Origin of the sequence: Desulfomicrobium escambiense DSM 10707, from assembly GCF_000428825.1 — a bacterium.
GTDB lineage: Bacteria > Desulfobacterota > Desulfovibrionia > Desulfovibrionales > Desulfomicrobiaceae > Desulfomicrobium > Desulfomicrobium escambiense.
This window is the reverse complement of sequence record NZ_AUAR01000006.1, coordinates 169277-219515: the sequence shown is the minus strand read 5'-3', so window position 1 is coordinate 219515 and position 50239 is coordinate 169277. Positions and strand designations below refer to the sequence as shown.

Annotated in this window: 47 protein-coding genes and 2 tRNA genes (1 of these 49 only partly in view); 14 read left to right on the top strand and 35 right to left on the bottom strand. The window is 65.1% G+C overall.

Annotated features, from left to right (window positions below):
• Positions 1-89 precede the first annotated feature (89 nt).
• A protein-coding gene (locus tag G394_RS0107685) for an IS3 family transposase (protein ID WP_156902399.1) occupies positions 90-1219 on the top strand; the annotation gives its coding sequence in 2 pieces (ribosomal slippage) (positions 90-336 and positions 336-1219; 1131 coding nt in all).
• A 140-nt stretch (positions 1220-1359) separates the two neighbouring features.
• On the opposite strand, the gene G394_RS0107680 is transcribed toward G394_RS0107685, so the two are convergent.
• From G394_RS0107680 to G394_RS20115, 7 genes are all read right to left on the bottom strand, one after another.
• Positions 1360-1602 carry a CopG family ribbon-helix-helix protein gene (locus tag G394_RS0107680; protein WP_028577165.1) on the bottom strand — a complete coding sequence of 81 codons (243 nt, stop codon included), beginning with the start codon at positions 1600-1602 and terminating at the stop codon, positions 1360-1362.
• 118 nt (positions 1603-1720) lie between these two features.
• On the bottom strand, positions 1721-2056 hold the full coding sequence (locus G394_RS18400) for a tetratricopeptide repeat protein (RefSeq protein ID WP_043775040.1): 336 nt from the start codon (positions 2054-2056) through the stop codon (positions 1721-1723).
• A 20-nt stretch (positions 2057-2076) separates the two neighbouring features.
• Entirely contained in the window at positions 2077-4227 is a 2151-nt protein-coding gene (gene feoB, locus G394_RS0107670) for a ferrous iron transport protein B (RefSeq protein ID WP_028577164.1), read from the bottom strand.
• Positions 4224-4454, bottom strand: coding sequence for a FeoA domain-containing protein (locus G394_RS0107665; protein WP_043775109.1), 231 nt, complete (start codon positions 4452-4454; stop codon positions 4224-4226). Before G394_RS0107665 ends, feoB begins: the two co-directional genes overlap by 4 nt.
• Positions 4455-4565: 111 nt before the next feature.
• On the bottom strand, positions 4566-4727 hold the full coding sequence (locus G394_RS20720; protein ID WP_084435424.1) for a FeoB-associated Cys-rich membrane protein: 162 nt from the start codon (positions 4725-4727) through the stop codon (positions 4566-4568).
• A 210-nt stretch (positions 4728-4937) separates the two neighbouring features.
• The gene (locus G394_RS0107655) at positions 4938-5276 is read right to left on the bottom strand and encodes a DsrE family protein (RefSeq protein ID WP_028577162.1); all 339 of its coding nucleotides are present in this window, start codon (positions 5274-5276) and stop codon (positions 4938-4940) included.
• Positions 5277-5322: 46 nt separating this feature from the next.
• Complete coding sequence (locus G394_RS20115; protein ID WP_028577161.1) at positions 5323-6057, bottom strand: MBL fold metallo-hydrolase; 735 nt, start codon at positions 6055-6057, stop codon at positions 5323-5325.
• A gap of 47 nt (positions 6058-6104) precedes the next feature.
• Here G394_RS20115 and larE point away from each other — a divergent pair, with 47 nt between their 5' ends.
• Both larE and G394_RS0107640 read left to right on the top strand, forming a co-directional pair.
• Positions 6105-6962: an ATP-dependent sacrificial sulfur transferase LarE gene (larE, locus tag G394_RS0107645; protein WP_051307036.1), complete on the top strand. Its 858-nt coding sequence runs from the start codon at positions 6105-6107 to the stop codon at positions 6960-6962.
• Positions 6963-7831: 869 nt separating this feature from the next.
• A complete protein-coding gene (locus G394_RS0107640; RefSeq protein ID WP_028577159.1) occupies positions 7832-8764 on the top strand; it encodes a magnesium transporter CorA family protein in 933 nt (310 codons plus the stop codon).
• 105 nt (positions 8765-8869) lie between these two features.
• Here the strand turns inward: G394_RS0107640 and G394_RS0107635 are convergent, their stop codons facing one another.
• The 10 genes from G394_RS0107635 to G394_RS0107590 all read right to left on the bottom strand — a co-directional run bounded on the left by G394_RS0107635 (position 8870) and on the right by G394_RS0107590 (position 17901).
• Positions 8870-9496, bottom strand: coding sequence for a LysE family translocator (locus G394_RS0107635; protein ID WP_028577158.1), 627 nt, complete (start codon positions 9494-9496; stop codon positions 8870-8872).
• 127 nt (positions 9497-9623) lie between these two features.
• Positions 9624-11252, bottom strand: coding sequence for an FmdE family protein (locus tag G394_RS0107630; protein ID WP_028577157.1), 1629 nt, complete (start codon positions 11250-11252; stop codon positions 9624-9626).
• Positions 11253-11418: 166 nt separating this feature from the next.
• A tRNA-Thr gene (locus tag G394_RS0107625) sits at positions 11419-11494 on the bottom strand.
• A 7-nt stretch (positions 11495-11501) separates the two neighbouring features.
• Positions 11502-11578, bottom strand: a tRNA-Pro gene (locus G394_RS0107620).
• 142 nt (positions 11579-11720) lie between these two features.
• Positions 11721-13778, bottom strand: a complete 2058-nt coding sequence (locus G394_RS0107615) for a methyl-accepting chemotaxis protein (RefSeq protein WP_028577156.1) — start codon at positions 13776-13778, stop codon at positions 11721-11723.
• 117 nt (positions 13779-13895) lie between these two features.
• A complete protein-coding gene (locus tag G394_RS0107610) occupies positions 13896-14366 on the bottom strand; it encodes an HAD family hydrolase (RefSeq protein WP_028577155.1) in 471 nt (156 codons plus the stop codon).
• On the bottom strand, positions 14363-15655 hold the full coding sequence (locus G394_RS18390; RefSeq protein ID WP_051307035.1) for a sensor domain-containing diguanylate cyclase: 1293 nt from the start codon (positions 15653-15655) through the stop codon (positions 14363-14365). The genes G394_RS0107610 and G394_RS18390 overlap by 4 nt, the downstream gene beginning before the upstream one ends.
• Before the next feature lie 10 nt (positions 15656-15665).
• Entirely contained in the window at positions 15666-16145 is a 480-nt protein-coding gene (gene bcp / locus G394_RS0107600; RefSeq protein ID WP_211226237.1) for a thioredoxin-dependent thiol peroxidase, read from the bottom strand.
• A 65-nt stretch (positions 16146-16210) separates the two neighbouring features.
• Positions 16211-17449, bottom strand: coding sequence for a BaiN/RdsA family NAD(P)/FAD-dependent oxidoreductase (locus tag G394_RS0107595; protein WP_028577153.1), 1239 nt, complete (start codon positions 17447-17449; stop codon positions 16211-16213).
• A gap of 74 nt (positions 17450-17523) precedes the next feature.
• Entirely contained in the window at positions 17524-17901 is a 378-nt protein-coding gene (locus G394_RS0107590; RefSeq protein ID WP_028577152.1) for a hypothetical protein, read from the bottom strand.
• A 171-nt stretch (positions 17902-18072) separates the two neighbouring features.
• Between G394_RS0107590 and G394_RS20110 the strand changes: the two genes are divergently transcribed.
• From G394_RS20110 to pdxT, 4 genes are all read left to right on the top strand, one after another.
• Positions 18073-21750, top strand: a complete 3678-nt coding sequence (locus G394_RS20110; protein WP_156902509.1) for a PAS domain S-box protein — start codon at positions 18073-18075, stop codon at positions 21748-21750.
• Positions 21737-22633: a PAS domain-containing protein gene (locus tag G394_RS20105; RefSeq protein WP_051307033.1), complete on the top strand. Its 897-nt coding sequence runs from the start codon at positions 21737-21739 to the stop codon at positions 22631-22633. The genes G394_RS20110 and G394_RS20105 overlap by 14 nt, the downstream gene beginning before the upstream one ends.
• A 97-nt stretch (positions 22634-22730) precedes the next feature.
• Positions 22731-23615, top strand: coding sequence for a pyridoxal 5'-phosphate synthase lyase subunit PdxS (gene pdxS, locus G394_RS0107575; protein WP_028577151.1), 885 nt, complete (start codon positions 22731-22733; stop codon positions 23613-23615).
• A complete protein-coding gene (pdxT, locus tag G394_RS0107570) occupies positions 23615-24193 on the top strand; it encodes a pyridoxal 5'-phosphate synthase glutaminase subunit PdxT (RefSeq protein WP_028577150.1) in 579 nt (192 codons plus the stop codon). The genes pdxS and pdxT overlap by 1 nt, the downstream gene beginning before the upstream one ends.
• A 301-nt stretch (positions 24194-24494) precedes the next feature.
• Here pdxT and G394_RS21605 read toward each other — a convergent pair whose 3' ends face one another.
• A complete protein-coding gene (locus G394_RS21605) occupies positions 24495-24674 on the bottom strand; it encodes a hypothetical protein (protein WP_245578284.1) in 180 nt (59 codons plus the stop codon).
• A gap of 59 nt (positions 24675-24733) precedes the next feature.
• Between G394_RS21605 and G394_RS21600 the strand changes: the two genes are divergently transcribed.
• Complete coding sequence (locus G394_RS21600; protein WP_245578283.1) at positions 24734-25336, top strand: ornithine cyclodeaminase family domain; 603 nt, start codon at positions 24734-24736, stop codon at positions 25334-25336.
• Between the two features lie 39 nt (positions 25337-25375).
• Here the strand turns inward: G394_RS21600 and G394_RS18370 are convergent, their stop codons facing one another.
• Positions 25376-27124: a methyl-accepting chemotaxis protein gene (locus G394_RS18370; RefSeq protein ID WP_051307032.1), complete on the bottom strand. Its 1749-nt coding sequence runs from the start codon at positions 27122-27124 to the stop codon at positions 25376-25378.
• A 174-nt stretch (positions 27125-27298) separates the two neighbouring features.
• On the opposite strand from G394_RS18370, the gene G394_RS0107555 reads away from it, so the two are divergent.
• Positions 27299-28576: an amidohydrolase gene (locus G394_RS0107555; protein ID WP_028577149.1), complete on the top strand. Its 1278-nt coding sequence runs from the start codon at positions 27299-27301 to the stop codon at positions 28574-28576.
• Complete coding sequence (locus G394_RS0107550) at positions 28570-29073, top strand: cob(I)yrinic acid a,c-diamide adenosyltransferase (protein ID WP_028577148.1); 504 nt, start codon at positions 28570-28572, stop codon at positions 29071-29073. The genes G394_RS0107555 and G394_RS0107550 overlap by 7 nt, the downstream gene beginning before the upstream one ends.
• Here G394_RS0107550 and amrS read toward each other — a convergent pair.
• Complete coding sequence (amrS, locus tag G394_RS18365; RefSeq protein WP_051307031.1) at positions 29070-30110, bottom strand: AmmeMemoRadiSam system radical SAM enzyme; 1041 nt, start codon at positions 30108-30110, stop codon at positions 29070-29072. The genes G394_RS0107550 and amrS overlap by 4 nt on opposite strands.
• Positions 30107-30433 (bottom strand): hypothetical protein, encoded by a 327-nt coding sequence (locus G394_RS0107540; RefSeq protein WP_156902506.1) that lies wholly within the window; start codon positions 30431-30433, stop codon positions 30107-30109. Before G394_RS0107540 ends, amrS begins: the two co-directional genes overlap by 4 nt.
• A 69-nt stretch (positions 30434-30502) precedes the next feature.
• On the opposite strand from G394_RS0107540, the gene purM reads away from it, so the two are divergent.
• Positions 30503-31576: a phosphoribosylformylglycinamidine cyclo-ligase gene (gene purM / locus G394_RS0107535; protein WP_028577146.1), complete on the top strand. Its 1074-nt coding sequence runs from the start codon at positions 30503-30505 to the stop codon at positions 31574-31576.
• Positions 31577-31597: 21 nt separating this feature from the next.
• On the opposite strand, the gene G394_RS0107530 is transcribed toward purM, so the two are convergent.
• From G394_RS0107530 to rplM, 4 genes are all read right to left on the bottom strand, one after another.
• Positions 31598-32488: a DMT family transporter gene (locus tag G394_RS0107530; protein WP_028577145.1), complete on the bottom strand. Its 891-nt coding sequence runs from the start codon at positions 32486-32488 to the stop codon at positions 31598-31600.
• Positions 32489-32491: 3 nt separating this feature from the next.
• On the bottom strand, positions 32492-33772 hold the full coding sequence (locus G394_RS0107525; RefSeq protein ID WP_028577144.1) for a radical SAM family protein: 1281 nt from the start codon (positions 33770-33772) through the stop codon (positions 32492-32494).
• Between the two features lie 75 nt (positions 33773-33847).
• Positions 33848-34240 carry a 30S ribosomal protein S9 gene (gene rpsI, locus G394_RS0107520; RefSeq protein WP_028577143.1) on the bottom strand — a complete coding sequence of 131 codons (393 nt, stop codon included), beginning with the start codon at positions 34238-34240 and terminating at the stop codon, positions 33848-33850.
• 18 nt (positions 34241-34258) lie between these two features.
• Entirely contained in the window at positions 34259-34687 is a 429-nt protein-coding gene (gene rplM / locus G394_RS0107515) for a 50S ribosomal protein L13 (RefSeq protein ID WP_028577142.1), read from the bottom strand.
• A gap of 244 nt (positions 34688-34931) precedes the next feature.
• On the opposite strand from rplM, the gene G394_RS0107510 reads away from it, so the two are divergent.
• The 3 genes from G394_RS0107510 to G394_RS20100 all read left to right on the top strand — a co-directional run bounded on the left by G394_RS0107510 (position 34932) and on the right by G394_RS20100 (position 39284).
• Positions 34932-36182 (top strand): HD domain-containing protein, encoded by a 1251-nt coding sequence (locus G394_RS0107510; RefSeq protein WP_028577141.1) that lies wholly within the window; start codon positions 34932-34934, stop codon positions 36180-36182.
• A 54-nt stretch (positions 36183-36236) separates the two neighbouring features.
• Positions 36237-36713, top strand: coding sequence for a CBS domain-containing protein (locus G394_RS0107505; RefSeq protein WP_028577140.1), 477 nt, complete (start codon positions 36237-36239; stop codon positions 36711-36713).
• A 171-nt stretch (positions 36714-36884) separates the two neighbouring features.
• On the top strand, positions 36885-39284 hold the full coding sequence (locus G394_RS20100; protein ID WP_051307030.1) for a PAS domain-containing sensor histidine kinase: 2400 nt from the start codon (positions 36885-36887) through the stop codon (positions 39282-39284).
• 87 nt (positions 39285-39371) lie between these two features.
• Here the strand turns inward: G394_RS20100 and lon are convergent, their stop codons facing one another.
• From lon to ribD, 10 genes are all read right to left on the bottom strand, one after another.
• Complete coding sequence (lon, locus tag G394_RS0107495; RefSeq protein ID WP_245578287.1) at positions 39372-41747, bottom strand: endopeptidase La; 2376 nt, start codon at positions 41745-41747, stop codon at positions 39372-39374.
• A gap of 166 nt (positions 41748-41913) precedes the next feature.
• Complete coding sequence (gene radC / locus G394_RS0107490; RefSeq protein WP_425387230.1) at positions 41914-42597, bottom strand: RadC family protein; 684 nt, start codon at positions 42595-42597, stop codon at positions 41914-41916.
• Positions 42591-43544 (bottom strand): DNA polymerase III subunit delta, encoded by a 954-nt coding sequence (locus G394_RS0107485; protein WP_028577137.1) that lies wholly within the window; start codon positions 43542-43544, stop codon positions 42591-42593. Before G394_RS0107485 ends, radC begins: the two co-directional genes overlap by 7 nt.
• A 7-nt stretch (positions 43545-43551) precedes the next feature.
• Complete coding sequence (gene lptE, locus G394_RS0107480) at positions 43552-44055, bottom strand: LPS assembly lipoprotein LptE (RefSeq protein ID WP_028577136.1); 504 nt, start codon at positions 44053-44055, stop codon at positions 43552-43554.
• Positions 44039-46528 (bottom strand): leucine--tRNA ligase, encoded by a 2490-nt coding sequence (gene leuS, locus G394_RS0107475; RefSeq protein WP_028577135.1) that lies wholly within the window; start codon positions 46526-46528, stop codon positions 44039-44041. Before leuS ends, lptE begins: the two co-directional genes overlap by 17 nt.
• 33 nt (positions 46529-46561) lie before the next feature.
• A complete protein-coding gene (gene nusB / locus G394_RS0107470; RefSeq protein WP_028577134.1) occupies positions 46562-46996 on the bottom strand; it encodes a transcription antitermination factor NusB in 435 nt (144 codons plus the stop codon).
• A gap of 17 nt (positions 46997-47013) precedes the next feature.
• The gene (ribH, locus tag G394_RS0107465; protein WP_028577133.1) at positions 47014-47484 is read right to left on the bottom strand and encodes a 6,7-dimethyl-8-ribityllumazine synthase; all 471 of its coding nucleotides are present in this window, start codon (positions 47482-47484) and stop codon (positions 47014-47016) included.
• Between the two features lie 19 nt (positions 47485-47503).
• Entirely contained in the window at positions 47504-48718 is a 1215-nt protein-coding gene (locus G394_RS0107460; RefSeq protein ID WP_028577132.1) for a bifunctional 3,4-dihydroxy-2-butanone-4-phosphate synthase/GTP cyclohydrolase II, read from the bottom strand.
• 34 nt (positions 48719-48752) lie between these two features.
• Positions 48753-49409 carry a riboflavin synthase gene (locus G394_RS0107455; protein ID WP_028577131.1) on the bottom strand — a complete coding sequence of 219 codons (657 nt, stop codon included), beginning with the start codon at positions 49407-49409 and terminating at the stop codon, positions 48753-48755.
• A gap of 2 nt (positions 49410-49411) precedes the next feature.
• Positions 49412-50239, bottom strand: partial view of a bifunctional diaminohydroxyphosphoribosylaminopyrimidine deaminase/5-amino-6-(5-phosphoribosylamino)uracil reductase RibD gene (gene ribD / locus G394_RS0107450; RefSeq protein WP_028577130.1) — the 3' portion only. 300 nt of this gene lie beyond the right edge of the window; only the last 828 of its 1128 coding nucleotides appear in the window; its start codon lies off the right edge, out of view; the stop codon is at positions 49412-49414.

Here is a 50239-nt window from a genome sequence, read left to right as displayed (position 1 = left end):
AGAAGTGGCCCCGGAAATTTGCACAAGCCTTTAGGTGGAAACTTTGCTAGCCCGGACACCTTCAAACGGAATTGATCAGGGAGCAGAGAATGACCAAGCGAACGAGACGGAAGCACTCAGCAGAATTCAAGGCCAAGGTAGCGTTAGCGGCGATGGCCGGGGACAAGACACTTGCCGAGTTGGCGCAACGTTTTGAGGTGCATCCGAATCAGATTACCGAATGGAAGCGGCAACTCAGCGAGCGGGCCGCCGCCGTCTTCGGCAAATCGGCTGAGAGTGAACCGGCGGTAGACTTGAAGATCCTGCATGCCAAGATCGGTCAACTGACACTGGAGAACGATTTTTTAGAAAGCGCACTCAGCAAGGTGGGATTGCTGAGCGCAAAGCGATGATCGACCGCGAGCACGAGGTTTCAATCAAGCGGCAGGCCGAACTGGTCGGGATAAGTCGCGGTACCGTGTATTATCAGCCTCGGCCGGTGAGCGCCGCCGACTTGGCGCTTATGCGCCGCATTGACGAGCTGCATCTTGAGCATCCGTTTATGGGTGCCCGGATGCTTCGGGATCAACTTAATCGCTCAGGCGCCGCTGTTGGGCGTAAGCATGTCGGCTCGTTGATGGCACGCATGGGGATTGCTGCGCTGTACCGGAAGCCCGGCACCAGCAAGAAGCATCCTGGGCACAAGATATATCCCTATTTGCTACGAGGGTTGCTCATTGAAAGAAGCAATCAGGTGTGGGCTCTGGATACGACCTACATCCCGATGGCCAAGGGTTTCGTGTATCTGACCTCGGTCGTGGATTGGGTCAGCCGAAAGGTCTTGGCGTCAAAGATAGCGATCACCCTGGAGGCTTGCCATGCGGTCGATGTGCTTCAGGAAGCCTTTCGCCGCTATGGCGCTCCGGAAATCGTGAACACGGATCAAGGCAGTCAGTTTACGGCGATCGAGTTTGTAACGGCTGTCAAGGACATGGGCTGCAAGCTGAGTATGGATGGCCGAGGAGCCTGGCGTGACAACGTTTTCGTTGAGCGCCTTTGGAAGTCGGTGAAGTACGAACGGGCATATCTGCACGCCTACGACACGGTGAGCGATGCCCGGAAGTCGATCATGGAATACATGGATTGGTACAATCAAAAGCGGCCGCATTCACGGTTGGGCAAGAAAACGCCTGACGAGACTTACGCCGAACGAATGTCGCCAGTGAGAATGGCAGTGTAAGAAGAGCGGAGATTCCACTTAAGAAACGGGCAAACGTGTTCAAACGAACTGAGCCACTTCTCTGCTCGGCTTTGAGGGGACCGTCCTTCAGGACGTATTCCACGGCCTCAAGAATGTCTTTCTGCGCCGGAACAGTCCACTTAATCGACATTGATGCCTAGTCCTCGAATGCTGTCCTTGACCTCGTCGTGGGTAACGAGATCGCCGTGCTCGGCGGCGTCAAGGCCTCTTTGCACTTCTTCCAGAAACCAGACTTCATATTCCAGGTACTTGGTAACTGCGTCGTTGATAACCCAGGACCTGGGGCGTCCTAAGGATGCGGCAATTTGATCGAGCCGGGCAAGGGTTTCCTGTTCGAATCGTACGGTTGTCGTTTTCTGCATATGTGCTCCCGTGTATTCTTTGTGAATACGTTCGAATACATGGGCGGTCAACAAAAAGGAAGGGGCGGCAGGCCTGTGCGCCTGCCGCCCCGTGCGGAGGGAGGATGGTGAGACGTTGTTACGCGGCCAGGCTGTCCCTGTTGGTGGCAATGCGGGCGTAGAGCCAGTTGTCGGTGCCGATGTGGCCGGCGACGATGCGCAGGGACGAGGACAGGCAACGTCTGGCCTGGGGGTGCCTGCCCTGCTGGGCGTAGACCAGAGCCAGGCTGTTCAGGATCTTGGCCTTCATCATGGGCATGCCGGCCCGGCGCAGGCCGCCCATGGCGGTCTTGAGCAGAGTTTCGGCCTCGCCGGTCCTGCCGTCGTTGGCCATGGCCATGGCCGTCTTGCATTGTTTGGCGGCCTTGATGGCCGGATGGCTGCACCCGGGGCAGGTGGGAAAGAGCGGGGTCATGGTGTCTCCTTGATGTGCGGTTAGAGGGCCGAGCCGATCTGGTAGATGCCCGTGGACACGCCGAAGGCCAGAACCGTGTTGAAGGTCACGGAGAAGGCCGCCCATTTCCAGCCCAGCTCCCGGCCGATGACGGCCACGGTCACGAAGCAGGGCGCGTAGAGAAGCACGAAGGCGATGAGGCTCGCGGCCGTCCAGACGTTCCAGGCCGGGTCGGTTCGCAGCTGCTCCGAGAGGCCCTCGCTTGCCTCCGGGTCCACCTCGCCCAGGGAGTAGGCCGTGCCCAGGGTCGAGACGATGACTTCCTTGGCCGCGAAGCCGCCGACCAGGGCGATGTTGGTCCGCCAGTCGAAGCCCGCCAGGCTGGAGACGGGCTCCAGGGCCGTGCCGATCCGGCCTGCGACGGAAGCGCGCAGCTCCTGCTGGGCCTGGGCGTTGTCCACCAGGGTCAGCGCTTCGTCCCTGGCTTCGTCGGAATTCCAGGCCGAGGCCTCGATCTGGGCACGCTGGGCGTCGAATTCAGCGATCTTCTCTTCAGACAGGCCCGGGAAGGTCATGGCCGCCCAGAGGAGGACGGAGATGGCCAGGATGACCGTGCCGGCCTTCTTGACGTACTGCCAGACACGTTCCCAGGTGTGCAGGCACAGACCCTTGAGGGTGGGCATGCGGTAGGGCGGCAGCTCCATGACGAAGGGGGTGGCTTCGCCCTTGATGATGGTCGAGCGCAGAAGGCGGGCCGTGAGCAGGGCCATGACCCAGCCGCCCAGGGTGATCCAGAACAGAGCGCTGGCGCCGGAGTTCGGGAAGAAGGCCGCGGCCAGAAGCAGGAAGACCGGAACCTTTGCGCCACAGCTCAGGAACGGGGCCGTCAGGACCGTGGCGATCTTTTCCTTAGGGCTTCTGAGGGTGCGCGCCGCCATGACGCCGGGCACGGCGCAGCCGCCGGGGATGCCGCCGGAGATGATGAAGGGCATGACCGAGCAGCCGTGCAGCCCGAAGATACGGAACACGCGGTCGAGCATGTAGGCCATGCGCGCCATGTAGCCCGAGTCCTCCAGGAAGGACAGGAAGAAGAACATGATCATGATCAGCGGCGTGAAGCCGAGCACCCCGCCCACGCCGTCGATGATGCCCGAGACCACCAGCGAGGCCAGGAGCCCTTCGGGCAGGATGGCCGTGGCCGTGTCGCCGAGCCAGCCGAAGAAGGCCTCCAGCCAGCCCATGGGCACCTCGCCCAGAGCGAAGGTCAGCTGAAACATGCCGTAGATGATGGCGAACATGAGCACCGGGCCGGCCAGGCGGTTGGTCAGGACGCTGTCGAGCCTGTCCGTCAGGTCGAAGCGGGCCTGGGTCGTGGGCCGCGTGATCACGCCGTCTTTCAGCAGCGCGGCGATGAAGCCGTAGCGGTAGTCGGCGATGATGGCCTCGGGGTCAGTGTCGAGGGTCTTGCGGCAGTGCTCTGCCAGGCCGGCGGCCATTTTTCGCAGGCGGTCGTGCACCTGGGGCGACGCCGCGCCCTGGGCCATGACCTCGGCGTCGTTCTCGAGGTACTTGAGTCCGATCCAGCGGGCGGGGTAGCGGCCTTCCAGGAAATTCGAGGATTCGATGAGGGCCTGCATGCGGTCCAGGGTTTCGTCCAGGTCGTAGCCGTAGGAGATGCGCAGGCCCGGGTGCGGCGCCCTGTCGCGCATGGCCTTGCGGGCCTCTGCGAGCAGGCTGTCCCGGCCTTCGCCCGTGCGGGCGACCATCTCCAGGATGGGGGTCCCCAGCAGGGCGGCCAGACGTTTCGTGTCGATGGTCACGCCCTTGCGGCGGACCTCGTCCATCATGTTCAGGGCGATGATGGTCGGCGTGCCGAGCTCCAGGATCTGGAGCACGAGATAGAGGGAGCGCTCCAGGTTGGTCGCGTCGAGGACCGTGACCACTGCGTCGGGGTTGGTGTCCACCAGGAAGTTGCGGGCCACCAGCTCGTCCTGGGTGTAGGCCGTCAGGGAGTAGGTGCCGGGCAGGTCGACCACGGTGATATCCAGGTCCTCGATCCGCAGCCGTCCTTCGCGCTTCTCCACGGTGATGCCGGGGTAGTTGCCTACGTGCTGCCGCGCGCCGGTCAGGTTGTTGAAGAGGGTCGTCTTGCCGGAATTGGGGTTGCCCATGAGGGCCATGGTCGCGTTCATTGCAGGGTCTCTCCGTTTTCGCCGACGCGGACGGTGATCAGGTCGGCCTCGTTGTTGCGAAGCGTCAGGGTGAAGTCGCGCAGGCGCAGGGCTACGGGGTCCTTGAGAGGCGCGCGGCCGACGATGGTCACGGCGGTTCCGGGCACGAGGCCCATGTCGCGGATGCGCCGCCCCAGCTCGCCCGTCGCGCTGACGGAAAGGATGGTGCCGGACTGGTTTTCCTGCATGTGTCTGAGAGGGATGGAGAGGAACACGGGAACTCCTGAATTAGATATGACTAACTATGTGCGTAAAAAAAAGGCCTCTGCGACGAGAGGCTGATTGTCATGGGGCTGCGGTCAGTCCTTGCGGGATGGGCACGAGCCGTCGGGCCTGGGCTGGATCTCCCCGGAGCAGCCCGAACAGCCGCAACACCCGCCGCTCTTCTTCCGGAAGCGGGAGGCCAGGTATACCCCTGCGACGACAATGACGCCTAAGGTGACGAGAAGGTCGAAATTCATGCTGACTCCGTAAAAAGTTTGTCTTGATGAACTTTTTATGGGGTTATGAGGGGGGAAGTCAACAGAAAAGTTAGTCGCGCTGAAAAAAAAAGAGAGTGTTGTTTCCGACGTCACGGGGATGACGCGGAGGCATGGCGGACGTGCGCTTCGTCATTCCCGCGCAGGCGGGAATCCATGTCTTTCCACGGTCTCGCTGTGAATTCGCGGAATTTACGGCTTGATGTAGGCGCAGCCCTGCTGCTGGAGTTTGATCAGGGCGACGACGCCGGCCGGGATGGGGGAACAGCCAGGGCAGAGGGCGTCTTCGGGGATGTCGAAGGCGCGCAGGGCGTTCTGGCAGACGAAGATCATCACGCCTTTGTCCAGCAGACCCTTGACGCGGTTGACGTGCTCTTCCGCGAAGTCGGCGCGGAAGAATTTCACCGCCGGGCCGTTGACCACGAGGTTGATGCGGGCCTCGGGCTTGGCCGCGCGCAGGTTTTCCATGTTGGTCAGGGCGATGCGCAGAATTTTTTCCTCGTCCAGGTCCAGGTGAAAGACGACCTTCATCGGGCACTCCTTTTTCGCGGTTGCATGTCCGCGTGATGCATACGATTCAACGGCTCAGATTGCAATTGCGCAGGTTGTCCCGGTGGGTTGAGACATAGAAGGGCGCGGCGTCCGGCGAAAGCGGCAGGGGCCGGCTGCGGCGCAGGCCGTCGAGGTAGGCCAGGGTCCGCTTGATGACCTCCGTGCCGCCGCACGGGCCGTGCGAGGGGATGACGGTACGGACCCGCGTGTCCGCGCGCCAGCGTTCGAGCTCGTCGATCCAGCCGTCGAGGTCGCACCCGCGGGGCACGCAGGGGCAGGGCAGTTCGACGGTGTCCCCGGCCAGCAGGAGGTCCAATTCCGGCACCAAGGCCACGATGGCGTCGGGCGTGTGGCCGGGAAGGGCCCGCAGGGAGACGGTGACGCCGCCGAGGTCGAGGTCCAGGCTGCGCTCGAAGGTGATGTCCGGGGGCAGCAGCCGTACGGCGTCCCACTTTCCGGGGTCCGCGCCCCGAAGTTCGGACAGGGCCGCCGGGGCCTCGGTCTGAAAGCGCTTGACGGCCGCCCGCTGGGCGATGATCAGTGGGGAGGCGAAGGCGCTCGTGCCCTGGATGTGATCCCAGTCCGCGTGGCTGTAGACCACGATGGGCGGCGCGTCCGCGCAGGCCCTGGCGAACGGGGCCATGTCGTCGGGATGGGTCAGGGCGTCCCAGACGAGGCTGCGCCTGGAGCCCTGGAGGAGGACGCCGCGGACCCGGAAGTCACCGGCGTCGACTTCATGGATGACAGGGGCTGTGTTCATGCGGGTTTTGTACGGATTATCGTTCCGGGAGGGAAGGGGAGACGGTCATGACGGATGCGTGCACAAACGCGGGGCTGGCGCCGCAGGACGATGCCGCGCGGCGATGGGATGTGCTCCTGGAGCGCCTGCGCGGCCTGGGCGAGCTGACCGTGGCCCTCTCCGGGGGCGTGGACAGCCGTTTTCTGGCGCACGCGGCCCTGCGGGCCGGCACGGTCCCGGAACTAGTCCACGTGCGGGGCCCCCACGTGGCGCCGGCCGAAACCGCCTACGCCCTGCGCTGGGCTCGGCGTCAGGAACTTTCGGCGCGCGTCCTGGACCTCGACCCCCTGGTCCTGCCCGAGGTCGCGGCCGGCCACAGGGAGCGTTGCTACGCCTGCAAGTCTTTCCTGTTCCGTCGGATCGCGGATTGCGCCCGCGGGGCGTTGTGCGACGGGTCCAACGCCTCGGACGCGGCGCAGTTCAGGCCCGGCCTGCGCGCCCTGCGGGAACTCGGCGTCCTGTCCCCCCTGGCCGAGGCGGGCCTGACCAAGGACGACATCCGTCGGCTCGGCCGGCAGACGGGTCTGGAATGGAACGACCAGCAGTCCCGGGCCTGCCTGCTGACCAGACTTCCCTACGGGATGCCTCCCGAACCGGGCCTGCTGGCGCGCCTGGCCGAGGGCGAGCGGGTTGTGGAGGGCATTCTGCATCAGGCCGGGTTCGCTGACGCACCGTTTCGCCTGCGCGTCAGCGACACGGACTGTTATGAACTGCATGTGGCAGCCGCGTCACTGCCCAGGCACGTGATTGAACAGCTGATCGGCACGCTTCACGGCATGGGCTTTCCATCCAGTACGGTGCGCTGCATGAGCGCAGTCAGCGGCTATTTCGATGCGGCAGGGCCGGCGCGAAATTCACATCCCTGAACTTGCGCAGCGTGGCGCAGTGATGCTACATGCCTGACGAGACGATTGATCAGTTCCGTTGCGTGCGCGTCATGGTGGCGCCGCGCTCCTATCCATGCTTGGAGTGATCAATCGTCTCTTTTTTTTTCAGCGTCGGCGGTCGAGCTTGAAGACGAGAACGATGCCCACCGCCACTGTTCCCGAGCAGAAAGCGTAAACCCCATGGAGCTCTGCGCTCCTGGAATTCCACCCACGGTGATGCCGAAGAGTCCCGTCCGGCCCCCCCCTCCCGGGGCAGAAAGACGATCGTGACCACCGAGAGCAGGAGCATGCGTCGGTTCAGCTTCACAGGGAAATGATTGACGAATTCCTGGTGGGTCAGGGCCGCGCGCTCTCGTAGGGCGTCCATGTCTCTCGCCTGCCGAAGCATAAAAAAATGATAAAGGATTGCCGGGGGTTCGGCGGCGCCTTTGGCATTGCTTTTTGGCCCTGGCAAGCGTAAAGGCTGAGCGTCTCACGTATGAAGATCCGGGCATTTCGCCCGGACGAATGAACAGGAGAACAGACAGTGGATTCTGGCGACAGTTGCGGCCCTAGGCCCTGCTTCCGACATTTCAATTTTTTCTGCCGAGCCCCCCGTCCCCGAGCCTGATCAGGCCGCCTGACGGAGCCTCGGCGTTCCGGCAGGTGGAGCATGTTTTCAATCTTTCTTTCCCGTCGCCTGGCCTTCCGGCATTTTTTTGCCCGGACCGGTCGGGCCTTGCCTGCCGCGGGTCGCGCCGCGGACCCGTTCTCGTGACTCTTGCTTTGGTTTCCGGCTTTTGACCGCGTCGGGGCTTTCCCGTCGCGCCTGCACGAAGGCACTTTCAACCACGGCATGGAGTCACGCCATGATCATCATCAACAAAACCATTGAAGGACGTCTCGTCCCCCAGGAGCACCTGGACGCCGACTGCTGGATCAACATGATCAACCCCTCGCAGGAGGAACTGCAGCGCATATCCGTCCTCCTGGGCGTATCCCTGGACCACCTGACCGACCCCCTGGACGCCGATGAGCGCGCCCGCCTGGAGTTCGAGGACGGAGTGATGCTCGTCGTCCTGCGCGTGCCGGTCGAGAACGTGTCCGATTCGAGAATACCCTTCCTGACCATGCCCATCGGCGTCATCATCACGCCCACGGCGGTCGTCACCGTCTCGCGTTCCCAGCAGGATCTGGCCACGGCCATCCTGAACGGACGCACGCGCATCGTCGACACGGCCGACCGCATACGTTTCCTGATCCACCTGATGCAGCGCACCTCGCTCATCTACCTGCGCTATCTCAAGGACATCATCCGTCGTTCCGATGTCATCGAACATCGCCTGCAACAGTCCATGCGCAACGAGGAGCTGATCGAACTGCTGGGCATCGAAAAGAGCCTCGTCTACTTCACGACGTCACTCAAGGCCAACGACATCATCATGGACAAGGTCCTGCGGATGCGGCTCATCCAGTTGACGGAAGACCAGACCGATCTGCTCGAGGACGCGATCACCGAAAACAGGCAGGCCATCGAAATGTCCAAGATCCACAGCGACATCCTGTCGGGGACCATGGACGCCTTCGCCTCGATCATCTCCAACAACATGAACATGGTCATGAAGTTCCTGACGGGGTTCACCATCATTTTGATGATCCCCAACATCATCAGCGGCGTCTACGGGATGAACATCGTCACCCCGTTCCAGGACTCCCCTTACGCCTTTGCCATCGTGTCCGGGGTGACGCTGAGCGGCTGCCTCCTGGCGTGGCTGGTCCTGGCCAGGAAACGCTGGATGTAGGTTTTTGGACGCACCGCGAAACGGGCCCTCGGGCCCGTTTTTTTGTGGTCAGGCTGGCGTATTGGAAAATTCGAAATTCGCGGGCCGCCCCAAAACGGCGGCCTGCTAGCGGTCGGCCCAGAGCAGGCGCAGACCGAGCAGCATGAGGATGGCCCCTGCGCCCTTGTGCAGCCAGGCCGAGAGCGACGGGCGGGCGGTCAGGCGGGTGTTCAGGGCGCCGGCGCCCAGGGCCACCAGGCCGAAGCCGAACATGGTCAGGACGACGAAGGTCAGGCCCAGGACCGTCATCTGCAGCGCCGGGTGCCCCTGCGCCGGGCGCACGAACTGCGGGAAGAAGGCCAGGAAGAAGATGGCCACCTTGGGGTTGAGCATGTTGGCCATGACGGACTGGCGAAAGATGACGCGGGCCGCCTTGTGTTCGCCCCCGCCGCCGAGGGCGAGGGACGGGTCGGCGGCCCAGAGCTTCCAGCCGATGTAGAGGAGGTAGAGCCCGCCCGCGATCTTCACCGCGGTGAAGGCCACGGCCGAGGATGCCAGGATGGCCGAGAGGCCGCAGACCGCCAGGAGGGTGTGGCCGATGTTGCCCAGGCTGAAGCCCAGGGCCGCGGCCAGGGCGGCGCTGCGCCCCTGGGCCACACCGCGGGTCAGGACGTAGATGATGTCGGGGCCGGGCGTGAAGATGAGGACGAGGGACGCCAGGCTGAAAAGGACGATCTGGTCGATGCTGATCATGAGCGCTCCGGGTGTTGATTCCGGGTCGATAATCGATGATCCGGCCCGGGGCAAGGCTTGTCCCGATGCAAAAAAGAATCCCCGCCGACATGCGCCGGCGGGGATTCGTGCGTTTCAGGGGGTGGGCCTACTTGGCGAAGGTGCACTTGGGGTAGGTGCACGTGTTGCACTGCAGGCAGATGCCGCCTTCGGCCAGGCGCGCCAAGTCGCGCCGCGTGATGGGCGCGTCGGCCAGCAGGCGCGGCAGGAGCACGTCCAGGCTCGTGGTCTTGAAGAACAGGGCGCAGGCGGGCACGCCCAGGACCTGCGCCCGGCCGATGCGGCCCACCAGGGTCATGGCGCCGGGCAGCAGGGGGACGCCGTGCAAGGCGTCGGTCAGGCCCGCGTCCTCCAGGCCGCCGCGGGTCACGTCGTCGGGGTCCACGGACAGGCCGGCCGTGGTCACGATGAGGTCCGCGCCCAGGCCCAGGAGCTTCTTCACGCCGTCGGCGATGGCCTGGCGGTCGTCGGGGGCGAATTCCTCGCCGATGACCGTGGAGCCCAGGGCTTCGGCCTTGGCGCGGATGATGGGCGCGAAGCGGTCCTCGATGAGGCCCTGGAAGACCTCGGTGCCCGTGACCAGGGTGCCGATCCGTGCCCGGCGCAGGGGCAGGATGGACAGCAGCGGGCTTTCGCCCAGGGCGGCCAAGGCCCGGCTGAAGTTTTCGCGCGAAAGGAAGAGGGGGATGGCCCGGGTCCCGGCCACGAGGCGTCCTTCCTCGACCAGCGCGTACTGCTGGCGCGTGGCGCACATGACGTGGGGCACGAGGTTGAAGCGTTCCAGGGCTTCCAGATCCACCTGCAGCAGGCCTGCCGACGCCGCATGGAAGTCGATCTTCCCTTCCCGCGGCGTGTCCGAGTAGGTGATGCCGTCCCCGGACATCCGCTTGGCGAAGGCCAGGGCCGCGTCATTCTCGTGGACCCAGGCGCCGTCCGGCAGGCTCTCGTCCTGGACGTAGACGGTGTTGCGGCCCATCTGCTGCAGGCGGCAGACGTCGCCGGCCGTGATGGTCTGTCCGGCGGTGAACTCGGCACCCTTGCTCTCGCCGGCCACGATGCGGGTCATGTCGTGCAAGGCCTTGCGGCCCACGGCTTCGGCCACGGGCACGCGCGTGGGGCGGGCGCTGTCGCAGGCGGCTGCGGCCGCCCCGGATTCGACGTAGGGCGCCTCGCCCTGACAGCCGCGGCAGATGGCCCCGTCGCTGACCGGGTAGGCCTCGTGGCAGACCGGACAGGCCTCGATGCGGGTCATGTGCGCATGCCCCAGCAGGCGCGGCTGGACCGTGACCTTCTCCAGGCGCAGGATGGAGTCCCCGGCGTCCTCGATCTCGCGGAAAAGGGCCTCGGTGTCCTGCTCCTTCTTGGGCGTGAGCTTCAGGAACCAGCCCTTGATGTTCGGCCAGTTCTCAAGGGCGTCCAGGTCCACGCTGACGCGCACCCCCTCGCCGGTGTACTTGTCATAGAGGGACACGGCGTAGCGGCCGAGGTTGACGATTTTCATCCAGTTGTTGCCGGTGCTGCACAGGGTCAGGAGCTGCACTGCGTCGGGCAGGCATTTCTTGCTCTCGACCACGGCCTCGAAGAGGATGCCCGCCGGCAGGGCGGCCTTGGCCATCTCGACCATGTACCCGCCGATCAGCAGGCCCGGGGCCGGGTAGCCGTGGAACGCGGCGGCCCTGTCCTTGAATTCCTGGAAGGTGTATTGTCCAATATTCATGAATACCTCACGATTTGAGAAAGTTTCGTGACCGGGAAGACCTAGCAGGCGAGGCGGCAAAAGAGAAGCTTGTGAAAAAGATTCGTAGCGTGACGGCGGTTCGGGGCTTCGCATCGGCCGGAGTCCCAAAACAAAAAAGCCGGTCGTGATGACCGGCTTTGATGTCTGGAGCCCACAAGCAGGATTGAACTGCTGACCTCGTCCTTACCAAGGACGCGCTCTGCCAACTGAGCTATGTGGGCTTGTGTCTGGTCGGGATGAGAGGATTTGAACCTCCGGCCCCTTGAACCCCATTCAAGTGCGCTACCAGGCTGCGCTACATCCCGACACGAGAAGACGCTTCTATGGAGAGCCTCGGTCTTTGTCAAACACTTTTTTGCGGAATATTTCGAAGAACATGCCGGGGCGTCCGGGACGGGAAAAGCCGGGAGCGGCGGCCCGCCGGCCGCCGCTCCCGGGATATTCGGCTCAGATCCTGAACCTGGACACCTGTTCACGCAGGCGCTCGGCCAGTTCCGAGAGTTCCCGCGCGCTGGACTGCACGGTCTGGCTGCTGGCCGTCATCTCGCCCGATGCGGTCCGGACCTGCTCGATGTCCCTGCTCACGTTGCGCGTCATGGCCGAGCTGGCGGCGACGTTGGAATTGATCTCTGTGATGCCCGTGGACGCCTGGCCCACATTCTCGGCGATGTCGCGGGTGGTCACGGACTGCTCCTCCACGGCCGCGGCGATGGTGGTGACGATGTCGTTGACCTCGGAGATGACGCCGGAGATGTCGGAGATGTCGTGGACCGTCTGGCTGGTCACGGACTGGATGCCGCTGATGCGGTCGCGGATGTCGTCCGTGGCCCTGGCCGTCTGCTGGGCCAGCTCCTTGATCTCGTTGGCCACCACCGCGAACCCGCGTCCGGCCTCGCCGGCGCGGGCCGCCTCGATGGTGGCGTTCAGGGCCAGCAGGTTGGTCTGCGAGGAGATGGCCGTGATGGTCGCGGTCACGGTGTTGATCTCCCGTGCGGCCTCGCCGAGTTCGTTGACCCGTCCCGAAGCCTGCTGGGCCCTGGTCACGGCGCTTTCCGTCGTGTTCTTGGCCCGCTCGGAGTTCTGGGCGATCTCGTGAATGGTGGCGGACATCTCCTCGGCCGCGGCCGCCACGGTGTTCATGTTGACCGAGGCTTGCTCCATGGCCGCCGATACGGACGTCATGTTCTCCGTGACCTCGCCCGTGGCCCTGCTCACGGCGTTGGCCATGCTCGCGGTCCGGTTCGACCCGTCGGTCATCTGGGTGGAGATGCTCGACAGTTCCGTGGACGCGGCCGCCAGGGCCTGGGTCGCGGCGGTGATCTCGCCGAGCATTTCCTTGGTCCGGCCGACCATGGTGTTCATGGCGTCCGACAGATGCCCGATGGCGTCCTTGGCGGCATGGTTGAAGGCGATGGTGTAGTCGCCCTCGGCCACCTTGAGGCTCTGCTCGGCGATGCGGTTCAGCGGACGGGTGATGGCCCGCACCAGCACGATGGCGACCAGGACGCCGAAGAGCATCGCGCCCGCTCCGACGAGGATGGTCTTGATGATGATCTTTCGGTCAAGGCCCTGGACCATCTGTACGTGGTTCAGGCCCACGGCGATATGCCAATCCCAGGGCTCGAAGAATTTGGTGAAGGTGATCTTCTGTTCGCCGTTCCACTGGTATTCGAGAAATCCATCCTTGTGGTTCCGGAACGCATCGCCGATGCCTTGGACTTCGAAGATGTTTTGTCCTTCGAGGGTGGGGTGGATGAGCACATCGCCCTTGGAGTTGTATATGAAGAAATAGCCGACGCCTGCCGCCTTGGTCGTGTTGATCATGTCCCGCAGTTGCGGGGTGAGAATCCTGCGTCCCACGAAGAGGACGGCCACGATCTTGTCGTCGGCGTTGAGCACGGGCTTGTAGCTGGTCACGTACCAGTCGTCGACCACGAAGGCCCGGCCGTCGTACGTTTCGCCGTTCATGACGGCCTTGTAGACCGGGCTGTCGGAGGGGATGAAGGTGTCCACGGCGCGGTCTGTCTCGTTGATGCGGACGTTGGTGGATACGCGCAGGAGCTTTCCGTCGACGACCTGGAAAATGGTCGCCACGCCGCCCGTCATCTGCTGGATTTTGTCGACGATGCCCGTGTTGCCGTTCATGACCGTGCCGCCGAGCATCAGGCGCGGTATCTTGACCTGTTCCTGGGCCTTGGTCACCTGGTTGGTGATGGTCCGATCGAGCATGTAGCTCGAATCGAGATCGAAGGTTCCGTACCGTTCCAGTTCGCCTTCCAGGATGATCATGTCCGCGGCGAGTTTTTCCTGCAGCAGGGAGTTCTGCGCATTGAGAGAGTTGAAGACCGAACTGGCCGTGCTTTCGACGGAGTTCTTGCCCAGTTCGAAGAGCCCCTTGCGGACATCGATCGTCGTCACCGCGATGACCAGGGCAAGGGACAGGGCCAGGATTGCCAGGATGCCCGTGAAGAGCTTGGTCGTGAATCTGATGGCTTGTATGTTCAAGGAACCTCCCTCCTGTCAGTGTGGTACTACGGCTATTGTAGTACGCTTATATGCAAGAAGTGAGTAATGATCAATATTACGAATAGGAAATTGATCTGCTCCGCGCAGGGGCTCGGATCAGAAGCGCAACGTGGCCTTGAGCCGCGATGGGTGCAGGAGCAGGTCGAGTCCGGCCTCGATGCCGGGGACGAGGATGTGCGCCGCGTTCAGGGCGGCCATGGCCACCCCTTCGGGTTGGAGCACCGCCACGGACAGGCCGGCGTGGCGAAGCATTTCCGCGTCGTTGTTGCCGTTGCCCATGCAGACGCAGGACTGCGGGCCCAGGGCGCGGATGAAGTCGGCCTTGGCCTTTCGTTCGTCGCCGGGTTGGAGGATGTGCACGTTGTGGTCGCTCGGCCCGAAGGTCGAACGCACGGTGCCGAAGGTGTCGGCTGTGAGGATGTGGGTGTTCAGGAGTGCGCCGAGCTGGGTCAGGCGCGAGAGGACGCCGGGCTGGATACGCCCGTCCAAGGCCAGGGTGCCGTTGTAGTCCAGGACGAGGTGGTGCAGCGTCAGTCGGCCGAAGCCGGGGATGTCGAGTTCGATCATGGTTCCGTCGTGCCGGCCGGCCTGGCGGCATGGCCGCCATCGGGGCATGGTTGGTGGTTGTGCGCGCGGGGCAGGTTTTTTTCCTCGTACATGCGGAGGTCCGCAGCGCGAATCAGTTCGTCCAGGCTCTGGTTCGGCCTGTGGCGGCTGACGCCCACGGAGGCCGATATGCCAAGCCGCGTGTCCGTGCCGCACAGGGCCGCGACATCGATCTCGTCCAGGGTTTCGCGCAGGCGCTGCACGAAGCATGCGGCCATGGCCGCGTCCGTGCCCGGGAGCAGGATGACGAACTCGTCGCCGCCCATGCGCACGAAGATGTCGTATTTGCGCACCATGCCCCTGATGGCCCGGGCCACCCCCACCAGGACCAGGTCGCCGGCCTCGTGCCCCAAGGTGTCGTTGACGGCCTTGAAGCCGTTCAGGTCGATGAAGAGCAGGTGCACGGGGAGCCCCTTGCGCACGGCGAAGTCCAGGATGCGCGGGGCGTGGCGCTCCAGGTAGGCGCGGTTGTTCACGCCGGTCAAGGCGTCGCGCACGGTCAGCTCTTCGAGCTGGGCGTGCTCCAGGGCCGTGATCAGGGTGCAGGCCAGGATGTCGCAGAAGTGGCCGAGGAAATCCGTGGCCTTGTCCGGGGCGTAGCGTTCGGGGTCGGGGTCGTAGGCCGACACGATGCCGATGGTCTTGCCCTGCTGGTATTTGTGCCCGAGAGCGAAGATGAAGCAGGATCCTTGCGGCGGGTCGCTTTCAAGTCCCAGGAAGAATCCCGGCTTCTCGATGCGTCCCACCTCGCCAAGGAAGAGCCGCGGCGCATGGGGAGTGGGCGAAAACTGTCTGATGCGCTCGCGGATGGTCCGGGCCGGGGCGTGCCCGATGCCGTCCGGGATGCGCCCTTCGAAGATGTCCCGGTCGAGGATCAGGTGCAGGGTGTGCAGGCTGCGCAGCGTGCGGATGGAGTCGAGGATCGCGGGGAGGTCTTCCATGCGTTTGACCTGCTGGACCAGGTCGATGGTTCCGCGGAAGGTCTCGAAGGTGTCCAGCAGGGCCTTGTAGGAGGCCACCATGGCGTCGAAGCCGCCCTTGGAGACCCGGAGGCGCTGGCGCAGGTCCTCGTTCTCCTCGACCACGCGTTTGGCCGGGGACGGGGCGTGGATGATCCGTTCCCTGATCCAGGCCCCCAGGGCCTTGAGGTTTGTGCGCAGGCTCCGGGCATCGCCCAGGCCGGCGCTGGCCTCGACGGCGGACATGAGGTCCCGCATCTCGGCCAGCAGGGCGTTCGGGTTGCGCGCCATGGCGTTCGGTTCAGGCCAGGGACTGCAGCTTTGCCAGCACTTCGGCGGCGTGTCCGGCGGCCTTGACCTCTGGCCAGGCGTGGCGGACCACGCCGGACGGGTCGATGAGAAAGGTCGAGCGGGCCACGCCCATGTATTCCTTGCCGTAGTTCTTCTTCAGGCGCCACGCCCCGAAGTGCTCCAGGACCTGATGGTCCGGGTCGCTCAGGAGGTCGACCTGCAGCTCGTGCTTGCCCGTGAAGTTCTGGTGGGATTTGACCGAGTCGGGGCTCATGCCCAGGACCACGGCGTTCAGGGCTGTGAAACGATCCTTCAGGGCCGAGAACTCCTGGGCCTCGACCGTGCAGCCCGGCGTGTTGTCCTTGGGATAGAAGTAGAGGACCACCCATTTGCCCCGGTGGTCTTCCAGGCGGACGTCGGAGCCGGAGGTGCTCTTCAGGCAGAAGGACGGGGCCGGTTCGCCGGGGGTTGGAAGCTTGAAATCCATCATGTGCAGCTCCTTTGGGGAATACGTACTCATGGGCTACGTAGCCCATCCCCAAGGGGCCTGCAAGCTCATGGCGCGGTGGCGGCGCTCAGTCCGGCCAGATAGCCCGTGGAGAGAGCTGCCTGGAGGTTGAAGCCGCCCGTGTCGGCGTCCATGTCCAGCACCTCTCCCGCCAGGAACAGGCCCGGACAGACCCGCGACTCCATGGTCTTGGGGTTGACTTCCGCGAGGCTCACGCCGCCAGCCGTGACGATGGCCTCGCGCAGGGGGCGGTATCCGCTGACCGTGAAGCGCAGTTCCTTGAGCCACAGACGCAGCCGCTTGCGTTCCTCGGCCGAGACCTGGTGGGCGGCCTTGTCCGCAGCCAGGCCGGTCTGGTCGAGGCAGACGGGGATGAGCTTAGGCGGCATGAGCCCCTTGAGCAGGTTCTCCATGTGCATCTTGCCGTGCTCTTTCAGGTCGCGCTGCAGGCGGGCGTCGAGCTTGGCTGGGTCAAGGGCCGGCTTGAGGTCGATGAGTACCTCGGTCTTTCTGCCCTGATCCACGGACTGCACGGCGGCCTTGCTCAGGGTCAGGATGATGGGGCCGGACAGGCCGAAATGCGTGAAGAGCATCTCGCCCATCTGCTCGGCCGTCTTTTTGCCGTCCACCCGGAGTTCCGCACGGACGTTCTTCAGGGACAGGCCCTGCAGGCGTGCGGCGGTGTCCCCGGTCGTGACCAGGGGGATGAGGGCGGGGGCGATGGCGGTGATGCCGTGGCCAAGGCTGCGGGCCAGGTCGTAGCCGTCGCCGGTGGAGCCGGTGGCCGGGTAGGAGGCTCCGCCGGTGGACAGGATGACCCTGTCCGCCCCAATAGTCTGGGCGCCGAAGCGGACTTCGAATCCGTCGGCCAGGCGTCTGATGTCGCCGACCCGGCATCCGGTGCGGATGGTCGCCCCGCTGGAGCGGGCGTGGCGCACGAAGGCGTCCACGAGATCCTGGGCGCTGTCGCTTACGGGAAAGAGGCGTCCGCCGCGCTCCTCCTTGACCTGGACGCCGAGCCCGGCGAGCAGCTCGATGGTGTCGGGAGTGAAGAAGTGGGCCAGGGCCGGCCGCAGGAAACGGAAGTTCCGGCCGAAGTGCGTCAGGAATTCGTCGAGGGGGGCCGTGTTGCCGATGTTGCCGCGCCCCTTGCCGCAGATCCTGAGTTTTCGGCCCGGGCGGTCCATGCGTTCGAGCAGGGTCACGCCGGAACCTCTGGAAGCGGCCGTGGCTGCGGCCAGGAGTCCCGAGGGGCCTCCGCCGATGACGATGACGGTATGTTTCATGGGCATCCTTCAAAAGAGTGCATTCTGAAGGGCCTCGGGACGGAAGTAAACCATTATTGACGGATCCGACCGCATCAGTCCTGCTTGACGCGCAGCGTGATGGCGGCGGGGCGGCCGTCGGTGATGCGATAGTCGAGGGTGAGCTTGTCGATGGCCACGGCCGGTCCGGGAATGTTGATCAGGCCCGAGGACTCGCCGGACTTGAGCTGCACGGGGATTTTGAGGGGGATGGGGTCGCCCTTGACCGGCACCAGGACCAGGCCGTTCAGCTGCACGGTGGCGCCGTCTATCTGGAAGCGCAGGTTGTCGATCTTGCCCATCTTTTCTCCCACCGGGAGGGAGGCGCCGGCGCCGGAGGCGGAGAGGGTCACTGGTGCAAGGGCCACCCAGGGGCCGGCCAGGGCAGGTGCGGCCAGTACAAGGCACGCGAGGAGAGCGAAAGCGGTTTTCATGTCAGGCTCCATGGAAGTGTTTTACCCCTGTTGTTTACGCCGGCCCGGGACCGTGATCAAGGACGGAAACGGAACGGGCGGGCCTGCGTGTTCAAATATGTTGGAAAATCGGGCCCGGCGGGGTAAAGGATCGCAGTGATATGGTGAAAACCGGCCAGGGGTGGGGTGTGCATGGCTCAAGAGACGATGTCGCGGGAAGAACTGCAGGACGAGGTCGCCCGTCTGCGCCGGCGCGTGGCGGAGCTCGAAGCCGACAACGGCTCCGGGCTCCGCTTGGGTGCCGGGGATGACGAGAGGCTCACGGCCTCCTTTCTCCTTGAAAACGCGCCTGTCGGGGTGATCATCCAGAATGCCGACGGCAGCATCCGCTTCTGGAACAGGATCGTGAGGGAAATTTTCGGCAGCGCCGAACACGAACTGGCCCCATCCTCCTGCCAGGTGGGCGTCTGGACCATCCTGCGCCCCGACGGAAGTCCCTGGCCTGTCGGCGACCACCCTTCCAGGGTCACCCTGGCGGATGGCAAGCCCCTGCGGAACCAGATCATGCGGCTGCGACGGGATGAAGGGACGGAGCGCTGGCTGTCCATCAACACCGAACCCGTGTTCGACGGGCGGTCCCCGACGGCCGCCGCGGTCATCATCACCTTCCTCGACATTACCTCCCAAAGGGAAGTGGCCGAAACCCTCGACCGCAAGGACGCGCTCCTGCGGGCCATGCTGCGCAACCTCCCCTTCGATTTCTGGGCCCGGGACAACGAGGGGCGGATCGTCATGCAGAGCGAAGCGTCCGTGGCCCTGTGGGGCGACCTCATGGCGACGGTGCCCGATCAGGCCGAGGTCGCCGGGGAAATTCTCGAAAACTGGAAGATCACCAACGCCAGGTCCTACGCGGGCCACGTCGTCGAGCACGACGTGGAGTACCTCGTGCCCGCGGGCGAGAGGCGCGCCTTCCACGGCATCGTCGCGCCCATCCGTAGGGGAGAGGAAATCCTGGGGATTCTCGGCGCGAACATCGACGTGACCGAACACCTGCGCTCCATCGAGGCCTTGAAGAGATCCGAGGCCAATCTGGCGGCGCTGCTCGACTCCATCGAAGAGTCCGCGGCCCTGTTCGAAACCGACGGGACCGTCATCACCTGCAACGCGACCTTCGCCGCCCGTGTGGGGAGGACCGTGGCCGAGTGCGTCGGCCGTTCGATCTACGACGTGGTGCCAGCGGATGTGGCCGCACGGCGGCGGGAGCGCCTGGAACGCGTCCTGCGTACCGGGGAGCCTCTGACCTTCGAGGACGAGCGGCTGGGGCGCTGGATGCGGCACAGCCTGAGCCCGGTCCTGGGACACGACGGGTCCGTCGCGGCCGTGTCGACCTTTGCCACGGACCTGACCGAGCGCGTGCGCAGGGAACGCCTGCTGGTGGCGCGGCAGAGGCTGAGCGAGTACGCCATCAACCACCCCCTCAAGGAACTGCTGCGCAAGGCCCTGGACGAGGCCGAGGACGTGACCGGAAGCACGCTGGGCTTCCTGCATTTCCTGAACGAGGACCAGCGCACACTGTCCATGTACGCCTGGTCCTCCAGGACCATGGCCACGGGTTTCCGGGCCGTGACCCAGGACCTGCATTTCGATATGAACCACGCCGGGGTCTGGGCCGACTGCGTGCGGGAGCGGAGGCCCGTCATCCACAACGACTACGCCTCCCTGGCGCACCGCAAGGGCGTCCCCGCAGGGCATCCCGAGCTGGTGCGCCAGCTCCTGCTGCCGATTCTGCGTGGCAACAGGATCGTGGCCATCCTGGCCGTGGCCAACAAGCCCGAGGACTACCACGACGGCGACGTGCAGACCCTGGACGAGCTGGGCAACCTGCTGTGGGACATCCTGGAGTACAAGCGGGCCCAGGAAAACCTGCAGAAGAGCGAGGACCTCCTCAACCTGACGCAGAGCCTGAGCAGGATCGGAGGATGGGCCTGGGACGCGGACACCCAGACCATGACCTGGACCAGGGAGATGTACCGTCTCCACGGCATGTCGCCCGACGAGTTCCCTGCCGGTTCGAAGGAGCACCTGCGACGCAGCCTGGCCTGCTTCGACCCCGGAGGCCGGGAACTCGTCCAACGTTCCCTGGAGGCCTGCCGGCGCGGCGGGCAGCCTTTCGACCTCGAACTTCCGTTCACGTCCGCCGACGGGCGGAAGATGCTGGTGCACGTCCGGGCTGTGGCCGTCCGGGAGGGCGGGCGCGTGGCCAGGGTGCTGGGCACCGTCATGGATGTCACGGCCCTGCGGAATCTGGAACTGAGGTACATGGCCCTTTTCCAGAACATGACCGAGGGGTTCGCCCTGCACGAGATCATCGTCGACGAGGGCGGCAGGCCTACGGACTACCGCTTCCTGGACGTCAATCCCGCCTTCGAGCGCATCACCGGGCTTTCGGTTGCGGATGTCGTCGGCAGAACAGTGCGCGAGGTCATGCCGTCGACGGAGCCGTCCTGGATCGAGATCTACGGGCGCGTGGCCCTGACTGGCGAACCGCTCTTCTTCGAGGAATATTCCAGGGCCATTGACAAGTTTTTCGAGGTTTCGGCCTTCCGCCCCGCGTCCATGCAGTTCGCCTGCATCTTCTCGGACATCACGGCCCGCAAGCGCCAGGAGTCCGAGCTGCGCAAGGCCAAGGAGGCCGCCGAAGCGGCCAATGTGGCCAAGTCCGGGTTCCTGGCCAACATGAGCCACGAGATCCGCACCCCGTTGAACGGCATCCTCGGCATTTTGCAGTTGCTCGAGTCTATGAGCCTCTCGGACGAGCACGTCCGCCTGGTGCGCATGGCGGCCGCCGCGGCCGGCCGTCTCACCGGACTCCTGACGGATCTGCTGGACCTTTCCAGGATCGAGTCCGGCAAGCTCACGCTGGCCAGCAGGCCTTTCGAAATGGCCGAGTTGCGGGACGCCGTCATGGGCCTTTTCGCCCTGTCCGCACGGGAAAAGGGCATCGAACTGAGCTTCAGCATGGCTGCCGACGTGCCTTCCCGGCTGGTGGGCGACGAATCGCGGCTGCGCCAGGTCCTGTTCAATCTGGTCGGCAACGCCGTCAAATTCACGGCCGGCGGTTTCGTGCGGATCGAGGCGGGTCTTTTGCCCTGCGGGCAAGGGTCCCGGGTGCTCTTTTGCGTCGCCGATTCGGGGCCGGGCATCCCCGACGCGCGTGTGGACGATATCTTCAAGCCCTTCGTGCAGGGCGAGGAGTCCTTCGTCCGCCACCACCAGGGGGCGGGTCTCGGCCTGGCCATCGTCCGGCGCCTGATGGACCTCATGGGTGGCTGCCTGTGCGTGGACAGTTCGCCCATGGGCACGACCATGTGCTTTTCCCTGCCCCTGGGCCGGGGCGAGGACGCCCGGGATGTCCGCGAGACGGTTCCGCCCTGTGCGCAGCCGTCGCAGGGCCTGCGCATCCTGCTGGTGGAGGACGACCCGGTGAGCATGTTCGCGGCCGGGCGGGTGCTCGAAAAGGCCGGCCATCTGGTCACTCGGGCCGGGGACGGGGCCGAGGCCGTGGAAACCCTGCGCCGGGAGGACTTCGACCTCGTGCTCATGGACGTGCAGCTTCCCGTCATGGACGGCGTGAAGGCCACGGGCGTCATCAGGCGCGATGCTTCCCTGGGCGCGAAATCCCGCATCCCCGTCGTGGCCATGACGGCCTACGCCATGAGCGGCGACCGGGAGAAGTTCCTGGCCGCGGGCATGGACGACTACATCGCCAAACCTGTCAGTCAGGCAGAGCTGCTGGCGGTTCTGGACCGGGCCGGCCTGTGCGGGGATAGGGCTGCGGCGAGGGAGAGGGACGGCGATGCGGACTCCTGAGGCCCGTCTGCAGGCGCTCGAAGTCGAACTGGCCAGCCTGCGCGCGAGGATGCGCGTCCTGGTCGACGGCTCGCCGCTGGGCATCTTTTTCGACGACGCGCAGGACAAGTGCGTGTTCGTCAACACGACCTTCTGCGAGATGATGGAGCTTTCCGAGGCCGAAGCCCTGGGCGACGGCTGGGCCAAGACCGTGCACATCGACGACCTGCCGGGGCTGCTGCGGGAACGGGCGCGGGCGGTGTCCGAGGGCACGGCGCTCTTCCGGGCCGAGTACCGCTACGCCTGCCCCAGCGGGCGCGCGGGGTGGGTGGAGGAGCAGACCCGGCCCGTCCACGGGCCGGGTGGGGAACTGCTCGGCTATGTCGGCACCCTGGCCGAGATCACCGCGCGAAAGAACGAGGAAGCGCTGCTGGCCCGCCACAGCGAGGAACTGGAAGAGCGGGTGCGCGAGCGTACGGCCGAACTGAGCGGCATGAATGTCGCCCTGGAGGTCCTGCTGCGCAAGCGCGAGGAGGACCGCCAGGAGCTGGAGCAGGCCGTGCTGGCCAATGTCCGTCGCCGCATCCTGCCTGCACTGGAGCGGCTGGAGGCGGCCTGCCGCGGGGAAGCAGGGCCTCTGGCGGCCGAGATCAGGCACGGCCTGCAGGAGCTGACGGACCCCTTCCGTCATCGGCTGTCCTCGGCCTGCCAGGATCTGACCCCGGCCGAGCTGCGCGTGGCCGACCTTATCCGTGAAGGACTGTCCACCAAGGAAATCGCCGCCCGCCTGGGGGTCGGCACCTCCACCGTCGACACCCACCGTCATGGCATCCGCCGCAAGCTCGGCCTGGATACGCGCCGGGCGAACCTCCGTGCCTTCCTGTTGTCCCTGGACGCATCCTGATAGGGATTTTTTATCCATATTCCGTCCGCATTAATCCGCTATTGTCTTTTCCCGCCTCCGCTGGTTCAAGGACGGTCCAATCCACAGGGAGGACGACATGAACCAGGAAACACAGGAATTGCTCAACACAGGTCTGGCCCGCATGTTCAAGGGTGGGGTCATCATGGACGTGGTCGACCCGCAGCAGGCGCGCATCGCCGAGGAGGCCGGGGCCTGCGCGGTCATGGCCCTGGAACGTGTTCCGGCGGATATCCGCGCCGACGGAGGGGTGGCCCGCATGTCGGACCCGGGCATGATACGCGGCATCATGGAGGCCGTGTCCATACCGGTCATGGCCAAGTGCCGCATCGGCCATTTCATGGAGGCCCGCATCCTCGAGGCCGTGGGCGTGGACTTCATCGACGAGAGCGAGGTCCTGACCCCGGCCGACGAAGCCTTTCACATCGACAAGAAGGCATTCAGGACGCCCTTCGTCTGTGGTTGCCGCGACCTGGGCGAGGCCCTGCGCCGCATCGCCGAGGGTGCGGCCATGATCCGCACCAAGGGCGAGGCCGGCACGGGCGACGTGGTCGAGGCCGTGCGCCATGCGCGCGCCGTGCGCGAAGGCATCCGGCGGGCGCAGCACATGTCCGCGGAGGAACTTGTCTCCTTTGCCCGTGAGATAGGCGCGCCTCTGGAACTGGTCCGGCAGGTCAGGGAACTCGGGCGGCTGCCCGTGGTCAATTTCGCGGCCGGCGGCATCGCCACCCCGGCAGACGCGGCCCTGATGATGCAACTCGGCATGGACGGGGTGTTCGTGGGGTCGGGCATCTTCAAGAGCGCGGACCCGGCCCGGCGCGCCAAGGCCATTGTCGAGGCCGTGACCCATTACGACGACCCGCAGACCTTGGCGCGCATCAGCGAGAATCTGGGCGGGGCCATGTCCGGCGTCGCCGCGCGCAGCCTCGACGCCGAACGCAGCTTCGCGGGCCGGGGCTGGTGATGCGCATCGGGGTTATGGCCCTGCAAGGGGCCTTTGCCGAGCACCGGGAAATGCTTTCGTCCCTGGGCGTGCGGGCCGAACTGGTGCGCACGCCCGGCGGGCTCGACGGCCTGGATGGTCTCATCCTGCCCGGGGGGGAAAGTACGAGCATGCGCCGTCTGGCCGCGTGGGGCGGGCTCGATGCGGTCCTGCGGGAGTTCGGTGCGTCCCGTCCGGTATGGGGCGTATGCGCCGGGCTCATCCTGATGGCCCGCAGGGTGGAGGGCGAGGAGCCCTTCGCCGGTCTCATGGACATGGCCGTGGCCCGCAACGCCTATGGCCGGCAGGGAGAGAGCTTCGTGGCGGACGTGCAACCGGGCCGCCTCGGCGGCGCACCTTTCCCCGGCGTCTTCATCCGCGCGCCGCACGTGGTGGAGGCGGGGCCGGACGTGGAGGTCCTGGCCCGCCTCGACGGCTTGCCCGTGGCCCTCGTGCAGGGACGTCTGCTGGCCACCGCGTTCCATCCCGAGTTGACGCGGGACCCGAGGATGCACGCATTCTTCCTGAAGCTTTGCGCCGCGGGGGGCGCGTTGCCGTAAGGGTTCGAAGTCTGCTATGGGTGTCCCACAGGAGGTGCCCATGGACTTCGCCCTGCCCGCATACCGCGAACCCGACTTTTCGGCCCCGGAGCTCCGGGACGCCCCCGTGGCCCGCTTCGAGCCGGCCCCGGCCAACGGCGTGGCGCCGGCAAACTATCACTCCACATCCATCTTCCCGGAGTACATACATCTTTCGCCCGGAAACTGGGTCCTGCCGGCGCACTCGCGCATGGACTGCGTCGTCGTGCGCGAGGGGGACTACGTGGCCGTGCGCGAGTTCCGCAACCTGCGTCGGGGCGACTTAGTGGCCGTGGGCCGTGGGGAGAACGGGGAGGACGGCATCCTCGTGCACGCCGCTGGGTTCGAGGCGCAGGGGGAGGCCGCCGAAAAGTTTGCCTTCCGCCGCAGCGTCAGCCGCGAAACCGCGTTTTCCGTGGACTACGACGAGCTTTACGCCCTCCTGCGTCATGAGCGGGACCACGGCCGCATCGTCTGGGTTCTCGGTCCGGCCGTGGTCCCGCTCATGACGCCCGAAAGGCCATGGTCGGTCTCATCCGTCGCGGCTTCGTGCATGCCGTTCTGGCGGGAAACGCCCTGGCCGTGCACGATCTCGAAGGGAGCATGTTCGGTTCGGCCCTGGGACAGGACATCTATTCCCGCCGTAGTCTCTCCCTGGGGCATTACAACCATCTCGACGTCATCAACGCCGTGCGGGGCATGGGCTCCATCGAGGGGGCCATCGCCTCCGGGCGCGTCACCGACGGCGTCATGCACGCCCTCCACGCCAAGGGCGTGCCCTACGTCCTGGCCGGCTCCATCCGCGACGACGGCCCCCTGCCGGAGACCATCGCCGGCGCCTACGAGGCACAGGCCCGCATGCGCGCCGTGACCGCCGAGGCCACCACGGTCATCGCTCTGGCTACGCAGCTGCACTCCATCGCAACGGGCAATCTGACCCCGTCCTACACCGTGTGTGGAGGGCGCGTGCGGCCTGTGTATTTCTACTGCGTGGACATGTCGGACTTCGTGACCACCAAGCTGGCCAACCGGGGATCCCTGGGCGCACGGGGGGTGTTGACCAATGTGCAGGACTTTCTGGTGACCGTGGACCGGGGGCTGGGAGGGGAGATCCGGGAGGGATGAGGAAGGCCGGCGGGGCCGGCCTTCCGCGCGGGGACGGGATCAGGCGCCGTCGGCGAACATCTTGCGGGGGTCGAAGCCCATGATGAAGGCTCCCCAGTGCTTGCCGTCCACGTAGATGGGCATGGAGAGGTCGTTCAAAATCTCGCCGGTGTCGCGCATGTAGGTCTGCAGGAGCAGGGGTTCGGTATGCGAGCAGCGGCGCTGCTCGGTGCGGTTGTTCTGGTAGATGCGCTGGTGCCGGCTGTAGAGCAGGTCGCGGGCCGGGTCGCCGGTCATGGGCTGGGACACGGCGCCGTGATGCACGGGCAGGTAGCCCTTGCGGTCGATGGCCAGGCAGTAGATCGTGCCCGGGATTTTCTTGACGTTCTCGTCCACCACCGCCTGCATTTCCTTGATGAACGCCTCGCTGAAGGCTGTCACGAACTTCTGGGGGGTGGTGTTCGGCACGGACCGGTACTGGGTGTCGAAGACATTGACGCCGTGGTCTTTCATGGCCTGGATGCGGGCCTGGTAGTTGTCACGGACCTGTCTGGCCGTGGCGATGACGGCGTCGAATTTCCCCTCGCCGGTCTTGAAGCGGGCCACGAGCTCGAGCATCTGTTCCGTGACTCCGTTCAGGGTGTCCACGGACGTGGCCGAGACGTTCATGTCCGCGGCGATCTCCTGGCTCAGGGCGTTGATGTTGTTGACCTTCTGCACGACGTCGCTGTTGTTGGTCGAGAGTTCCTCGATGGCGGCGGCGATCTTGATGAGCTGGTCGTTGGCCGTCTCGAAATCCCCGATCATGCGCTGGAAGTTTTCCGTGGCCGCCGTGACCACGCTGTCCGTGTCGCGTGCGTAGTCCAGGATCTGGGTCGTCTCGGTCTGCGTGCGCTCGACGATCTTGATCATGGCCGAGATGTTGTTGGAAATCTCCTCCGTGGCCGGCTTGATGCGTCTCGATAGTTCGCGCACCTCCTCGGCCACCACGGCGAAGCCCTTGCCGTGCTCGCCGGCCCGGGCCGCCTCGATGGTCGCGTTCAGGGACAGGAGGTTGGTCTGCTCCGAGATGCCGTTGATGATGGTCACGATGCTCAGGATGTTGGCCGAACTCTTGCCCAGGTCGTCGACGGTGTTGCGGAAGGATTCGACGATGTCGTTGATCCTGTGGATCTTGTCCGTGACGTCCTGCAGTTCGGCGTGGGAGCTGTGGGCCGTGTTCAGGTTGCTGGTGGTCTTTTCGGCCACGTACTGCGTGTTCTGGGCAATTTCGGCGATGGCCGTATTGGCCTCGTTGCTGGCCATGGCCACTTCTTCGGCGATGGTGCCCTGGCGGGACGTCTTGCTGCGGGTGTCGAACACGGACTTGGCCATGCGCGTGCTGTCAAGGGCGATGTCGATGCCCATCTTCCTGATGCGTTCGACCAGTTCCCGCACGCTGCCGAGGAAGGCGTTGTAGCAGGTGGAGATGTGCTGCAGGTCCGGGTTGTCCACGTCTTGCATGGTGCAGGACAGGTCGGCCTCCTGCCCCTGGAGGTTCTGGAACACGGCGCCGATCTCGGCCACGCCCTTGGCTGCCTCGCGCTGTAGCGCCTTCATGGCGAAGGCGCCGGCCGCGGCGGCCAGGATCAGCAGGACGACGAGGACGATGCGCGTGGCGGCGGGGAGGGAATCCCAGGCCGTCAGCAGCGCCCAGCCCACTCCCAGGGCGTTGAGGGCGACAAGACCCGTGACGGCCGCGGCGATCTTGCCCCGCAGCGTGGAGAGTGCGCCTTTGCCGGAGGAAGCGGAGGTGTCGGTCGATTTCATCGGAGCCCCTTGTGTGAACGTTGTATGACAATAACATAGACGAGCCGGAGGCAAAAGAGAATAGCCCCGCCCATAAAAGTGTCAACTCCTCCCGTGCGGCGGGTACCGAGGCCTTTCTATGGACAACGTCACGGCGATGCCGTTATCAGGTACCTCCAAACATCGGAGGTGCCCGTGAGCATACTGATCAGGAAGGTGCGCCTGAAAGGCGAGGTGGTGGACGTGCTCATCAAGGGGAGCCGTTTCGACTCCATCGGCACGGATGTCGACGCGATGGCCGACGTGGTCATCGACGGCTCGGGCAAGGCGATCCTGCCGTCCTTTCACAACGCCCACACACACGCGGCCATGACCCTGCTCCGCGGCTACGCCGACGACATGGAGCTGCACACCTGGCTGTCCGAACACATCTGGCCCTTCGAGGCCAGGCTGACCGAGGACGACATCTACTGGGGGGCCAAGCTTGCCTGCCTGGAGATGATCAAGTCCGGCACGACCTTTTTCGCCGACATGTACTGGCACTGGAAAGGCACGGCCCGGGCGGTGGAGGAGATGGGCATGCGCGCGGCCCTGTCCGCGGCCTTCTTCGATTTCGAGGACCAGGGCCGGGCCGAGGCCATGAAACGGCAGGTCATGGACCTGCACGAGGCCAGCTCGTCCTGCTCCGACCGCATCCGTTTCATCCTCGGCCCCCACGCAATTTATACCGTGTCCTCCGATTCCCTGCGCTGGCTCAGGGATTACGCCCTGGAGCACGGCCTGCTTATCCACACCCACCTTTCCGAAACGAGGAAGGAGGTGGAGGACTGCCTGGGGCGCTTCGGCAAGCGCCCTGTGGAGTACCTGCACGACCTGGGCCTGCTGGCCCCCAACCTGAGCCTGGCCCACGCCATCTGGGTCGATGACCGGGAGATGGCGCTGCTGGCCGAAAACGGCGTGCAGGTCGTGCATTGTCCCGTCTCGAACATGAAGCTCGCCTCGGGCCGGTTCGACTACGCCGCCATGCGCGCCCACGGCGTGGGCGTGGCCCTGGGCACCGACGGCTGCTCCTCCAACAACAACCTGGACATGGTCGAGGAGGCCAAGGTGGCGTCCCTGCTGGCCAAGGTCACGGCCATGGACCCGACGGTCTTTCCGGCCCAGGAGACCCTCGACGCGGCCACGGTGAACGGCGCGCGCATGTACGGCCTCGACGCCGGGCGCATCGCCACGGGCATGCTCGCGGACTGCATCCTCGTGGACCTGAACCATCTGCGTATGGTCCCGGGCCACAACCTCGTCTCAAACCTGATCTACGGCGCGGGCAGCGCCTGCGTGGATACGACCATCTGCAACGGCCGGGTACTCATGCTCGGGGGCAGGGTCGAGGGCGAGGAGGAGATCCTGGAGCAGGTCCGCGCCAGCGTGGCCCGGCTGACCGGGCGGACGGCGCCCGAGGCGGACGCGTGCTGATCGTCTACACGGGCAACGGCAAGGGCAAGACCACGGCCTGCGTGGGGCAGGCCGTGCGGGCTCTGGGGCAGGGGTTGAGGGTGGCCTTTGGACAGTTCATGAAGAAGGACGGCCAGGCCGGGGAGCAGAAGATGCTCGCGGACCTGCTGGGTGAGCGCTTCCTGGCCTCTGGCGCCGGGTTTTTCCGCGACGCGGAGTTTCCCACGCACCGCCAAAAGGCCGAGGCCCTGCTGGCCTGGGCCGGGGAAATGCTCGACCGGGGCGTGGACATGCTCATCCTGGACGAGACCCTCTACGCCCTGAACCACGGGCTGCTGCTCGAAGGCGAGGTGCGCGGCCTCATCGAACGCTGCCGCGAGCTGGACTGCCACCTGGTTCTCTCCGGCCGGGGCGCGCCCGACTGGGTCGCGGAGCTGGCCGACATCGTCTCCAGCGTGACCGAGGTCAAGCACATCTACGCCCAGGGCGGCAAGGCGCGGCGGGGAATCGAGTTCTAGCGCCCCTGCTCCCGTATCCCGGCCCACTCCTTCCTGATGACCTCCTGCCCGCAGTCCGGGCAGGCTCCCAGGCGCAGCCTGTTGCGCAACACGGTGAACCCGGACCGCTCGACCACGGTCTTGCCGCAGCCCGGGCAGACCGTGTTCTCCAGTCCCGACCCAGGGACGTTCCCGACGAAAATGTGGTGCAGCCCTTCGGCCCGGCCGATGTCCCAGGCCCGCTTCAGGGTGTCCAGGGGCGTGGGCCGGTGGTTCATCATGCGGTGGCAGGGGTGGAAGCGCGAGACGTGCCAGGGAACGTCCGCGCCCAGCTCCGTGCGCAGGAAGCGGGCGATGTCCCTCAGCTCCCCATCGGAGTCGTTTTCATCGGGGATGACCAGGGTCGTGACCTCCAGGTGCCAGCCCAGCCGACGTATGTGCGCGAGATTTTCGAGCACAGGCTTCAGGCGGGCGCCGCAGACGTCGCGGTAGAACTCGTCGCGGAAGGACTTGAGGTCGATGTTGGCGGCCTGGATGAACCCGTCCAGGGCGTCGATGCACTCGGGGCTCTGGAAGCCGTTGCTGACCATGATGTTGGCCAGGCCTTCACGGCGGGCCAGGGTCGCGGTTTCGAGCATGAGCTCGAAGAAGATGGTCGGTTCGGAGTAGGTGTAGGCGATGGACGCCGCTCCGGACGAGTGCGCCATGCGCACGATTTCCCGGGGCGAGACGGCCCGGCCCTCGATGGGAATACCCTGGCGGGGCGGCTGGGAAAGGGTCCAGTTCTGGCAGAAGGCGCAGTCCAGATTGCAGCCCGGCGTGCCCAGGGACAGGGTCGTGCTGCCCGGCAGGAAGTGGAAGAGCGGCTTTTTCTCCACCGGGTCCAGGTTCAGGGCCGCGATTTTGTCGTAGGACAGGGAGACGAGTTGTCCGTCGTCGTTCCTGCGCACTCCGCACTTTCCGGTTTCTCCCGCCTCGATGCGGCAGAAGTGGGAGCACAGCCGGCATTGCACCGTGTCGTCCTTGAGCGGCCGCCAAAGCAGCGCAGGTGTTGTCATTTCCTTCCCCTCGTATGGATTTCCGGGGCGATGATGATCGGCCCCTGGTACTGTTGCGCGTCGTTGTCCCTGGGCTGCGGCGTGACCTGCATCAGGGTGCCGTTGTCGGGGTCTGATTCGATGCGCATGTTCCCGTCGTCTCCGTCGCTGCCGACCCCTGGCCCGACCTGCATGACCGTGTCCTCGCCTTCGCCGGAACGGATGACGATGTCCGAGGCCCATGCAGCCCCTGCGGCCCACGCGGCGCAGCAGACCAGGGCCATGACCAGCCTTGCCAAGGCCCTGGTTTTTGCTTTACTTGGACCAGTCACGAGTTTATGCAACGTGGCCTCCGGTGAAATTGATTTTCAATACGCATAGCTCGTCGAAGGCGAAGAAACAAGGAGATGTACATGTCCCAGCGAGACAAGGCCTATAAGGATGCAGGGGTTGATATCCAGGCGGGGAACACCTTCGTGTCCCGCATCAAGTCCCTTGTCGCATCGACCTACACCAAGGGCGTTGTCAACGATATCGGCGGGTTCGGAGGCCTTTTCAAGCCGTCCATGTCCATGTTCAACGACCCCGTGCTGGTGGCGTCCACCGACGGCGTCGGCACGAAGCTCAAGCTCGCCTTTCTTTTCGACCTGCACGACACCGTGGGTATCGACCTGGTGGCCATGAGCGTCAACGACATCATCGTCCAGGGCGCCAGGCCCCTCTTTTTCCTCGACTATTTCGCCACGGGCAAGCTCGACATCGACAAGGCCGAGGCCGTCATCAAGGGCATCGTCGAGGGCTGCAAGGAGGCCCAGTGCGCCCTCATCGGCGGCGAGACGGCCGAGATGCCGGATTTCTACGCCGAGGGCGAGTACGATCTCTCGGGCTTCTGCGTGGGCATGGTCGACAACGACAAGGTAGTGGACGGATCGAGCATCGGCGTGGGCGACCTCATCATCGGCCTCGGTTCGTCGGGCGTCCATTCCAACGGCTATTCCCTGGTCCGCAAGCTCTACGCCCAGTCCGGCCTCGCACCCGACGATATCTTTCCCGGCACGGACAGGACCGTGGCCGAGGTGCTGCTGACTCCCACGCGCATCTACGTGGAGGCCGTCCGCAACGTCATGCGAGACTGGGAAATCCACGGCATGGTCCATGTCACCGGCGGCGGGTTCTACGACAACATCGTGCGCGTCCTGCCCAAGGGCGTCACTGCGCAGATCCGCTTCGGCTCCTGGAAGATCCCTCCGGTCTTCGACTGGCTGCGCTCCGAGGGAGGTCTCTCCTGGGAGGAGATGCTGCAGATCTTCAACACCGGTATCGGCTACATCATGGTCGTGAAGAAGGACGTGGTCGTGGATGTGGTGCACCGTTTGGGCGCCCTGAAGCAGGACGCCTGGGTCATCGGCGAGATCGTCGAACGCGCCGAGGGCGAGGAGCAGGTCCGCATCGACTTTCCGTCTCCCGCCTCCGACAACTGCGAATAAAGGCCTTTTCCGGCCTCTCTTTCAAGCGCTTGCCAAGGCCGCAGAACCCTGCGGCCTCTTTTTTTCCTCTTTTTCCAGGCCAATCAGCAGGCTGGCCACCAGGACGAGCGCCATGCCCGCGGCGCTGACGGGCGTGACGGTCTCCCCGAACACGGCCAAGCCGATGGCGATGTTCGCCACCGGGGTGACCAGGGCGATGATGGATCCTTGGGACGCCGAGAGGGCCTTGAAGGAATAGGTCATGAGCAGCTGCCCGATGGCCGCGGTGACGCCGATGCCCAGCAGGATGAAGCCGCCCCCGATGCCAATTTTCGACGGGAGGACATTGGCCGGGATGAGCATGAGCCAGAAACCGACCACGCACTGTGAGAAGAAGATGGCGTAGGACGATTCCGTGGCCCGCAGCTTGCGCACGATGACGATGGCCAGGCCCGAGAGCATGCCTCCGGCCAGGGCCAGGAGTTCGTTCAGGCCGATGGCGGTCAGCAGGTCTTCCCCGCGACCCGCGGAGGTCAGCGCGACGCCGAAAAAGGACAGCAGGATCAGCCCCCAGGTGCGCGGCGAAACCCGCTCGCCGAGCAGCAGGACGCCCCAGATGGCCGCGAAGACCGGGTAGGTGTAGCTCAGGAGCGTTCCCTTGCCCAGGCCGATGGCGTTGATGGACCAGAAAAAGAGAAACACGGAGACCCCGCCGGTCAGACCGCGGGCGAAAAGCAGGGCCGGGTTGTGGAAGTCGAGGCGGATGCGCCGGCCCATGGCCGCCGTGCCGAGCAGTGTCAGGCCGATGGCGAAGCGGAAGAGCGACGTCTTGAATGGGTCGATGCCCGGTGCCAGGCGGATGAGCGTCGAGGTGGCCGAGAAGAACAGGGTCGAGGCCAGCATGCTGAGAAAGCCCAGGGTCCGGTCGTTCATGGCTTACGTCCAGAGCACGGGTTCGCCGTCACGCAGGAAGGGGTTGAAGTACCCGTAGTTGATCCAGGGGCAGGCTTTCTTGAGTCGCTTCATGAAATTGGCCAGGCCCATGCACGGTTCCGTCGGGTCGCCCACGCAGCCCAGGTAGAGGTCCGGGTCGAGGCTCAGGTTGCGCATCTGGACATAGTCCGGTCTCGTGGACGAGACGAGGCCGGTCAGGGCCTCCAGTTCGCTCTCGGTATCGTTCACGCCGGGGAAGAACAGATAGTTCAGGGACACGAACAGTCCGTGCTCCTTAGCCGTGGTGATGGTGCGCTTCACGTCGCCGAAGGCGTAGCCGTGGGGCCGGTAGTAGCTGTTGTAGACAGCCTCCCGCGCGCTGTTGAGGCTGACGCGGATGGAGTCGAGGCCGGCCTTGGCCAGACCGGGGATGGCTTCGGGCAGGCTCGCGTTGGTGTTCACGTTGACCGTGCCCTGTCCGTTCTGGGCGCGGAAGCGGCCGATGGCCTCGGCGATGAGGGCCGCCTCGGTCAGGGGCTCGCCCTCGCAGCCCTGACCGAAGGACAGGACCGGGTTCTTGGCCCGCCGTGCGTGCAGGAGCATGACTTCCGCGATCTCCTCGGGGGTGGGCGTGAAGTCGATGCGGTTCTGGGGCGAGGGGAAATCGGAGCCCGCCGGCTGGTGCGAGATGCAGCCGTAACAGCGCGCGTTGCAGGCTCTGGCCGTGGGCAGGGGCCCCTCGTAGCGCCCCAGGGCCAGGTTCTTGGCTGCAGGGCAGCAGAAGGTCAGGGCGCAGCGGGCCAGGTGCTGGATGAGGCGGTTTTTCGGATAGCGCCGGAGCAGGTCCTCGGCGCCCTTGGAAATTCTCTCGGGGGCCACGCCCGTGAAGACCTGCCTCCGGTCCTTGTCGACCTGGGTGGCCGCGACCCAGAAGCGGTCGCGGGCAAAACCCACCGCGCCGTAGGCGAAAAGGGGCAGGTTCGGCGCGCCCTCGGACTTGAGATAGGCGGCCGTGGCCGAGAGGGTGTAGGACGGGCAGACGAAGGCTGCCACGGCCCGTTCTTCCAGGGCTTCGGCTTTGCCCGTGGCTGGGTCCAGGCCCAGGGCGCTTCGCCCGGGGAGGAGGTAGAGGTCGCTGCCCTCGGGCAGGGGGATGAGCTCGTCCGGGCGCGGCAGGGCCAGCTCTCGTCCCCTGCGCACGAGCATGAGCAGTTCCGGGTGGTCGTACACGCTGCCGTCCGCATCCGCAAACACCAGGACGGGTTGTATCTTTTTGCTGCTCATGCGGCGCTCCTTGAAAAAAAGAAGGCAGAGGTGCGTATGCACCTCTGCCCCGGAATGTTCGAAAACAAGAGGCGATTAACGCTTGGAGTACTGGAACCTGGCGCGGGCTGCGCGCTGACCGTACTTCTTTCTTTCCTTGACGCGGGAGTCGCGGGTCAGGAAGCCGGCGCGCTTCAGGACGCCGCGCATTTCCGGATCGAACTCCAGCAGGGCGCGGCTGATGCCATGGCGCACGGCCTGGGCCTGTCCGGAAAGTCCGCCGCCGGTGACGCGGCAGGCGATGTTGAACTTTTCAATGGTCTTGGTCAGCTTGAGGGGCTGACGGATGATCATCTGCAGCGTGGCGCGGGGGAAGTAGTCGGCCAACTCGCGTCCGTTGACGGTGATGGTTCCGGTGCCCTTGTACAATCTGGTCCGGGAAACGGAAGTCTTTCTTTTGCCGGTACCGTAGAAGAAATCTTGGCTCATAATCCTCTCCATCCCTGCTTAGATGTCCAGCACTTCAGGCTGCTGGGCCTGGTGGGGGTGTTCCGTGCCGGAGTACACTTTCAGTTTCTTGATCAGCTGGTAGCCCAGGGCGCTCTTGGGGAGCATGCCGCGGACCGCCTTGTGGATGACCGTTTCGGGGCTCTTGCCCATCATTTCTTCCAGGGTGGTCTCCTTGAGACCGCCCACGTAGCCGGTGTGACGGTAGTACACCTTCTGGGTGGGCTTCTGCCCGGTCACTTTGATCTTGTCCGCGTTGATGACGATGATGAAATCGCCGTTATCCATGTGCGGGGCGAACTCGGCCTTGTGCTTTCCGCGGAGGCGGGTGGCTATTTCCGTCGCAAGACGGCCCAGGACCTTGTCCTTGGCGTCGACAAGGTACCATTTGTGGGTCAGTTCGCTTGCTTTGGGGCTGTAGGTCTTCATTTCTGTGGCTCCTGCCGGTAAAACCCGTGTCGTTGCGGGTGCTTTCAACCTTGAAATCGGTGGTAACGTGCACAAATGGTTGTGCTTTACCCCTCTAACCGCTACAACGTAACGAAACAATGCTTGTGGGATAAGGAACGAATCAGCTATCTGTCCTGGGCCCGCTTGTAAAGCATTTTTCGCAGGAATTCGAAGAAAATTTTTCACCCGCCGGGACGGTCCCGGCAACACCTGGAGGTCGATGGTGGCCAGCATACGCAAGGGCCTGCTTCAGCTCGTTTTTTCCGGAAGCTTCATGAAGCGCTGGAACGACAAGATGCGTCCCATGGAGCTTGTGGAGGTGGACAAGCAGGCCCACAAGATGATCGCGGCCTGGCTCCTGTTCGAGCTCAACTCCCAGGGCATGTCGCCCGAGGAGAAGTCGGCCCTGGGCGAGGACATCGTCCGCGGCGGCATCTTCGACTACCTCTACCGGCTGGTCATCACCGACATCAAGCCGCCCATCTTCTACCAGATCAAGGCCAACCCCGCCCATTACGAAAAGCTCACGGCCTGGGTCCTGAACGAACTCCAGCCCAGGGTCCAGCCCCTGGGCAAGGATTTCTGGGACGCCATGCGCACTCATTTCGAGCGCCAGGTGCGGCGCGACGAGAGCCTGGCCTCGCGCATCCTCGACGCGGCCCATCTCTTCGCCAGCCGCTGGGAGTTCCACCTCATCCGCGACCTGAACCAGTGGGACGAGGAGATGGACGAGATCGAGGAGAACTTCCGCCAGGGCCTTGAAGCCCACCTCGATCTGGCCGGTGTGCGCCAGCTCCTGGAAGGCCCCGGGACCAGGCTCGGCAAGTTCGCCTTCATGTGCGGCCGCCTGCGCTTCCAGAAGCGCTGGTCCCAGACGCCGCGCATCCCCGAGACGTCGGTCCTGGGGCACATGTTCATCGTGGCCTGCCTGGCCTATTTTTTCAGCATCGCCGTGGGCGCCTGTCCCGTGCGGCGGCACAACAATTTCTTCGCTGGCCTTTTTCACGACATCCCCGAACTCCTGACCCGCGACATCATCTCGCCGGTCAAGAGTTCCGTGCAGGGCATCGGCGACCTGATCCGCGAATACGAAGGCAAGGAAATCGAGCAGCGCCTCTTTTCCATCCTGGACCGCTCGGTGTATACCGACCTCGTGGAGCGGCTCTCGTATTTCCTGGGCATCGAGGTAGGCTCCGAGTTCGAGGCCACCATCCTGCAGGACGGCGCGGCGCGCGTCGTCGGCTGGGAGCAGCTCCAGGGACAATACAACGAGGACCGCTTCTGCCCCAAGGACGGGCGCATGCTCAAGATCTGCGACCACCTCGCGGCTTTTCTCGAAGCCTACACCGCGCTGTCCAACGGCATAACCAACGCGCATCTGCAGCAGGCTTCATGGCGGATCAGGAACCTCTACCAGAACCAGTCCCTGACCGACGAGCTGCACATCGGGGCGCTGCTGGCCGATTTCGACTGAGGACACCACAGGGGCGGACCCTGTTTTTCGACATACTCAACACGGGAGTTCATCATGCTGGTTCGCAAAAGGGTCTGGGACATCATGCGGTCGGATTTCGCCGTCGTGCGCGAGGACGCGAGTCTGTCCGAAGCCATCGGCGCCTTGCGGGACATCCGCGGCAGGCAGCCCGACGGCAGTTTCGTGCTGGTTTTTTCCAAGAGCGAGAAATTTCTGGGCATCCTGTCCATGTGGAATCTGATCCAGGGCATCGGGCCGTGCCTGCTCAAGGGCTCGGTCCTGGACGGCAACGAGGTGGACTGGGACCGGGCCTTCTCCATCGCCTGCCGCAGCTGCGCCCAGGTTCGCATCACCGACTGCCTGCAGCACGATATCCCCATGCTCAAGCCCAACGATCCCCTGGCCAGGGTGCTCGAGGTCTTCCTCGACTACCGCCGCGGCCGGGCCGTGGTGGAGGAGGGCGGGCGCATCATCGGCGTGGTCTGTTTGGCCGACCTCTTCAAGGAGATCAGCGATTCGCTGATACCCTAGCGTGTCCGGGTGCGCAGGCTTCGTGTCGCGGAGCCTGCGCCACTGCGCGCTGGTCATGAGGCCGGGCGCTGTGCCTGAACGCCGTCCGCATATCCAACCGGGAAGGGAGGCCTCTCCGAAATGTCCGCAGCACGATCGACCGCAGGACGCGCATCACTTCGTGGAAGACGGTTGTCGATCCCGGCCGCAGCAGTCTCGAATGCGGCCCGGCGTGGGCGCCTGGACGCCGAGACGGCTTCCCTGCGGAGCTCCCTGCGCGACGCGCGGGACCGTGAGAAGAAATTCCGCGTTCTCGTGGAGCATCAGACCGATCTCGTGGTGAAGGTCGATGCGCAGGGGCGCTTTCTGTACGTGAGTCCGTCCTATTGCCGCACCTTCGGCAAAGCCGAGTCCGAACTCCTCGGCACGGCCTTCATGCCCCTGGTCCACGAGGAAGACCTTCCCGCGACCCGGGAAGCCATGAAAAACCTCCTCATCCCTCCGCACCTGGCCTACATGGAGCAGCGGGCCATGACCGCCGCAGGCTGGCGGTGGTTCGCCTGGAACGATTCCGCGATCCTTGGCCCCGCCGGAAACATCGTCGAGATCATCGGCGTGGGCCGGGACATCACGGAACGCAAGGCTTCGGAAGAGCTGCTGCGTCAGAGCGAGGAGCGCTTCGCCAAGTCCTTCAACGCCAACCCCGCGCCTCTGATCCTCTCGGACATCGCCACCGGAACGTTTCTCGACGTCAACGAACGCTGGGTGGAGATGCTCGGCTACCCGCGCGAGGAGCAGCTCGGCCGCACGTCCCGTGAGGTCGGTATCTGGGCCGACCCCGGTGAGCGGGACCGGGCCATAGCCGTACTGCGCGAAAAAGGGTTTTTCAAGGACTTCCCCATCGAATTTCTGACCCGCTCGGGCGAGACGCGCTTCGCGCTGTGGTCGGCCGAAACCGTCAGCCTGCAGGGCCGGGACGTCATGCTCTCGCTGATCGTCGACATCACTGAACGCAAGCAGACCGAGGAGGCACTCCGCCGCAGCGAGAAGCTCTACCGTTCGGTCGTCGACAACATCCAGGACGTTTTCTACCGCACCGACGCGGCCGGGCGCCTGTGCATGGTCAGCCCTTCGGGCGCGCGTCTGCTGGGGTACGGCAGCGTCGAAGATATGCTCGGCAGGCCCAACGAGGAGTTCTGGTTCGAGTCCCATCGTCGCGAGCAGTTTCTGGAGCTGATGCGGTCGCGCGGCCGGGTGACGGATTTCGAGGTGCACCTGAAGAGGGGGGACGGCACCCCCGTGCTGGTCGCCACCTCAAGCAATTTCTACCACGACGAGGCCGGGAACGTGCTCGGGGTCGAAGGCATCTTCCGCGACATCACCGACCGCAAACGCACCGAGGAGATGCTCCGCCAGTCCGAAGAGAAGTTTTCCCGCCTGTTCAAGCTCTCGCCCGACGCCATATCCCTGTCGGAGCCGGAAAGCGGGGCTCTCGTGGATGTCAACGAGGCCTTCGTCTCCCTCTCGGGCTACTCCCGCGAGGAGCTTCTGGGCCGCACGACCCTGGAGCTCGGCCTGTTCGCGGACCCCGAAAGCCGGTCGGCGATGCTCGAGCGGCTGCTGCGGACCGGGCACGCGAGCAACGTCGAGATGGGTTGCCGCCGCAAGGACGGCACGTTGTTGCGCTGCAACATCTCCTGCCAGTTCATTCCCATCGGGCCCAAACGCTTCCTGCTGTCCGTGGTCCGAGACATGACCGAATTCAGCCGCATGCAGGAGATGATGATCCAGACAGAGAAGATGGTCTCCGTGGGCGGCATCGCCGCCGGCGTGGCCCACGAGATCAACAACCCTCTGGCCATCATCGTGCAGGCGGCTCAGAACATGGCCCTGCGGGTCAGGCCGGATTTCGCGAGGAACATCGAGAAGGCGGGCGAGCTGGGCGTCGACATGCAGGCCGTGTGGGCCTACCTGGAGGCCCGCGGCCTGCCGAACATGGTCCGGGACATCCAGGCGGCAGCCATGCGCGCGGCCAACATCATCCGCCACATGCTCGATTTCAGCCGTCTGAGCGAGTCCCGGCGGGAGCCCTGCGACATGGCGCTCATCGTGGACAAGGCCCTGGACCTGGCCGCAAACGATTACGATCTGAAGAAGACCTTCGATTTCCGGAAAATCCGGGTGATCAGGAGCTTCCCGGAAAATCTCCCCCAGGTCGAGTGCTCCGAGATCGAGATCGAACAGGTCCTGCTGAACCTCCTGCGCAACGCTGCCCAGGCCATGGCCGATCCGCCGGCAGAGGACCCCTGCATCGAGATCCGCCTTGCCTGCGGCGACGGGGATGTCCGCGTGGAGGTCGAGGACAACGGCCCGGGGGTGCCCTATGAGGTGCAGCGCCGCGTCTTCGAGCCCTTCTTCACCACCAAGCCGCCGGGCATCGGCACGGGGCTCGGACTTTCGGTGTCCTACTTCATCGTCACGCGCGGGCACGGCGGCAGGATGTGGCTTGATTCCGAGCCCGGCCGCGGTGCTGTTTTCGGCATCGGGCTGCCGGTTACCGGCGCCGGAAAGGCCAAGACCTCTGCGGCCTGACCCCCGTGAAGCATCCCTTCGCGGCCACAAGAAAAGCCCCCGGACCGGCACGCGGTCGCGGGGGCTTCTGTCTGGTTTGTCCAGAACCTATGCCTTCTTCGTCGAGCGAACTTCCGGCCAGATCTCGTCGATGGCTTCCACGGTCTTGACCGTGATGCGCTTTCTGAGCTCCTTGGGAATCTCGTCCAGGTCGTGGGCATTGCGGGCCGGGATGAGGACCTTGCTCACGCCGTGGCTGACGGCGGCCAGGATCTTCTCCTTGATGCCGCCCACGGGCATGACCCGGCCGCGCAGGGTGATCTCGCCGGTCATGGCCACATCCGAGGCGATGGGCTCGTTGGTGATGGCCGACATGAGGGCCGTGACCAGGGTCACGCCGGCAGAAGGGCCGTCCTTGGGCGTGGCGCCGGCCGGGACGTGGATGTGGATGTCGTGGGTGTCGAAGAAGTCCTCGCCGATGCCCAGCATCGCGCTCTTGCTGCGCGCGTAGCTGAGAGCCGCCTGGGCGCTCTCCTTCATCACGTCGCCGAGCTTGCCCGTCAGGATGAGCTTGCCCTTGCCCGGCAGCAGGCTGCATTCGATGTGCAGGATCTCGCCGCCGTACGGGGTCCAGGCCAGGCCCAGGGCCACGCCTGGGGGCATGGCGCTCTCGCGCTCCTCGTCCATGAACTTGGGCTGGCCCAGCAGCTTGACCAGGGACGCGCTCGTCACCCGGAAGGGGCCCTTCTTTCCTTCGGCCACCCGGCGGGCGTACTTGCGGCAGACGGAGCCGATCTCGCGCTCCAGGTTGCGCAGGCCAGCCTCGCGCGTGTAGCCCCTGATGATCTCGGCCAGCACTGCGTCGGAGATGACCATGGTCTCGTCCGTGAGGCCGTTCTCCTTGACCTGGCGGGTCAGGAGGTAGCGGCGGGCGATGACGATCTTCTCCTGCTCAGTGTAGCCGGGGATGCGGATGACCTCCATGCGGTCCAGCAGGGCCGAGGGGATGGTGTCCAGCATGTTGGCCGTGCAGATGAACATGACCTTGGACAGGTCGTAGGGGACGTTCAGGTAGTGGTCCGTGAAGGAGTTGTTCTGCTCCGGGTCCAGCACCTCAAGCAAAGCCGAGGACGGGTCGCCGCGGAAGTCGCTGCCGAGCTTGTCGATCTCGTCGAGCATGATGACCGGGTTCACGGTCCCCGCGTCCTTCATGGACTGGATGATGCGGCCGGGCATGGCCCCGATGTAGGTCCGCCGGTGGCCGCGGATCTCGGCCTCGTCGCGCATGCCGCCCAGGGACATGCGCACGAACTTGCGCCCCAGGGACCTGGCGATGGATTTGCCCAGCGACGTCTTGCCCACGCCGGGAGGGCCGACGAAGCAGAGGATCGGGCCCTTCATGGTCGGGTTGAGCTTACGCACGCTCAGGTATTCAAGGATGCGCTCCTTGACCTTCTCCAGGTTGTAGTGGTCCTCGTGCAGGATTCTGGCCGCCTCCTTGATGTCGAGACGGTCCTTGGAAACCTTTTTCCAGGGCAGGTCGATGATCCAGTCGATGTAGGTGCGCAGGATGGTCGCCTCTGAGCTGTCCGGGTGCATGGACTCAAGGCGCGAGAGCTGCTTGTCGGCCTCCTTCTTGACCTTCTTGGGCAGGCCCAGGGCGTTGATGGTCTTTCTCAGCTCCTCCATCTCCTCGCCCTCGCCGCCCTTGTCGCCCAGCTCGCGGCGGATGGCCTTGAGCTGCTCGCGCAGGAAGTATTCGCGCTGGGCCTTGTCCATGCCCTCCTTGGCCATGCTCTGGATCTTGGCCTGCATGGAGGCCACCTCGACCTCCTTGACCAGCTGCGAGTTGACCAGGTTCAGGCGCTCGATGGGGTCGTGGCTTTCCAGGATGCGCTGGGCCTCGGACGACTTCATGCGCAGGTTGGAGGCCACCAGGTCGGCCAAACGTCCGTGTTCGTTGACGGCATTGAGAACGTTCATGATCTCGGCCGCGTCGATGCCGCGCAGGGTCAGGATCTTCTCGCTCTGTTCCTTGACCGAGCGCAGCAGCGCCTCCTCCTCGGGACCTGGGTTCTCGACCACGAGTTCGTCGATGGTCTCGATGCGGACCTTGTCGTAGGGGTCGTGCTGCACGAAGTCGAGGATGCGCGCCCGGGTCAGGCCCTGGACCAGGACCTTGAGGCGGCCGTCGGGCATCTTGAGCATGCGCATGATCATGGCCACGGTGCCCGTGCGGTAGAGATCGTCCGGCGTCGGGTCGTCGACGCTCTCGTCCTTCTGGGTGCTGATGAAGATGTAGCGGCTGCCGTTCAGGGCCGCGTCCACGGCCTGCACGCTCTTTTCTCGCCCCACGAACAGGGGCAAGATCATGTAATTGAATACGACGATGTCGCGCACCGCCAGAAGCGGCATCACGGTCGGTATCTCCGCCTCCTGGACTGCGCTGTCGGCGCTGGCTGTATCGGAATTTTCACCCTGAATTTCTTCATTTTCGGGGGAAAAGGTTTTTTCGTCGCTCACTGTGGTCTCCTCGTGGGGTTGTAATCGCGAAATTTCGGCCGCGAAAAACGAATTCAGTCAACTATAAGGCCAATCGATCCTCAGGCAAGCGGAAAAATGGGATTTTGGACCCTTGAGGCCAAAAAAATCAGATCAGGCCGAGGGCGCGGAAGCTGGAACAGCTGCGGCCGGTGACGATGATGTGGTCCAGCAGGCGCAGGCCCAGGTCCCCGGCCAGGCGGCCGACGGTTTCGGTCAGGGTGCGGTCCTGGCGGGACGGGTTCGGGTCGCCGCCTGGGTGGTTGTGGACCAGAATGAGGCCGCTGGCATGGTGGCGCAGGGCAAGTTCGAGGATTTCGCGCGGGTAGGCCGCGGTCTGGTCCACCGTGCCCCGGAAGACGCGTTCAAAGCGGATGAGGCGGTTCTGGTTGTCCACGAGGATGACCCAGAACTCCTCCTTGGTCAGATGCCCCAGGCGCGAGCAGACCATGTCGCGGACCTGGTCGGGCGAGGAGAACTTCTCCTTGGCGGCCAGAGGGCTGCAGGCCGCACGGGCGGAGCATTCGCGCAGGGTGCGCCAGAGGGAGGCCGCAGCCTCGCCCAGGCCGGGCACCTCGGCCAGGCGGTCCGGGTCGGCCTGCAGGGCGCCGGCCAGGGAGCCGAAGCGCGTGATCATGTCCTTGGCGATGGGCTTTGTGTCCCTGCGGGGCAGGGCGTGGGTCAGGAGGAGTTCGAGGAGTTCGTAGTCGGACAGGGCCCGCGGGTCTGCGGCCAGGCGTTCGCGCAGGCGCCGGCGGTGGCCGTGGTAGTGGGCCGGCGCTTCCCTCACCACAGGCGGGCCGCGTCCTTGACGAGGTTTTCCATGACCTGGGCGGGCCTCAGCCGCCCGGTCTTGATGTCCGTGTCGGCTTTCAGGACCAGGTCCCAGAAACGGCTGATGCGGACGGGGCCGAGGCGTTTGGCCAGGTTCGCCTTTTCGGCCTTGAGGCTCGGGTAGAGCTGGACCTTGGCCTCCTCGCCGTGCAGGAGCTGCCAGAGCATGCGCGCCTCGCGCAGCATGAGGGAGGACACGGGGAAGACCATGTCGCCGCTGGCCATGGCCGGGTCGTTCATGAGACGGTCCCAGGCCTGGCGCCGGCCCTGCGGGCTCTGCAGGGAGCGCAGGAAGGAGAAGAGGTCGAATGGGTCCTCGGAGCCGAGGACCGTCAGGTGTTCGGGCTGGATGGTCTTTGCGCCGCCGGCCAGGAGAAGGATTTTCTCCAGTTCGTTGCGCAGGGCGATGGTCGCCAGGGGCAGGGACTCGGCCAGGGTCTTTTTCACGCCCGGCGCGAAAGTCAGGCCGTGCCGGGCCGCGAAGCGGTCCAGTTCCTGGCCGATGTTCGAGCGGCTCAGGCCGGGGTGCTCCCAGATCCAGCCGCGCTTCTGGGCCGCGGCCCAGTACTTGCCCTTGGTCACGGCCTTGGCCGTTTTGGGCTTGCCCTTGTCCCACTCGGCTTCGAGGCAGAAGATGGGCCAGACCGAGGGCCTGGCCATGGCCAGCAGGGGTTCGATCCGGCCCCAGAACTCGTCGGGCTGCTCCTGGGCGCGGCGCAGGATCACGGCGTTGGGCGGCCCCATCATGGAGGGCACCGTCAGGGTCTGCCAGTAGCGGTCGGTCAGGTCCTCGTCCCCCCAGAAGACCCGGGTGGCGAAGCCCCGGCCTTCGAGGAGCTCGTCCACCCGGTCCCGGATCAGTTCCGGGTCCGCGCAGACGAGGAAGGAGAACCCTTGTCTGTCCATGGCCCGTTCAGAACTTCTGGCTCAGCCTGTCGGCCACCATGCGCACGGCCAGGTCGATGGCGCCCTGGGTGGCGTCCTTCTTGCCGCCTGTGCCGCGATAGGATTCCGAGGCCACCACCGGGCCCGACGTCCAGATGAGGGCGCTGGTCTTCGTGCTGAAGAAGCTGACCTCCATCTGGATGGTGACCCTGGACTTGAAGGTCACGTCGTCGCGCCCTTTGACCGCGTCGGAGGTGCTGTACGAGCGCACGTCGACGTTGACCGTGGCCTCGGCCTCGTCCCGGTCGACCCAGGTCACGTTGCCCCGGCTGGTCAGCTCGTCCCGCAGGCTGCTTCGAAGCATGGGTTCGAGCCAGGTTTCCGTGGTCGGGTTGGTGACCTTGGCCAGGAAGAGGCGCGTGCTGTCCTTGGGCAGGTCGATGGGCGCGTTGGCCGTGAGCTGGTACCCGCAGGCGGGCAGCAGCAGGGCGACGCCCAGAAGCAGCAGGACGACCCTACCGGACCACGACATTGACCAGCTTTCCGGGGATGACGATGACTTTGACAATGTTCTTTCCCTCGATGTGACGAACCACGTTTTGATCGTTCAAGGCCTGGGCCTGGATGTCCTCGGAGGAGGCTTCGGCGGCCACGCTGATCTGCCCGCGCAGCTTGCCGTTGACCTGCACGACCACGGTCACCTCGCTCGTCTTCAAGGCCTCGGGGTCGTGGGCCGGCCAGGGCTCCAGGGCCAGGGTCCGGGTGTAGCCCAGGCGCGCCCACAGTTCCTCGCAGATGTGCGGGGCGATGGGCGAGAGGGCCACCAGCAGGGAGGAGATGGCCGAGGACAGAAGTTTCGGGCCGTTTGCGCTGCCCCTCACCTCGTCCTTGGTCGCGTACAGGGTGTTGACCAGTTCCATCATGGCCGCGATGGCCGTGTTGAACTGGAACTTGTTCTCGATGTCGCGCTCCACGCGGCGCACGGTGTCGTGCTCCTTGCGGCGCAGTTCGGCCTCGGCCTCGGTCAGGGCGCCGTTTGCTGCCGCGCAGGGGCCAACGGGCGAGAGAACTTCTTCGAGTTCGTCCACCAGGCGCCACAGGCGGCTCAGGAAGCGGCTCGAACCCTCGATGCCCTTGTCGTTCCACTCCAGGTCCTTCTCGGGCGGCGCGGCGAAGAGGCAGAACAGGCGCACGGTGTCGGCGCCGTACTTGACGATCATCTCGTCGGGGTCCACCACGTTGCCCTTGGACTTGGACATCTTGGAGCCGCCCAGGAGCACCATGCCCTGGGTCAGCAGGTTCTTGAAGGGCTCGTCGTGGTTCAGGTAGCCCTCGTCGCGCAGGGCCTTGACGAAGAAGCGTGAGTAGAGAAGGTGCAGGATGGCGTGCTCGATGCCGCCGATGTACTGGTCCACGGGCATCCAGTATTCCACGTCGCGCGGGTCGAAGGCCGCGTCCTCGTTGCGGGCCGAGAGGTAGCGGGCGAAATACCACGACGACTCGACGAAGGTGTCCATGGTGTCGGTCTCGCGCCGCGCGGCCTGTCCGCACTTGGGGCAGGTCACGTTGACGAAGCTCTCGCAACCGGGCAGCGGCGAGCGCCCGTCCGGGTTGACCTTGACGTCCAGGGGCAGTTCCACGGGCAGATCCTGCACGGGCACGGGCACGATGCCGCAGGCGTCGCAGTAGATGACCGGGATGGGCGCTCCCCAGTAGCGCTGACGGGAGATGTTCCAGTCGCGCAAGCGGTAGTTGACCGTGGGCTTGCCCAGGCCGCCATCCGCCAGATGGTCGATGATGGCCTGCTTGGCGGCCTCGCTGTCCATGCCGTCGAACTTTCCGGAGTTGGCCATGACGCCGGGCTCGGTGTAGGCCTCCGTCATGGACGAAAGCTCCAGGGTCCCCTCGCGGGGCATGATGACGATCTGCATGGGCAGGTCGTACTTGGTGGCGAATTCGAAATCGCGCTGGTCGTGGGCCGGGACGGCCATGACCGCGCCGGTCCCGTAGCCCATGAGCACGAAGTTGGCCACGTAGACGGGCATCTCGCGGCCCGTGACGGGGTTCACGCAGTAGCGGCCCGTGAACACGCCTTCCTTTTCCAGGTCTTCGGCCGTGCGCACGATTCGGTCCATCTTGGAGATGCGCTCGACGAAGCTGCGCACCTCGGCCTCCTGCCCCGTGCCGGGAATGAGCCGCTCGACCAGCGGATGCTCGGGGGCCAGGCTCATGAAGGTCGCGCCGAAAAGGGTGTCGGGGCGGGTGGTGAAGACGGTGATGTCTTCGTCCAGATCCTTGACCTTGAAGGAAATCTCGGCGCCGACGCTCTTGCCGATCCAGTTGCGCTGCATGGTAAGGACGCGCTCGGGCCAGCCGTCGGTCAGGGTGTCCAGGGCCTGGAGGAGCTCTTCGGCGTAGTCGGTGATGCGCAGGAACCACTGGGACAGCTCCTTCTGCTGCACCTCGGAGTCGCAGCGCCAGCACAGGCCTTCCTCGACCTGCTCGTTGGCCAGGACCGTGTGGCAGCTCGGGCACCAGTTGACCGGGGCCTTCTTGCGGTAGGCCAGGCCCTTTTCCAGAAACTTGAGGAAGAACTCCTGCTCGAAGCGGTAGTACTTCGGGTGGCAGGTGGCGATTTCACGTTCCCAGTCGTACGAATAGCCCAGGCGCTTCAACTGGGAGCGCATGTAGGCGATGTTCTCGTAGGTCCACTTGGCCGGGTGCGTGTTGTTCTTGATGGCCGCGTTCTCGGCTGGCAGGCCGAAGGCGTCCCAGCCCATGGGGTGGAACACGTCGAAGCCCTGCATGCGCTTGTATCGGGCCACCACGTCGCCGATGGAGTAGTTGCGCACGTGCCCCATGTGGATGCGCCCCGAAGGGTAGGGGAACATCTCCAGGACGTAGTACTTCCTGCCGTCGTGGGTCTCGCTGGTCCGGAAACAGGCCTGGTCCTCCCAGGCCTTCTGCCATTTTTCCTCGATGTCCTTGAAATCGTAGTGCCTCATGCTGTCCTCAGGATGTCGTGTGTCCGGACTGTATTATTCGCTGTCCCGCTCGGCGTCCTTGGCCGCGGCGTCCAGGACGCCGTTGACGAAGGTCTTGGAGTTGTCGTCCCCGAAGTCCTTGGCCAGCTCGATGGCCTCGTTCATGGCCACCTTGAAGGGTATGTCGGGGCAGAAAAGCATCTCGAAGAGCGAGAGCCGCAGGATGGTCAGCTCGACCTTGGCGATGCGGTTCAGCTTCCAGTGCTGGGAATGCCTGGTGATGATCTCATCGATGGCCGCGCGGTTGTCGAAGACTCCCTGCACCAGGGTCCAGGCGTAGGAGTCCTCGCGGGTGATGTCGAACTCCTCTTCGGTCCAGAAGTTCTCGAAGGAGCGGACGAGCTGCTCCTTGCTCATGGCCGTGGCGAAGTTCAGCGAATAGATGACCTGAAAGGCGAAGCGGCGTTGATGCCGTCTGTTGTGCGTCACGTGAATCCCCGGCCTCTCTAGAGCTGCTGCAGCACGCGCAGGGTTTCCAGGGCCGCGGCCGCGGCCTCGACGCCCTTGTTGCCGCCCTTGCTGCCGGCGCGCTCGATGGACTGCTCCAGGGTGTCCGTGGTCAGCAGGCCGAAGCCGATGGGCACGCCCGTCTCCATGGACACGTGGGCGATGCCCTTGGTGGCCTCGTTGCAGACGAAGTCGAAGTGCGGGGTCGCGCCGCGGATGACCGCGCCCACGCAGACGATGGCGTCGGCCTTGCCGCTTCTGGCCACCTTCTGGGCCACCAGCGGCATCTCGAAGGCGCCAGGCACGCGGATGATGGTCAGGTCTTCGCGGGCCGCGCCGTGGCGGACCAGGTAGTCGACGGCGCCGCCGATGAGGCGGTCCACGATGAAGTCGTTGAAGCGGCTGGCGATGATCGTGATCTTGAGGTCCTGGGCCTGCAGCTGGCCCTCGATGGTCTTGATGTGCAGCATGGCGTCTCCTTGTGGGAAATTATTTGTTCTCGGCGTCGAGGTGCAGCAGGTGGCCGAGCTTGGCGTACTTGGTGTGCAGGTAACACTTGTTGTCGTCGCAGGCCGGGATTTCGATGGGCACCCGTTCCTCGACCTTCAGGCCGTAGCCTTCGAGGCCGATGATCTTCTTGGGGTTGTTGGTCATGAGGCGCATGCGCTTCACGCCGAGGTCCACCAGGATCTGGGCGCCCAGGCCGTAGTCGCGCAGGTCCGGGGCGAAGCCCAGTTCGATGTTGGCCTCGACGGTGTCGCGGCCCTCGTCCTGCAGGTGGTAGGCCTTGATCTTGTTCCCCAGGCCGATGCCCCGGCCTTCCTGGCGCATGTACAGGATGACGCCCGCGCCCTCGTCGTTGACCATCTGCATGGCCCGCTGGAGCTGGCTGCCGCAGTCGCAGCGCATGGACCCGAAGACGTCGCCCGTCAGGCATTCGCTGTGCACGCGCACGAGCACCGGGGTCTCCTCGTTGATCTCGCCCTTGACGAGAGCGATGTGGGTGTGGCTGTCGATGTCGTTCTCGTAGGCCACGATGGTGAACTCGCCGTAGCAGGTGGGCATGCGCGCCTCGGCCACGCGGCGGACCAGGGAGTCCTTGCGGGAGCGGTAGGCGATGAGGTCGGCGATGGTCGCGATCTTCATGTCGTGCTCTTCCGCGAACTTCTTCAGGTCGGGCATGCGCGACATGGTGCCGTCGTCGTTCATGATCTCGCAGATGACGGCCGCGCCCTTGAGGCCGGCCAGGCGGGCCAGGTCCACGGAGCCCTCGGTCTGTCCGGCGCGCACCAGGACCCCGCCGGGCTTGGCGCGCAGGGGGAAGATGTGGCCGGGGGTGGCCAGGTCGTCGGGAGTGGTCTCGTCGGCCACGGCAGTCTGGATGGTCAGGGCCCGGTCATGGGCCGAGATGCCCGTGGTCACGCCCTGCTTGGCCTCGATGGACACGGTGAAGTTGGTGCCGAACTTGGAGGTGTTGCGGCGCGCCATGAGCGGTAGCTGCAGCTTGTCGACCAGGGACGGGTCCAGGGCCAGGCAGATGAGGCCGCGGCCGTACTTGGCCATGAAGTTGATGGCCTCGGGAGTGACCTTTTCGGCGGCGATGGTCAGGTCGCCCTCGTTTTCGCGGTCCTCGTCGTCGACCAGGATGATCATCTTCCCGGCCTTTATCTCATTGATGGCCTCTTCGGCCGTGCATCTGTGCATGGTATCCTCGTGGTTGGACGCCGGACGGCTCGGATCAGAATCCGTGCTCTTTCAGGAAGTCCGGGGTGATTTTCGAAGGTTGGGGCCGGGCCGGGCTCTCGTTCCAGGGGGCGAGCATGCGCTGGACATACTTGCCGATGACGTCGGTCTCCATGTTGACCCGCCGTCCCGGAGCCCAACCGGAGATGGTCGTCTCCCGCTGCGTGGCCGGGATGATGTTTACTTCCAAATAATCCCGACCGCAATCGTTGACTGTCAGGCTGATCCCGTCCAGGGCCACGGAGCCCTTGGGGATGACCTGGGAGGCGCAGGCTTCGGGGAAGCCCAGGCGGTAGATGCGCGACTGCCCGGCCTGGCGGACGGACAGGACCTCGGCCAGGCAGTCCACGTGCCCCGAGACGATGTGGCCGCCCAGACGGTCGCCCATGGCCAGGGCGCGCTCCAGGTTGACCGCAGCGGACACGCGCAGGGCCCCGAGGTTGGTCACGGACAGGGTCTCGGCCGAGGCGTAGGCCGTGAACCAGCCCTGACCGAAGGTTTCCACCGTCAGGCAGACGCCGTTCACGGCGATGGACTCGCCCAGGGCGTAGTCGGTCAGGGCGAAGTCGGGGCGCAGGGTGAAGCGCGTCTCGCTCCCGCCGCCGTCCACGGCCGCCACCCGGCCCAGGCCTTGAATGATGCCTGTGAACATGGCTACTCCTTTGGTCGCAGTCGAAGGTACAGATCGGTTCCGAAAAAGCCCTGCTCCGCGAGCCGGAATTCCCAGCAGTCGCTCATGGCCGCAAAGCCGCGACCGGCGAAGACAGGCCGCGCCAACTCGTCGCCCAGAACCTTCATGGCCTGGAACAGGCGCAGTTCGTCCACCAAGCCCTGCCGTTGCATGGCTCCGGCCAGGCGGCCGCCGCCCTCGGTCAGGGTATAGTGGCAGCCGTGATCGCGTCGCAGGAGGCGCAGGCCCTCGGCCAGGTCCAGGTTCCCGTCCGGGTCGCCGGCCAGGGCCGGCAGGCCCTGGACCTTGACGCCCAGGTCGGCCAGGCGCGCTGCCCCGGCCGATTCGCTCTGGGCCCGGGTGGTCCAGAAGACGGTCTGTCCCGGCCGGAAGGAAAGAAGGTTCGAGGGCCCGGCCGGGTCGGGCAGAGTGCGGGTCACGACCACGGCCAGGGGCTGCGGGCCTTCGTGGCCGGGCAGGCGGCAGGTCAGGGACGGGTCGTCGGAGCGGTAGGTGCCGCCGCCGACGATGACGGCCCCACACCAGGCTCGCAGCTTGTGCACTTCCCGGCGCGAATCCTCACCCGTGATCCAGGCGGCCCGGCCGTCGCGGGAAGCGATCCTGCCGTCCAGGGTCGTGGCCAGCTTGAGGATGGAGAAGGGGCGGTCCGTGGTCTGCCAGACCAGGAAATCGGCGATGAGATCCCGGCACTCCCGTTCGCGCACGCCCATGCGCACCGTCACTCCCCGGCTGCGCAGAAATCCGGCGCCGCCGCCTTCGACGGTGGCGTTGGGGTCGGCGCAGCCCACGAC

Excerpts from the sequence above, each read along its gene's own strand:
- G394_RS0107680 (WP_028577165.1), bottom strand. The coding sequence starts at position 1,602 with ATGCAGAAAACGACAACCGTACGATTCGAACAGGAAACCCTTGCCCGG.
- G394_RS18400 (WP_043775040.1), bottom strand. The coding sequence starts at position 2,056 with ATGACCCCGCTCTTTCCCACCTGCCCCGGGTGCAGCCATCCGGCCATC.
- feoB (WP_028577164.1), bottom strand. The coding sequence starts at position 4,227 with ATGAACGCGACCATGGCCCTCATGGGCAACCCCAATTCCGGCAAGACG.
- G394_RS0107665 (WP_043775109.1), bottom strand. The coding sequence starts at position 4,454 with ATGCAGGAAAACCAGTCCGGCACCATCCTTTCCGTCAGCGCGACGGGC.
- G394_RS20720 (WP_084435424.1), bottom strand. The coding sequence starts at position 4,727 with ATGAATTTCGACCTTCTCGTCACCTTAGGCGTCATTGTCGTCGCAGGG.
- G394_RS0107655 (WP_028577162.1), bottom strand. The coding sequence starts at position 5,276 with ATGAAGGTCGTCTTTCACCTGGACCTGGACGAGGAAAAAATTCTGCGC.
- G394_RS20115 (WP_028577161.1), bottom strand. The coding sequence starts at position 6,057 with ATGAACACAGCCCCTGTCATCCATGAAGTCGACGCCGGTGACTTCCGG.
- larE (WP_051307036.1), top strand. The coding sequence starts at position 6,105 with ATGACGGATGCGTGCACAAACGCGGGGCTGGCGCCGCAGGACGATGCC.
- G394_RS0107640 (WP_028577159.1), top strand. The coding sequence starts at position 7,832 with ATGATCATCATCAACAAAACCATTGAAGGACGTCTCGTCCCCCAGGAG.
- G394_RS0107635 (WP_028577158.1), bottom strand. The coding sequence starts at position 9,496 with ATGATCAGCATCGACCAGATCGTCCTTTTCAGCCTGGCGTCCCTCGTC.
- G394_RS0107630 (WP_028577157.1), bottom strand. The coding sequence starts at position 11,252 with ATGAATATTGGACAATACACCTTCCAGGAATTCAAGGACAGGGCCGCC.
- G394_RS0107610 (WP_028577155.1), bottom strand. The coding sequence starts at position 14,366 with ATGATCGAACTCGACATCCCCGGCTTCGGCCGACTGACGCTGCACCAC.
- G394_RS18390 (WP_051307035.1), bottom strand. The coding sequence starts at position 15,655 with ATGGCGCGCAACCCGAACGCCCTGCTGGCCGAGATGCGGGACCTCATG.
- bcp (WP_211226237.1), bottom strand. The coding sequence starts at position 16,145 with ATGATGGATTTCAAGCTTCCAACCCCCGGCGAACCGGCCCCGTCCTTC.
- G394_RS0107595 (WP_028577153.1), bottom strand. The coding sequence starts at position 17,449 with ATGAAACATACCGTCATCGTCATCGGCGGAGGCCCCTCGGGACTCCTG.
- G394_RS0107590 (WP_028577152.1), bottom strand. The coding sequence starts at position 17,901 with ATGAAAACCGCTTTCGCTCTCCTCGCGTGCCTTGTACTGGCCGCACCT.
- G394_RS20110 (WP_156902509.1), top strand. The coding sequence starts at position 18,073 with ATGGCTCAAGAGACGATGTCGCGGGAAGAACTGCAGGACGAGGTCGCC.
- G394_RS20105 (WP_051307033.1), top strand. The coding sequence starts at position 21,737 with ATGCGGACTCCTGAGGCCCGTCTGCAGGCGCTCGAAGTCGAACTGGCC.
- pdxS (WP_028577151.1), top strand. The coding sequence starts at position 22,731 with ATGAACCAGGAAACACAGGAATTGCTCAACACAGGTCTGGCCCGCATG.
- pdxT (WP_028577150.1), top strand. The coding sequence starts at position 23,615 with ATGCGCATCGGGGTTATGGCCCTGCAAGGGGCCTTTGCCGAGCACCGG.
- G394_RS21600 (WP_245578283.1), top strand. The coding sequence starts at position 24,734 with ATGGTCGGTCTCATCCGTCGCGGCTTCGTGCATGCCGTTCTGGCGGGA.
- G394_RS18370 (WP_051307032.1), bottom strand. The coding sequence starts at position 27,124 with ATGAAATCGACCGACACCTCCGCTTCCTCCGGCAAAGGCGCACTCTCC.
- amrS (WP_051307031.1), bottom strand. The coding sequence starts at position 30,110 with ATGACAACACCTGCGCTGCTTTGGCGGCCGCTCAAGGACGACACGGTG.
- purM (WP_028577146.1), top strand. The coding sequence starts at position 30,503 with ATGTCCCAGCGAGACAAGGCCTATAAGGATGCAGGGGTTGATATCCAG.
- G394_RS0107530 (WP_028577145.1), bottom strand. The coding sequence starts at position 32,488 with ATGAACGACCGGACCCTGGGCTTTCTCAGCATGCTGGCCTCGACCCTG.
- G394_RS0107525 (WP_028577144.1), bottom strand. The coding sequence starts at position 33,772 with ATGAGCAGCAAAAAGATACAACCCGTCCTGGTGTTTGCGGATGCGGAC.
- rpsI (WP_028577143.1), bottom strand. The coding sequence starts at position 34,240 with ATGAGCCAAGATTTCTTCTACGGTACCGGCAAAAGAAAGACTTCCGTT.
- rplM (WP_028577142.1), bottom strand. The coding sequence starts at position 34,687 with ATGAAGACCTACAGCCCCAAAGCAAGCGAACTGACCCACAAATGGTAC.
- G394_RS0107505 (WP_028577140.1), top strand. The coding sequence starts at position 36,237 with ATGCTGGTTCGCAAAAGGGTCTGGGACATCATGCGGTCGGATTTCGCC.
- G394_RS0107485 (WP_028577137.1), bottom strand. The coding sequence starts at position 43,544 with ATGGACAGACAAGGGTTCTCCTTCCTCGTCTGCGCGGACCCGGAACTG.
- lptE (WP_028577136.1), bottom strand. The coding sequence starts at position 44,055 with ATGTCGTGGTCCGGTAGGGTCGTCCTGCTGCTTCTGGGCGTCGCCCTG.
- leuS (WP_028577135.1), bottom strand. The coding sequence starts at position 46,528 with ATGAGGCACTACGATTTCAAGGACATCGAGGAAAAATGGCAGAAGGCC.
- ribH (WP_028577133.1), bottom strand. The coding sequence starts at position 47,484 with ATGCTGCACATCAAGACCATCGAGGGCCAGCTGCAGGCCCAGGACCTC.
- G394_RS0107460 (WP_028577132.1), bottom strand. The coding sequence starts at position 48,718 with ATGCACAGATGCACGGCCGAAGAGGCCATCAATGAGATAAAGGCCGGG.
- G394_RS0107455 (WP_028577131.1), bottom strand. The coding sequence starts at position 49,409 with ATGTTCACAGGCATCATTCAAGGCCTGGGCCGGGTGGCGGCCGTGGAC.